This window comes from Curtobacterium sp. MEB011 (genome assembly GCF_030209655.1).
Classification (GTDB): domain Bacteria; phylum Actinomycetota; class Actinomycetes; order Actinomycetales; family Microbacteriaceae; genus Curtobacterium; species Curtobacterium poinsettiae.
Genome location: NZ_JARVRN010000002.1, coordinates 336,325 through 392,353, shown reverse-complemented (window position 1 = coordinate 392,353; position 56,029 = coordinate 336,325). Strand labels below are relative to the sequence as shown.

Here is a 56,029-nt window from a genome sequence, read left to right as displayed (position 1 = left end):
GCGGCCGAGCGTCGCGTACCGACGCGACGGCGACGACAACGTGCTCGTCGAGTACGGCGACATGACCCTCGACATCGCGCTGCGGATGCGCGTGCACGCGCTCATGACGAAGCTGCAGGAGCACACGCCGAAGGGGATCCTCGACATCACGCCGGGCATCCGCTCGCTGCAGGTGCACACCGACGCGTCCGTGCTCAAGGCGCGCGACGTGGCGGGGCTGCTCCGCGAGCTCGAGGGCGAGATCCCGCCGACCGACCAGCTCGTCGTGCCGTCGCGCACCGTCAAGCTGCCGCTGTCGTGGGACGACCCGGCCACCCGCCTGGCGATCGAGCGGTACATGAACGGCGTCCGGAACGACGCCCCGTGGACGCCGTGGAACATCGAGTTCATCCGTCGGATCAACGGGCTCGAGAGCGTCGACGACGTCTTCCGCACCGTGTTCGACGCGAGCTACCTGGTGCTCGGACTCGGCGACGTGTACCTCGGCGCCCCGGTCGCGACCCCGCTCGACCCCCGGCACCGGCTGGTCACGACGAAGTACAACCCGGCCCGCACCTGGACCGCCGAGAACTCCGTCGGCATCGGTGGCGCGTACCTGTGCATCTACGGCATGGAGGGTCCTGGCGGCTACCAGTTCGTCGGCCGCACCGTGCAGATCTGGAACCGGTTCCGCCGGGGCGGGCTGTTCCAGGAGAACCCGTGGGCGCTGCGGTTCTTCGACCGGATCGAGTGGTACCCGGTCGGTGCCGACGAGCTGCTCGAGCTGCGGGCCGAGACGGACGCCGGGCGGGGCTCGTTCGAGACCGTCGAGGGCGAGTTCTCGATCGCGTCGTACAACCGGTTCCTCGCCGACAACGCCGGGTCCATCGCCGACTTCCGGGCGCAGCAGGCGCAGGCGTTCGGCGAGGAGAAGGAGCGGTGGAGGGCGTCGGGCGAGTTCGACGTCCGTGACGAGCCGGCCGCCGTGGTGGCCGACGCCGTGACCGTGCCCGAGGGGTCGACCGCCGTGTACGCCCCGTTCACCTCGACCGTGTGGCAGGTGGACGTCCGCCCGGGTGACCGCGTGGACGAGGGGCAGAAGCTGCTGGCCGTGGAGGCGATGAAGATGGAGTCGATGGTGCACGCACCCGTTCCGGGCCACGTGCTCGAGGTCTACATCAAGCCGGGCGACCAGGTCGCACCGGGCCAGGTCCTCGCCGCGATCGGAGCGGCAGCGTGAGCGGGACCGCCGCCGCGGCCGCCACGACGTCCGCCGCGGCCCGCGTCCGCGACGCCTTCGCCCGCATCGACGCCGTCGACCGCCCCGAGGTCTGGATCACCCTGCGTGACCGCACCGACGTGCTGGCCGAGGCCCTCGCCGTCGACCCGACGCTGCCCCTGGCGGGCCTGCTGTTCGCCGTGAAGGACAACATCGACGTCGCCGGCCTGCCCACCACCGCAGCCGCCCGCTCCTACGCCCACGACCCCGCCGCCGACGCGACCGCTGTCGCCCGGCTCCGCGCCGCCGGCGCCGTCGTCGTCGGCAAGACGAACCTCGACCAGTTCGCCACCGGCCTGGTCGGCACCCGCTCGCCCTTCGGCGCGGTCCGGAACGCCTGGGACCCGACGCGGATCTCCGGCGGCTCGTCGAGCGGTTCCGCCACAGCGGTCGCCCTGGGCATCGTCGACTTCGCGCTCGGCACCGACACCGCCGGGTCCGGCCGGGTGCCCGCCGCGCTCGGCAACCTGGTCGGGGTGAAGCCGACGAAGGGGCTCGTGCCGAACACCGGGGTCGTCCCCGCCTGCCGCTCGCAGGACTGCGTCACGGTGTTCGCCCGGTCGCTCGACCTGGCGCGGACGGCGGCCGAGCTGATGGCCGGTCCGGACGGCGTCGACCCGCTCGCACGGCCCGACCTGGCCCTCGCCGACCTGCCCGCCGTCCCGCGCATCGCGGTACCGCTGCCGTCACAGCTCGAGGGGCTCGCACCCGGCTGGGCCGAGGCGTTCGCCGCCGCCGTCGAACGGTTCCGCACGCTCGGACACCAGGTGGTCGAGGTCGACATCGCACCCCTGCTCGACGCCGCGTCGCTGCTCTACGACGGCGCGTTCGTCGCCGAGCGGTACGCGGCCGTCGGCGCCCACATCGAGGCCCACCGCGACGAGGTCGGTGCCGACCTCGACCCGTCCGTCGCCGCGATCGTGCTCGGCGGTGCACGACCGACCGCCGCGGAGCTCTTCGTCGACCAGGAACGACTCGACGCGTTCGGGGCAGCGGGTCGCGCCGCCCTCGAGGGCACGACCGCCCTGCTCACCCCGACGACGACATGGCACCCGACGCTCGAGCAGGTCGCGGCCGACCCGATCGGCGCGAACAGCCGGATGGGTCGGTACACGAACTTCGCGAACCTGCTCGACATGGCCTCGCTCGCCGTGCCCGCCGGCTTCGTCGACGGGCTGCCGTTCGGCGTGATGCTCACCGGTCCGGCGTTCAGCGACCGCCGCCTGGCGGCGTTGGCGGCCGCGTTCGCCGCCCCGACCCTCGACCTGCTGGTCGTCGGGGCGCACCTGCGCGATCAGCCGCTGAACGGACAGCTGGTCGCGTCCGGCGGATCGTTCGTCCGGGAGGCCCGCACCGCGTCCGACTACCGGCTGTACGCCCTCGACACGGCGCCGCCCAAGCCCGGGCTGGTCCGCGTGGGTCCGGTCGCGTCCGGCGCTGCTGCGCCGGGCTCCGGCATCGTCGGGGAGGTCTGGCGCCTGCCCGCCGCCGGCTTCGGCACCTTCGTCGCGGGCCTGCCGGCACCGATGGCGATCGGCACCGTGGCGCTCGACGACGGCACCGAGGTCACCGGGTTCCTGGTCGAGCCGTTCGCGGTCGAGGGCGCCGAGGACATCACCCACCACGGCGGCTGGCGCGCGTACCGGGAGCAGTCGTGACGGACGCCGGCTGCCAGGATGGGAGCATGACCCCCGACGACCGGCCTGTACGCCCCGGCCGGCCTCGGGCCGTGCCGAACGCCGACTCCGCGATGAGCCCCCGCGACCAGATCCTCGACGCCGCCGCCGCGCTGTTCGTCGAGAACGGCATCAGCGCGACCTCGACCCGGGCGATCGCCGAACGGGTCGGGATCCGGCAGGCCTCGCTGTACTACCACTTCGCCGGCAAGGACGACATGCTCGTCGAGCTGCTCACGACCTCGGTGCGTCCGAGCCTCGAGCTGGTCCGCGGCCTCGAGCAGCTCGTGCCGGAGTCGGCCTCGGCCGCCGGTGCCCTGGCCGCGCTGGTCGTCGCCGACGTGGACACCCTCGCCCGCACGCCGCACAACATCGGCACGCTGTACCTGCTGCCCGAGGTGCAGGGCGAGCGCTACGACGGCTTCCGGGCCGAGCGCGTGGAGCTGCAGGAGGCCTACGGGCGCCTCGGCTCGCGCGCCGCCACCGCAGAGGTCGCATCCGGCGTCTCCCCGTCGCGCCTCGGTGCCGTGCTCATCCAGATCGCCGAGACCGTCATCCAGCTCCGCCGGTCCGGGCCCGTGCAGGACGCCGACCGCGACGCCCTCGTCGCGACCTGCCTGCGCGCCTGCGGCCTCGACGCCGCCGCGGTGGCCGAGGCCCGACGCGACGCCGAGTCCCTGCTGGCCGCCGTCGCGGTCTGACCCCTTCTCCCCCGACCTCCTTCTTCCCCCAGCGAGGAACACCATGACCACGATCACCCCCGCCGCACACCGTCCGCTCGCCGACGCACTGCTCCCCCGCACCGCGGTCGTCAGCACCGCCCTGGTCCTCGGTGGCGCACTGCTGACCGCCGGAGCCGCGCAGGTGTCCGTCCCGATCTGGCCCGTCCCGATCACCGGGCAGACCCTGGCCGTGCTGCTCGTCGGCAGTGCCCTCGGTGCTCGCCGCGGTGCCATGTCGATGCTCGTCTACGCGCTGCTCGGCGTCGTCGGGCTGCCGGTCTTCGCGGACGGTTCGGCCGGGGTCGGCGTGCTCGTCGGTCCCTCGGGCGGGTACATCGTCGGCTTCGTCGCCGCCGCGGCCCTGGTCGGATGGGTCGCCGAGCGCTTCGGCGACCGCCCGCTGCGGAACGCGCTGCTGTCCTTCGCCCTGGGCACCGTCGTCACCTTCGCCGCCGGGATGGCCTGGCTCACGGTGGCACTCGGCCTCGACCTGCAGCAGACCCTGCAGTACGGGCTGTACCCGTTCGTCCTCGGTGGCGTGGTGAAGACCCTGATCGGTGCCGGCGTGATCTCCCTCGGGTGGACCGCAGCGCTGCGCTCGGCCACCCGCCGGTGAGCACTCCGTCAGGACTCCGCCGCCGGCCGTAGGGGTTCCGTCAGGAGCCCTTCCGCGCCGTTCGAGCGCGCGAGAGCGTGTGGTCGTGACACTGACTGCGATCATGCCGACGCTCCGCGCGTCGCTCCCCGATCCGATGGACCCGTCCCTCTGGCCGGCCCACACCGTCGCGACCACCGACGACCTGCTCGTCTCGGCCATCTCGATGGTCCGGCTCGCCGACCTCACCGGCACCCCGACGGTGCACACCGCCGAGCAGTCCCCGCCGCGGTACCGGCCGCGCGGCTGGGTGGCCCGCGACGTGAGCGTCGCCGTGGCGTCGGTCACCCGCGTGCGGCGACCGCGCCCCGGCGTGGTGCTCCTGGAACTGGACGCGGTCCTGCCGACCTGCGCCGTGCTCGACCAGGTGCGCCTGATCGGACGCCGGAGCACCGCTCCCCTCTCCCCGATGTACGTCGTCACCCGCTGTGACGGTCAGGCCGACGGTCCGTTCCACCGCCTCCCGGCTCCGTTGCCCGCCGACGTCCGCGAAGGCGACCTGGTCTGCTTCCCGTGCCTGGCGACCGTCCGGCACCGCGACGTCGTCGAACCGGTCCGGGCGGAACTCGCGCCGGTGCGCGCGGAACTCGCGCCCGCCCGGACCGAACTCGCGCCGGTCGACCGATGACGACCGCGCTGCCGGTCCGCACCCGGCTGCTCGACGGCACCCACCTGTGGGGCCGGTACACGATCCGGCCCGTCGGCCGGACGCTGTGGAGCTCGCGGACCCTGGTCGTGTTCCCGCCCGGCACGAACACCGGCGAGCGCCTGCTGCTGCGCGCCTGGCACGTCTGGCCGGCCGTCGGGGCGCTCGTCGCCCTCGCCGCCCTGGTGCTCGCCGTCTCGGTCCCCGCCGTCGGCACGACCACCGCGCTGCTCGTCTACGGCGGTGGCTTCGCGGTCCTCGCCCGTGCCACCCGCGCGCTCCGCCCACGGGTGCGGTCCGTCACCGTGACGACGTTCCTGGGCGACGGCCGCCGCGAGGTCCACGGCGACGAACGCCTGCTCACCGGCTCCCTCGACGCCCTGTCGATCCTGGAGCAGGCGCTCCGGTCGGACCGCATCAGCGCCGTCGACTTCGAGCTCGTCTGGGCGGACGTGTGGAACGCCCTGGAGTCCCCGGACCCGGACCACCGCGCGCAGCGGTCATCCTGAAGCCGGTTCCCGCGCCCCGCGTTTGTATGGGTCCGGGAAGGAGTACGCGATGAAGCACATCCACTACGACGCCACCACGATCCTGGTCGGTGACGACGTCGCCGACGCCGTGATCGAGTACGCCGCGGCCCTCGCCGGAGGCGACCGGGCCGACACCGTCGACGTGCCGGCCGTGGCCGACGACGGCACCATGACGACCACGAAGATCCTGATCGGGCCCGCGAGCGAGATCGTCGTCGCGGACGCGGAAGAGGACGAACTCGAGATGGACAACCGGGAGTTCGTCGGGCGGCTGCGCGCCGCCGCGAAGACCTTCGGGCACAGCGAGCCGATCCACGCGAACACGCGGACGGACCTGGCGGACGCGGCGGAGGCTGCCGAGGAGCACTGACGCCTGGGCATCGCACTTCAGCTTCGAAACGGAGAGGGTCTCCTGTACGGTGGTGATTCCGGAGAGCCTCTCCGGTACTCGATGGCACAGCCTGGAGGCCCGCCATGCCCGAGCAGACCGCTCCCGCCGGGCGCGCGCCGCGTTCACTGCACTCCCCGCGTCCCGCGCGCGCTGACGCGCTGCGGAACCGGGACCACATCCTGCGGGTCGCCGAGCGCGCGTTCACCGAGCACGGCGTGACCGGCTCGCTCGACGCGATCGCCAAGCAGGCCGGCGTCGGCGCCGGCACCCTGTACCGGCACTTCCCCACGCGCGAGGCCCTGCTCGCCGAGCTCCTCGCCGCGCGCGACGAACACCTGGTGGCCCGTCGCGAAGCCCTGCGAGACGGCTCCGTCGACGCCGCCGACGCCCTGCACGGCTGGCTCGATGCGGTCACCGAGTGGGCCGGCACGTTCGACGGGCTGCCCGAACCGCTCCGTGCCGCAGCCTCGTCGGACTCGTCGCCGCTCGCCATGACCTGCCAGGGGTTCATCACCACGACCGACGAGTTCCTCCGCGCCGCGCAGCGTTCCGGTCGCGCGCGTGCCGACGTCCGCGCAAGGGACCTGTTCCTCGCCGCGTTGGCGACCAGCTGGGTCCGGGGTGCCGCGATGGCCGACGACTCGTCGTCCGCTGCCCTCTCCGCCCTGTCGCGGCGCGGGTGGGAAGCCCCCGCTCTCCCCTGACCTCCCCACTGTTGAAAGGGCACCACATGAACCGCATCGGCATCATCGGCAGCGGAGCCATCGGCACCGCGATCGCACGCCTGGCCGTCGCCGCCGACCTCGACGTCCTCATCGCGAACTCGCGCGGCCCCGAGTCGCTGCAGGACCTCGTCGCCGAGCTCGGCCCGCGCGCCCAGGCCGGCACCGTGCGACAGGCCGTCGAGTTCGGCGACGTGCCCGTCCTCGCCATCCCGCTCACCGCCTACCCGGCACTCGCACCCGACCTCGATGCCTTCGCCGGGCGGACCGTGCTGTCGACGGGCAACTACTACCCCGGTCGCGACGGGCGGATCGAGCAGCTCGACAGCCTCGCGACGACCACGGCGGAGTGCGAGCAGACGCTCCTGCCCGGCACCCGGATCGTCAAGGCGTTCAACAACATCGTCGCGCACCACATCCCGAACCTCGCCGACTCCGCGCCCCGCACCGCACTGCCGATCGCGGGCGACGACGAGCAGGCCAAGGCCGTGGTCGCCGAGCTCGTGCAGCTGCTCGGATTCGACACCGTGGACGCCGGGACCCTGGCCGAGTCGTGGCGCTTCGAGCCGGAGTCCGGGGCGTACACGGGGATCTACGCGGCGAGTGCCGAGGGGTTCGCGGCGGACTACCTGGCGGATCAGGGAGCACCGTTGCCGGCGGAGCGGCTGCGGGACGTCCTGGCGGTGTCGCACCGGGCGGATGTGGCGAACCGGCAGTTCTGAGTCGTCGCCCCTGCGCATGACCCCGTGCAGCGGCCTCGCGCACAGGGGGTGCACGCGAGGCCGTCCGCCTGCCTGATCCGATCAGGCGGTCTTGACACGCCCCCGGAGGAAGAGCGCGACGGCGACGGCGGCGGCGATGCAGATCCCGCCGTTCACCCAGATCGCGGTCGTGACGCCGGTCAGCACGGCCTCGGCCTGCGGCGCGGTGCTCGCGAGGGCCACTGCCGTGAAGACGGCACTCATGATCGGGGTGCCCATCGTGATGCCGACTTGCTGACTCATGGTCGTGAGCCCCGTCGCCATGCCCTGCTCGCTTTCCGGGAGCCCGGACGTCGCGGTGACCATGAACCCGACGATGACGACGAGGTTCGCGACTCCTCCGACGAACGTGGCTGCGAGGACCAGCCAGATCGACGATGCGTCGTCGGAGATCAGCACGAGCGTGAGCGTCGCGATCCCCTGGACGACGAAGCCCCCGACGATGGCCGCCTTGTTCCCGAACCGGCCGATGACCCGCGGACCGACGAGACCACCGAGGACCGTCCCGATGCCGAGCACGGCGAAGGACAGCCCCGCTGCCAGTGGCGTGTACCCGAGCACCTTCTGCAGGTACAGCGTCAGCAGGAAGACCAACGAGGTCTCGGTGACGAACGCGAGCATCCCGGCGATGTTGCCCCAGGACACGCTGGAGCGCCGGAGGACACCGAGCGGCACCAAGGGGAACGACGCACGCCGTTCGATGAACGCGAAGGCGATGAGCAGCACCACTGCGGCAGCGAACGACACGATGACGACCGGGTCGATCCAGGACGTCTCAGCAGCGGTGGTCAGCCCGAACACCAGGGCGAGCAGGCCGAGCGTGACCGTGATGGCGCCCGGGACGTCGAGGCGCGTCCGCTGGGCGGCTCGACTGTCCTGCAGCACCATCGGTGCCACGACGAGCACCGCGACCGCGACCGGGACGTTGATCAGGAACGCCCACCGCCAGGACAGCAGGTCGGTGAGCAGCCCGCCGAGGATCGCGCCGGTGGTGAACCCGGCGGCCATCAGCGAGCCGTTCAACCCGAGCGCCTTGTCCCGGGCGGCGCCTTCGGGGAAGGCGCTGAGCAGGAGTGCGAGGGCAGCGGGAACGACGATCGCGGTGGCGAAGCCCTGTGCGACTCGGGCGACGAGCAGGAGTTCCGGAGTCGTCGCGAGCCCGCCCGCCAACGAGCCCGAGCCGAGGAGCACCATCCCGATCAGGAACATGCGGCGACGACCTGCGATGTCGGCCACTCGACCCATCAGGAGGGTGAATCCGGCGGCGCACAGTGCGAACGCCGTCGCGATCCACTGCAGGTTCTCGATCGCGAACCCGACGTCGGCCCCGATGGTCGGCAGTGCGACGTTGAGGATCGAGAAGTCGACGGCGAGTGTGAAGCTCGCGGTGAGGAGCACGGTCAGTGCGACCCGCTGCTTCGTCGTCATCGCCCTGCCGTCGCCCGTCGTCGACGTGGTCGACGTGACGTCCGTTGCGTGTTCAGTGGTCACGGTGGCCTCTCTTCGTGCCCGGTGGATCAGGTTCGCCAGGGTTCTGACGTGTTCCAACCATCGCCACCACCCGATCCACCAGCCACACCCCGCCGTGCCTGTCACTGACAGTGACAGGACAGATCGGTCTATCCGGCAGCAGAATGAGCAGATGAACGGTCCGAACGAACTGGGGAACTTCCTTCGCGTCCGTCGCGCCGCCCTGCAGCCCGAAGACGTCGGGCTGCAGGGCTACGGTGTGCGCCGGGTTCCGGGACTCCGCCGCGAAGAGCTCGCCATGCTCGCCGGTGTCAGCCCGACCTACTACTCGAGGCTCGAGCAGGGTCTGAGCACGAACGCGTCAGAGGCGGTGATCGCTTCGATCGCCCGTGCACTCAACCTGAATGACGACGAGCGTGCACACCTCTTCAACCTCGCGCGTCCCGAGCACTCGACGCCGAAACGGCGATCTGCCGCGAAGCCGGACCACGCCCGGCCGGGCACCGTCCGGCTGATCACCTCGCTGGCATCGACGCCGGCGGTCATCATCGGCAAACGCAGTGAAGTACTCGGCTGGAACGCCCTCGGGCACCGCCTGGTCGCCGGGCACCTCGACTTCGAGAGCCCCGAGCGGATGGGTGAGCGGCCGAACATGACGCGCATGCTCTTCCTCGATGCCCACACCCGCGAGCTGTACACGCGGTGGCAGGAAGAAGCTGTCCGGGCGGTGTCGTCCCTCCGGGTCCTCGGCGGGAAGAGCCCCGAAGACACGCAGCTGACCGCGCTCGTCGGCGAATTGACCGTGAAGAGCCCGGAGTTCGGCACGCTGTGGGCGAAGCACCCCGTGGAGAACTGCGTGTCCGGCCTGAAGTCGTTCCGCCATCCGGAGGTCGGCGACTTCGACCTCAACTTCGAGGTGCTCACACCGCCGGACGACTCCGGCCACCGCGTCCTGATGTACACGCCGGACGCCGGATCAGCTGCAGCCGGTGCGCTCGAGCTGCTCGGACGCGGAGTGGAGGAACGGGTCACGAACGCTGCTCCGGCTGTGCGCTGAGCGCGCAGCGAGAAGGCCCGACCCCGCTGGGGTCGGGCCTTCTCGCTGCTCACACCGTCGGCGTCGCCACTGCCGGCTCGGGCGCCGGGAGTAACTTCCGACGAGGCCGTGCGAACCGATCCATCATGGGTTTCTCGACGAGCGCGTAGAGCGCCCAGCCGCCGAGGATCGTCAGACCGAAGAACGCCGCGATGAGCAACAGCGCCACCGGCGTCGAGAAGGTCGCGTTCTGCATCATCTGGCGGACCCAGAAGATGACGACGCCCTGACACAGGTAGAACCCGAACGACGTGTCACCGAGCCACTGCATCGGCCGAGACCGCAGGAAGGTCGGCCTACCGGCCGCGTCACCGCTGGCCGCCGTCGCGATGAGCATCGCGATGGGGACGATCGTCGCCACGTTGAACGTCCACACGAAGGGCACCACGTTGGCGAGCGCGTAGCCAGCGGCGCACGCGAGCAGTGCCTGCCACATGCGCACGGCGGGCCAGCGGTGCTCCATGACGATACGGGCGAGGAGCGATCCGAGGATGAACTCGAACAGGCGTGCCGGCGGGAAGATGTAACCGAACCAGAACTGGAACGAGGACACGGGGGTGAGCGCGGATCTCGGGCTGTCCGGCACGACCGTGAGGTTGATGATCTGCACCAGGATCATCCCGACGACCATCATCGCCGCCCAGAACCACAACCGGTTCCCCGGGATCTTCCGCAGCCCGATGATGATGAGCGGGAAGAGCATGTAGAACAACAACTCGCTGCAGAGTGTCCAGGATGGTGGGTTCACGGCGACGTTCACGGCGCCGTCAGGAGAGTACGAGTTGAGCAGGAAGAAGTTTAGGACGACTGCGTGGGCGGGCGTGATCGAAGCGGCGAACAACACCATGGCGAGCACCCACATCACCAGGTGGTTCGGGAAGATCTTCACGAGCCGGCGCCGCCAGAAGGACGTCATCCGTTCGCCGGGCTTCGCGGCCCACGCGAGCAGGAACCCGCTGAGGACGAAGAAGAACGAGACGCCGATGTAGCCCGTGGTGACGAAGATCCTCTCGGCGGTGTCCGCGACCCGCTCGTCCGCGAAGAGGTTGATCGGATCGTTCGGCGGTATCGGAGACGCGGACAGCGTGATGTGGAACCCGAAGACCAGCAGCGCGGCGAAGAACCGCAGACCGGTGAGCGACGGCAGCTTCGGTGGCCGCTTCGTGGTGGGGGCTTCGATGGTCATCGGTTCCCGTCCTTCCTCGGCGGGAGCTCGACACCGAGCTTGTGCGTGAAGTGATTGGCGGGGTCCCATCGTCGCTTCGCGCGCTGCAGCCGCGGGTAGTTGCCCTTGTAGTACAAGGTCGACCACGGCACACCCGACCGGTTGCGCTTCGGATCCGCCATGTCGTTGTCTGGGTAGTTGATGTAGCAACCGTCCATCTGATCGCCGGGAACCGGCGCACCACCGGTCTCCGGGAAGAGCCCCTCGAAGGTCTCCCGTTCCCAGCCGAGGTAGAAGGCGTCGTCCTTCTCGTCCTGCCAGAAGGTCTGCAGGCAGATCTTGAAGATCGTGTCGCGTTGCGCGTTCGCGGTGGCGTCCTCGGCGACGGCGTTCACTTGGCCCCCGAAGGAGAACACGACCATCATCGTGTCCGGGTTGGTGAAGTCGGTCCGCGTCATCTGTTTCCACATGACGCCGAGCTGTCGGTCCGTGAACCCCTTCTTGAAGTAGGCGCTCTTGTGCGCGCCGCGACTGGTCGGGTTCGTGATGGTGGGATTGTTCGTGCCGACCGTCCGAGTTGCCTGCATCCATGAGATCTGCTTGGTCTCGTAGAAGTCCGGGAGCGCAGGGAGCTCACCGCTGGGAGCGGTCATCGGCTCCGAGCTGACATCGACGCCGGCGGTGATGGCAGCGATGAACCGATGCAGCACACCAGCGGCGTCCGGCGCATCCGCGTCGATCTGGGTGAACATCCCCAGGCTGCCGTGTGCCCGGTGGTTCAGGTTGAACAGGCTCGACAGGTTCGATTCCGGCGTGCCGGGGTCCTTGTACCGTTCGTGCCAGGTGTTCCAGTTGGTCATGAGCCGTCGGAAGGCGGTCTCGTCCACCTGGTCCCAAGGGAACGACAGCGCACTCACGAGCACGCGGGACGGTGCCTTCACGAGCAGGTCCGACGGGTTCGTCCCCGTCGCGCCGGGGGATCGGAACCAGTACTTCGTGACGATGCCGAAGTTCCCCCCACCACCGCCGGTGTGCGCCCACCAGAGGTCGCCGAGCGCCCCCTTGGACTCACGAGTGGCCACGTGCGTCGAGACCGTGCCGTGCTCGTCGACGGTCACGACCTCGACCGCGTGGAGGTGATCGACCACCAGGCCGTGTGCACGGGTGAGCAGGCCGTACCCACCACCGGCGATGTGGCCGCCAGCGCCGACGCTGTAACAGATGCCTCCCGGGATCGTGACACCCCATCCCTTGAAGAGCTTCTCGTACACGTTCAGCAGCCGTGCACCGGGCTCGACGGCGAACGCGCGCATCGCGGGGTCGTAGTACACGTCCGTCATCGTGGAGAGGTCGAGGATGACCTCGACCTCCGGGTTGCACACGAAGTCGGCGAAGCAGTGGCCGCCGCTGCGGACGGAGAGCTTCTTGCCGGCGCGGACTGCCGATCGGACCGCACTCTCCGCGTCCTTCGCCGAACCGATGAGCCGGATGTAGTCGGGCCGAGCGACGAATCGCACGTTGTTGCCCGTCATCATGTCCAGGTACCGGGAATCACTCGCCGTGATCGTGGCCCCTGCCACCGTGCGCGCATCGTGGTTCGTCTCGGACGCCATCGCTGCGAGCGGGTTGCCGTTCTCGAGCGCCATCATCGCCCCGGCCGCGGCTGTGCCGGCAGAGCCGAACAGGAACCCCCGTCGGCCGACCCTGTTCTTCGGGGGAGGTACTTCGGTGCTGGTCTTCGCCTGCATGGTTCAGCCTTCCTGGGGCGTGCGGTTGCGGTGGAGGGTGATCTCGGCCTTCGGCGCGACGAAGTAGTGCGGCACCGAGTACGAGATGGTGGCGAAGTCGTCGATCCCGCGGCCTTCGAAGTCACCGGCGACGATGCGGGCGATGGATTCGCTGGACACCTTCCACTTCACGAACAGCCCCTTCTCCAAGTCGACTGCCTTGTAGTAGTAGGCGCCCTGCCAGGGATCCGGCCCGCGGAGGCCGATCAGGAACTCGTCGTCGCCGTCACCGTCGAAGTCACGACACATCACCGTGTGGCCGGGGCCCTCACCGTTCTCGTTCGGGTCGCCGTAGATGTCGAGGAGGTGCCGCTGCCACGTCGACGCCGTGGCGTCGGCGGTGGTCCGCGTGTACACCGCGACCGTGTTGCCGTGGAACGGTTCGATCGCGGCGACGTACGCCAGGGGGTCGTCCCCGATCCGGCCCCCGTCGACGTCGCCGGAGCCCTTGAACGTCGTCTGCTCGAACTGGCTCGACTCACCGTCGCCGATGTGTTCCCAGGCGAACCGTCCGGTCACATCGTCGTAGTAGAGCCAAGTGACGCCTTCGTCGGACGCCATCAGGATGGTGTCCAGAGCGGAACCGGGGATGAGACCGGGTTTGCTGGCGACGCCGTGGATCATCCGGAAATCGGTGCGGCTGATCACTTCGGCGTCCCATTCCGCAGTGGGGTCGTCGGGTTGGGTGAACAGCATCACCGGGAGGACCGCGTGCACGTCCTCGACCGCGACGATCGGGAACCCGATGATCTGGACGCGGTCCGTCCGGGAGAAGTGCCCGACACGGAGGCGATGCATGCCGGTCGCCCGGCCGACGTAGTGTCGCTTCCAGTTCTCGGTGGCCGTGGCCGGGTCACCGGGGTTCTCCAGCCAGTCGATCTTGCCGCCGCCGCCGTCGGCGTGGTGGATGGTTCCGCCCGGACCGTACAGCTGGTAGCAGACGACCAGGTCGGGCAGCCCGTTGCCGGTGATGTCGCCCGTGTCGGCACCGACCGGTTCCTTGATCCGGTCGACGATGAGGTGCTTCTCCCACGTCGGGGACTTGTACCAGTAGATCTCCCCGACGGTCAGGCCGTAGCCGATGAGGTCGAGGTTGCCGTCGCCGTCGACGTCGGCTGCTTCGAGCCAGTAGCCGTCCCGGAGGAAGTCGGTGACGGTCTCCGAGTCGAACGACGGCGGGGTGAGCGCCAGGGCCGGCGACGCGGGGCGGAGTGCTTCGAGTGTCATGAGTGTGCCTTCCGGTTCAGGAGGGGATGGTGACGGGGCGTGGAGCCGCTGTGGGAGACGATGCGGAGCGGCGCCGATGCGCGCTCGCTGCCGCGATCATGAGGATGAGCGCCGTGGTGGCGAGCGCAGCGCCGACGATGATCGGCGACCGGTAGCCCAGACCAGCGGTGATCGTGAGACCGCCCAACCAGGCGCCGATGGCGTTCCCCGCGTTGAAGGCGGAGATGTTGACGCCCGATGCCAGGGTCGGGGCCGCAGAGGCGAACTCGAGGACGCGCATCTGCATCCCCGGTACGGACGCGAAGCCGACGGCACCGAGCAGGAAGAGTGCGAGGCCTGCTGCCCACGGTGTGCCCGCGACGATCGCGAAGCCGACGAGGACGACGATCAGTGCGCCGAGCAGCACGAGGAGCGTCCGGTCGAGCTGCACGTCCGCGGCGCGTCCACCGACGATGTTGCCGACGAACAGTCCGCCACCGAACAGCACGAGCATCCACGGAACCGCTGCGTCAGGGAAACCAGCGACGTCGGTGAGGATCGGTGCGACGTAGGTGAACGTGCCGAACATCGCGCCGAAGCCGAAGACCGTCACGAGGATCGACAGCCACACTTGCCCGTTGCGGAACGCCGAGAGCTCTCGGCGGAACTGTCCTGCCGGTCGCTGTTCCGCGGCCCGCGTCGGGATGAACGCCAGCAGGCCGAGGAGCGCGATGATGCCGATCGCCGTGATGGTCCAGAACGTCGACCGCCAGCCGTACGACTGTCCCAGGAACGTGCCGAGCGGAACCCCGAGCACGTTGGCGATCGTGAGTCCGAGGAACATGATCGAGATCGCTCGCGCCCGTCGGTCCGCCGGGACGAGCGAGGCGGCGAGCACCGAACCGATCCCGAAGAACGCGCCGTGGCACAGGGCCGCGATGATCCGGCCCACGAGCATCACTCCGAACCCGCTCGCCACGGCGGAGACGAGGTTGCCGACGATGAAGAGCACCATCAGGGTGCACAGCACCGTCTTCGGTCGCATCGACGCCGTGACCGCCGTGACGAAGACACCGCCGAATGCGACGCTGACGGCGTAGCCGGACACGAGGTACCCCGCCTGGGGGATGGAGACGGCGAAGTCCGTCGCGACCTCGGGGAGCAATCCGAGGATGACGAACTCGGTCAGGCCGATGCCGAACCCACCGATCGCGAGCGCGACGAGACCGGCGGGCACCCTCGCCGTCGAAGGCGTGGTCATGCGAGCGAGGGCACCACGTCGGCGCCGGGGACGAAGGGCATGACGGCCGGCCCCATGCCGAAGTAGTTTGCGATGGCCGCGATGGTCCGGTCGGTCGCGCGTCCGTCACCGTACGGGTTGATCGCGTTCGACATCTCCGCGTAGGCCTCCGGGTCGTTCAGGAGGCGCTGCACCTCAGCGACGATCTGGCCACGATGCCGGCTGACGAGGCGGGACGAGCCGGTGAGGATCGACTCGCTGCGTTCCGTGACCTCACGGAGCACGAGCGTCGGCTTCCCCAGGGCGGGGCCTTCTTCCTCAGCCCCCGAGCTGTCCGACAGGATGACGTCACTCCGACGGAGCAGTCGGCAGAACGACAGGTACGGCAGCGGGTCGACGAGGTCCACGTTGTCGATGCCCGACAAGACCGGGACCAGCACCGAGCGGACCTTCGGGTTCAGGTGCAACGGCACGACGATGCGGACGTCGTCGCGGGTCGCGATGTCCGCGAGGGCCTCAGCGATCTCGAGCATCGGCTGTCCGTGGCTCTCTCGGCGGTGCGTGGTCGCGAGGATGACGCGTCGGGGATCCGTGTCGAGGTCCTCGAGACGGGGGTCGCCGTAGGAGCGGAGGTTCTGCATCCCCCAGGCGAGAGCGTCGACGATGGTGTTGCCCGTGACCGTGATCGCGCTCTCTCGGATTCCTTCTCGGATGAGGTTCGCGTGGTTCCCCGGTGTCGGCGCGAGATGGAGCGCGGCGATCTGACCGACGAGCTTGCGGTTCGCCTCCTCTGGGAACGGTGACGAGTTGTTGCCGGAGCGGAGACCCGCTTCGACGTGGATGACGGGGACCTGCGCGTGCAGTCCGGCGAGCGCGCCGGCGAGGGTCGTCGCGGTGTCTCCGTGCACGAGCACTGCGTCAAGGCCGTCGAGGTGGTTCCCCGAGCACAGACCTTCGAGGATCCGGTGCGTGACCTCGGACAGGCTCTGCCCGTCCTTCATGACCGCGAGGTCGACGTCCGGCGTGATGCCGAACTCGTCGAGCGTGCTGGTGAGCATCTCCCGGTGCTGACCGGTGGAGATGAGCACGGTGCGGAAACGCTCGTCGCCTCGGAGTGCGTGGATGAGCGGTGCGTACTTGACGGCTTCGGGGCGAGTGCCGAAGACGATGCCGATGGTCTTCATGGTGGAGCTCCTGCCTGGTTTCGGGGACGCCGGACGAACCGGTGACGAACCGGTCGGCGTCGGTGGTGGTGGGCGGTGCTGGATCAGGCCGCGTGGAACTCGAGTGCGAGCCAGAGACAGTCCGAGTCGGCTCGGTACTGGTGCCACGGGTAGGTGAAGGTGCCCTCGACGTCGACACAGAACGGGATCGGGTTCGTGGTGCCCGGACTCAGCATCTGGTCCTCGTACAGGGATCGATGGGTCTTCTCGTCGAACTTCTGCATTCGCCCGAGTCCGCTGATCTGTGTGTGCACTTCGATGAACGGATGGACGTTGTGGATGCCGCAGTCCGTGCCGGCCGGGCTGAACCACAGGTTCGCCTTGACCGTGAACCGTTCGGGCCGCGACGGAAGCGCCGGCTGGTGGAGCACCGTGCGCCGGTCGATGAGCACCGTTCCGATCACTGCTTGCGGCGACTTCAGCAGAACCGGCCCGCCCTCACCGTAGAAGTCGTGCCAGCCGATGGCGCGCGCACGCCGCTCCTGTTCATCCTCGGATGCCGCCGCGACGGCGAGGATGAGCTCGCCGGTGACCACCCCTTTGACGAGGATCGTCGAACTCAGCGGAGGAAGAGGAGCGAGCTGCGTCGTACCGGTGAATGCATCGGTCTGCGCCAGGTTCACGATCACTGTGCGTTCGGTGATCGGAAAATCGACGGCATCCCGGATGAGCGCGACCGTCGCGAGTTCGCTGTCGAAGTTCAGTTTCTCGGCGATGGTGTTTTCCATGCTGACCCCCCTGAGTCATTTGATGCCAGGCAAGGGCGCTCCTGCCGAACCCCCACTCTGAACAGGAAAAACTGCGGGATGAAGAAGCCGGTTGACTGACCGTGTGGCACTTCCTCGTCCCGCAGTGAGGCAATGACAGCAGTTGCTCAGCCAAAGCATCCACTCCCTGACAGTGACAGGCTGCTTCCGCGTTCCTCTTGACCCAGGTGAGATCTGCGCGCTAGGGACGCGCGCGTTGCACCGCCGTTCTCGCTGCACGACGAGCGCGACGTAACAAATCGATTTCCAGATGATGAAGATTGCCGGAATCTTGTTCCGCAGGATCAACACCGTGCGGCGCATCCTCATGGAGTCGCCTAACGTGAGCGAACCGATCGCAATTCTTTGGGGGAACCTTGCGGGGACGAAACCATCAGCTCCTCACCGCAGCGGCGGGCGTGGTCTGCATCGCAGTGGTCACCGGATTGTCCGCATGTGCCACGCCTGGGGCTGCCTCTGGGCCGGAGCCCGATGCGCTGAGCGCGGCGCGAGCGGAGAACATCCTCGACGCGAACGCCGATCAGGCATGGCAGCTGGTCGCGTCACGCCATCCGGGGCTCGAGCGGCCGGTGGTCGGCCGCGTTCGGACCGTCTCGCACGCCGACTGGGCCCCGACGCAGGAACGCTGCATGACCGCCGCGGGGTTCCCGCAGGCGAAGGCGATGCCCGACGCGAGCCTCGCCTCCGGACAAGTCCCGGCGGAACAGTCCGAGCCGTTCGCGGTCGCCGAGTACACGTGCGGGGTCGAGTACCCCATGGCCGCGAAGTACCAGACTGCCTTCAACGCGTCCCAGCTGGAGTGGCTCTATCGCTACTCCACGGGCGAGCTCACGAAGTGCCTGCAGGACCACGGCATCGCGGTGAAGCGCGGCCCGAGCGAGCAGGAGTTCGTCGACAGCGACGGGGCGTGGTCGCCGTACCGGTCGGTCGATCTGCCGCAGTCCCAGTACTACGAGCTCGTCACCGCCTGCCCGGAGATCCCGGACTCGATCTACGGCTGAGCGGCTCGGAAGAAGGGCCCCGAGACCCCGCTTGTCCGAGCTGCCCACCCAGGGAGCCGAGGAGTGCGACGACGAAGCCGACGATCTGCAGCGGCGACAGCGCCTGGCCGAGGACGACCCACCCGAGCACCGCAGCGGTCAACGGACTGAGGACGCCCAACAACGCGATCCGGGCCGACGGCAGCGCCCGTGCGCCTCGGAACCAGACGCCGTAGGCCAGGGCTCCACCGACCAGCATGAGCCAGGCGTACCCCACGTACCCGGCGGCGGTCGGTTCCCACGGTCCGCTGTCGACGAACGGGAGGAGCGGGGCGATCACCACTCCCCCGGCGATGAGTTGCCATGCGGTCGAGGTCAGGGGGTGCGTGCCCTCCGGGGTGCCCCACCGACGAGTGAGCAGGAGCCCCAACGCCATGGACACCGTCCCGAGCGCCGCCGCCCCGAGCCCGAGCACGTCGAACACCGCATCTCCGCTGAGGGAGACGAGCGCGACGCCCACCAGGGCCACGACGCCCCACACCACGTGGGCGATCGCGGGCCGCCCCCACCGCAGCGCCACGGTCAGTGCCACGACGACGAGCGGCTGGAGCGCACCGACGATGGCCGCCAGGCCTCCCGGCAACCGGTCGGCCGCGACGAACAGCAGCGGGAAGAAGCACCCGATGTTGAGCATGCCGAGCACGAACGTCCGGAGGCGCCAGCCCCGCGGTGGGACTCCCGGCCGGATCGCGAGCAGCAGCAGGCCGGCGGGGAGTGCACGCAGGACGCTCGCAGTCATCGGGTGATCAGCGGGCAGGAGCTCCGTGGTGACCACGTAGGTGGATCCCCAGACGATCGGCGCCACGGCCGCGGTGAGCGTGATGCCGGCCGACGCGGACGTGGATCGGGAGCGGTCGGTCATCTGCACACCGTGTTTCCTTCAGGCTGAACTTCTCAACGTTGAGACATTATGGCCCCGATAGGCTCGCGTCAAACAGTTCAGCGTGAAGGAGTGCTCCGATGGAGGATGCCGTCGATCGAGTCCTGGCCCAGTGGAGCCGGGAGCGACCAGACCTCGACGTCCGCGCGATGGCCGTCATCGGGCGGATCGGGCGCGCCGAAGCGATCCTCGACCGCAGGGTCGGTGCCGTCCTCGCCGAGCACGACCTGCTGCCGGGCGAGTTCGACCTCCTCGCGACCCTCCGACGTGCGGGATCACCGCACCGACTGGCCGTCGGACAGATGCTCGCCTCGACGATGGTGACCTCCGGGGCCGTCACGAACCGCTTGAACCGGCTCGTCGCGAAGGGCTTCGTCACGCGGCAGACCGACCCCGCGAACCGACGCAGCGTGCTGGTCACGTTGACCGATCACGGGCTGACGGTGGTGGACGCAGCGTTGGCCCGGCACGTCGAGAACGAACGGGAGCTCCTCGGCACGCTGAGCAGCGACGAGGAGCAGCAGCTGGCCGGGCTCCTCCGGAAGCTGCTGCTCGGCCTCGGCGACGGGGCGGACTGAGCACAGCCCGCCGTGGCCACCGGCCCCGGAGAGTCGCCTGACGCGCTCCGTCTCAGGCGGCGCCGTGGCCCCGGCCGTGGCCGTGCTTCGTCGCGTTGGCGTTGACGAGGTGCAGTTCGTTGCCGTGGCGCTCCAACATGGGCTTGTACCCGGCGGGCAGGCCGGCGACGCGGACCCTGCTGAAGCTCGAGCCCTTCGCGATCCGGTCCGCCGTGATCAGGACCACGTCGTTGGACACGGCCGTGCCCTTGGCGACGTGCACCCGCAGCGTCCCGCCGAACGACGCCGTGCCGTCGACGCGCATGGCTGGACGGGGCCCGGAGACGCTCAGCGACAGTGCAGCGTGCGAGCGCTGCGTCAGGTTGCCGCCGATTCGGATCACCCTGGTGCTGGCATCGGCGAGCGTGCCGGAGACAGTGGCCACCGACCCCTTGCCCAGGGCAGCAGCGGAGTCCGCCGTCAGCGTCCCACCGCGGACGATGGTGCCCCCGGTGTAGCGGTTCGAGCCGGCGAGGGCGAGGCTGCCGGTACCCCGCTTGGTCAGTGACCCGTTCCCGCCGATGTTGTTGCGCCAGGTGTCGGCGGCGTCCAGGCCCTTCTCGGCGGCGTTCATCGACACCGACACCGCGCTGTCGAACGCTCCGTAGCCGGACGCTGCCGAGAACAGATCGAGTCGCCCCCACCCTTCCGCATCGTCCAGCAGGGGGTAGCCCGACGGCAGCGCGGTCGTCCGGAGCACCTCTCGGATCTGGGCGTCGCTGAGGTACGGCAGGCGGGTCCGCAGGAGCGCTTCAGCACCCTTCGGCACCGTGGCCGGGGTGGTCTTTGCGCCGGTGCGCGCGAACCCGTACGTCAGACGTTTGCGGTAGTTCTTCTTGTCCGCTGCGTAGTCCGCGTACCGATCGACCGCGCTCGGGCCGGCTGCGGCGAGGACCTTCTCCGCCTGCTGGTGCGCCTGCTGCTCGAGCTGCGTGTTGGCCGGGTCGTTCAGGACGGCCGCTGCCAGCGCAGTCGCCAGGACCCGTCCGCCCATGACGTCGAGCGGCGAGTGCATCCCCGCGACGATCCGACTGTTGCCGATCTCCGAGCCGTTGGTGAGGAGCTCGGTGTACTTCTCCGGGTACGCGTACGCGAAGGCCAGAGATGCCAGGTAGCCGGCGTTGGTGTGTCCGCTGGGGAAGCCGCCGTCCGTGGCGGGCGTCGGGGACTTCTCGGGGACGAGCTGCGGCAGCACCTTGACGTCCTGGCTCTGCCGGTACGGCCGCGGGTACTGGTAGTACTTCTTCGCGTTGCTGGCAGAGGAGTAGTCGCCCCGCAGCGTGTTCACCAGCTGGACGACGTCGCCGAGCTCCGAATCGGTGTCCGCCCACGCGCCCTTCGCGTTGCCCTGGTCGGCGTACTGCTTCGTCGTGGCGTCCGCCGGGATCTCGTCGGGGATCGTCGTGCCCGCGTTCGTCGCGGTCCGCACCGCGTCGGACAGGTCACCGAAACCCGCGATGGCCGAGTAACTCTGGTTCCGTCGGTCGATCAGGTACGCCTCGTGCCCCTGCGCATCCGTCCGGGTCTGCGTGGTCCGCGCTGCCTGCGCGATGTTCGAGTCCAGGATCCGCTGCGCTGCAGCGCTGGTGGCGACCCCGTTGTCCCACGACGATCCCGGGCGCCACAGGGTGCCGAACTGCGACAGCACCCCGGTCGCGGCGTTCGTCTCCGGCGTCGTGGCGGCAGGGGTGTTCGTCTTGTAGGTGTCCACGAAGTACCCGTAGGCGCCTGGACGCGGCGCGGTCCGGGATGTCGCCGCAGATGCGCCCGCCGGAGCGATCAAGGACACGGCGCACGCCACCGCCAGGACCCCCATCACCGTGCGGGCCCGACGTCTCGGAACAGCGATCAGGAACCGGCGCATGGCGTTCTCTCCACTCGAAGCGTGGTCACACGATTCGGTGACACAGAGCAGAAGCGTGGCGCAGGCGCGTGAACCGGAAGTGGCAGGTGTGTGAACCACCGCCGTACTCGCGCTGTTGCTCACCACGGACCCCGCCGGGTACGGCGACGACAGGTTCGCACTCATGACCCCTCGACGCGTTGCACTCATGACGCTGGGGCCGCTGGTCATCATCATCGGCTTCGTGTTGATGGCCCACTCGGACGGCAGGCTCGACCGTCTGGCGGCGGTTCTCGTCGTCGTCGGGTTTGCTCTGCTCCTGTTCACAACGGCGCGACCGGGTCAGGCGGCGCTCGTGCGCTACTGGAGCAGGTACGAGAGGAAGTAGCCGCGCACCCGTCACTCCTGCCGGACCGTCGAACTGTCCGTTACCGGACGTGGAGCTCGAGGTAGTCGAGGGCCCGGCGCACCGTCTCTTCAAGCGGGCGGGTGCTGTCGATGACGAGTCGATCGTCCGTGCGGGGCTCGTACTCGTCGGCGGCCCGCTGTACCTCGTCTAACGTCGGCAAGATGAACCCGGGCAGGTCGTTCGCACGCTGCTCCACCCGGCGACGGTGCTCGTTGACGTCCGCACACACGACCTCGATCACGCGCAGCGGAACCCCGGCGGCTTCCGCTGTCGACGCCCATCCAGCCCGAGCGGGTTCGACACCACTCACCGCGTCGGCGATGACCACCTGTCCGCGAAGCAGATTCGGCACCGCGATGGCGTGCATGATCGAGTAGGCGGCGATCCCGGACTGCTCGCGCGGAATCTGGTACTTCCACATCGCGCCCTCGATCGCATCAACGCGAAGCGTCAGTGAAGGCGTCAGCTCCGCGATCGCAGCAGACAGCGTCGACTTCCCTGCACCGGGAAGACCACAAACCTGAACCAGCATCGGCAACTCCTTCGTTCCCCGGAGCTCCTTGTCTATCGGTCCTGGACACGCAGCACCAGCGAAGTGGATACCTTCGTCGCCTTCCGATGACGTGTCCGAATGACGCGCCGTGAAGCCCTCGGACGGGCGAGATCTGCACCGTCGCAGCGGCTGACGCACGTCACGACGCGCGGGGCACGTTCGCGCGCACGTCGTCGGCCTGCGCCTCGTCGAGTACCCAGAATCCGGTGTGCTCCGGGTAACGCTCCCGCAGGTAGGCCCGCACGGCCCGCCCCGGACGAGACTCGTTCGTGTAGCCGAGCTCGGCTGCCAGCTCTCGCGGTGTGTACGTCGTCATCGGTTGCTCTCCCTCTCAGCCGCGCCCGCGCAGCCGCCGAAGCCAGCCGGAGCGCGTAGTGGTCTCGCTACTCGCCTGGGGTGGTGACTCCCCCGCCGCCGGCACGGGCCGAGTCATGGGCGCCGGCGCGCCGATCGTGATGGTCAGCTCGCGCTCCGCAGGGTCCGGGATCGGCGTCATCGGCCAGTCCGACGGCTCGTAGTTGTCCGGAACGACGTACCCGCCGCAGTCGACGACCTCGCCGGCGGCGTTCACCGTGACGTGCTGCACGTACAGCGTCCCGTCGTCGAAGTCGTAGGGGCTGGGCCCGTCCGGTGCGTACGCCGTCTGCTCGCGAAGCCCCTTCGACCAGGAGAGCCGGCCGACGGCGCCTTCGTCCGACGACGCCCACCAGTGGGTCCCTCGCCACTCGACGTGGAGCTCGTCGCCGACGCGGACTGATCCGATGTGCTCGGTGACCGTCGAGTGGTGCAGGCTCGACAGCATCGGCGTTCCTCGGCCGGCGTACACACCTGCCATGAGCCCCGCGACACCGAAGCGACGATCGCCGTTCTTGTGCCTCGAGCCGAGCTGCTGATGACCATCCGCGGCCGCCGGCGGTTCTGCCGTCTGCGCCATCACCCCTCCTCGTGCTCGCTGCTCAGGCTACGAGCCGATCAGGCCGAGAGCCACTGCGATGACCAGCCCGCCACCGACGAGCACCGCCGTGGCGCTCCCGATAATCACGGCGAGTCGTTGGTCCCTGTGCATCCCCATGCGTCGAGCCTAGGAGCCGCGGGCACTCGACCGACCACCGCCGGAGCGATCGACGTCGTCGATGTCCGCAGACAGACGCAGCATCAGGTCACTTCAAAGGGTGGGACTCAAACCAACGCATAGTGCCACCTATCGCAAGTTCCGGAGCCCACGACCGCAACGGAGTCGGGTGTCACCTTCGTCGAGGAGGACGACGGCCACCGAGTAACGGCCCGGAAGTTGCGGTTGCTCACACCTTCCCGGGACAGAGCGAAAGAGCCCCAGATCCCCGTTGTGACGGGGATCTGGGGCTCTTTGCGTTGGCGGGGTCATTTGCAGGTCTTTGCGTTCCGCGTAACGGCGCCGTTCTCGGGCAGCCGGCTCGGCCAATCTAGCTGAGTTTCCCCTGTGCCCGGTTCACGTTTCCCCTTTCGAAAGAAAGCCCTGGTCAGGCGAGACGCACTGTGGGTCACACCCACCGCTCGGCGACTACTCGGATGGTGACGACATGCGTAGAACGCACTTCCCTCGGAGCGGCGCGGCCGCTACCCGGTATACGTGACGTGGGTCCGGCGAAGACTCAACTTGAAGGGGTTCGAGCCTGTCGCCCGTCCGGGGCGCAGACAATGCGGCCACGGCTAGTTACGGTGTCCGCATGGTGTTCGCGCTCGTGCTGTTCCTCGTCGTTTTCATCATCAGCGGACGCCTGTTGGTTCAGCACTTCACCCGTCAGCGCGGTGCAGAGCCAACCACGACGCGCCCGATCGTAACTGTCACGAAGACCGGTCCGGAGGGCGTGAAGCAGCCCGGAGCCATCGCCAGGAGCTCCAGCGACGCTGTTGCGGAAGCGGACGAGCGGAAGCGCCGAGCAACTTCGCGTAATGCTTCGAGGATCGTTCCGGCTTACCTTGACGAGCGACTTTCCCGGATCGACTTGCGTGAGCTGCCGTCGTCGCGATTCCGCATTGTCGGTACGGCGTACTGGCTGCGCGACGACGAACGGGCTCGGTACGGGGGTCAAGAATACGAACTCGTACGTGAACCCGAGAACGAGCATGACGGGAACGCGGTCGCTGTCTACGGCCGAGGACGGAAGGTAGGGCATCTCAGCGCCGCGAAGGCCGCAGCGCTCGCTTCAGATCTCGACCGTCTCGGACCCGCATCCTTCGTCGTATCCGGCGACACCGTCTCGGAAGCGAGCATGAAGATGTGGGTCGACATCCCTCGAGTGCCCGCGCTCCGCACCTTCGAGCGAAACTAGCTCTCACCGCTAAGTAGCGCTTGGCCCTACTGGTGGACCGCTTGCCGTTTGGTGTGTTCGCCCCCGAGGCCGCCGCGGTCCATGGCCTCGTGAAAGTTCGCAGCGGTGATCCCGAGATGCGACTGCGCCTCCTCGAGGCTTGGCATCACAACGCGCATGCTCTCCTTTGTAGCTCCACCACTCCTCGATGCGCGCAGCCGCCGATGCGAGGGTCCGCGCCGAAGTCACCGGTCTCGTCCGGAACGCTGCGTTTGTCAGCGCGACGTGCTGAACTGGTGCCATGGCTGCCCGTGACTATCTGACCGCTGACCTGCTCGCCGCGGAGGTTCCGCCTGCTTCTGGTGACGTTGCGCAGTGGGCGGCGGAGCAGTCGGTGTTCGTGTCGAGTCTGATCCGGGACATGCCCGACGAACGCGCCGCAGCTCGGGCAGCGATCACCGCGTTTGGCGCGCAGCCCGTGATGTTCGAGGACGACCTTGGGGCGCAGGATGTGTCAGCGGAAGCCGCGTACTTGGACGGCCTTGCTCGGTCGAGCATCTATCTCGGGATCTACGGGCACCGATACGGCGTCCCGTTGTCGAGTCGGTACTCGGCGACGCACGAAGAGTTCCAGCATGCCGATGTCGCGAACCTGCGCATGGCGTTGTTTGTCTCAGATCCCTTCGATGATGCAGAGGGCCAGCAGTGGGACTTCGTCGCTGGTGTGCGCACCCGGTACACCACCGCGTCGTACACCGACCCATCCCAACTGCAGGAGCGGATCGAGAAGCGTCTGCAGACGATCGCCCGTGAAGAACTCACTCCGTGGGTGATCGTCGGGGAGACCGCGTTCCGAGCGACGTCCATCGCTCGCAACGGCACCGATATCGCAGTCCGAGCGACTGTGCGGAGCAGTCGGGTCGCGGAGCTGCTCGACAGCTACGCGGAGCGGCGCGACACGATCTCGTTCGCGAGCCCACACGATTCCGGTTCGATGCGCGTCACGGCCGTCAACACGCACACCACATCCACCAACAGCCGGGTCGTTGAGATGACGTTGTCCGCATCCCAGTCTGGTGCGAACAGCTCATTCATGTTCGCCGCGATGAACGGCGTCTCCGCTAAGGATGCATTTGCGAGCGCGTTGCAGGATGCCTTGTGCCACACCAAACAGCCAACGCCGTTCGGCATGACATCGCTGCAGGACCCGCTCGCCGTCCTGCGCGGTGCGGGACTTCCCGATGCCGTTGTCCGGTCACTTGCGAGAGTGCTTGTCAGCGAAACGCTCCGCGAGAACAACGTCCCCGGCGGCGCATCCCGGTTCGTCCTCAGTCCGCAGCGACCCGAAGGTCGACTCCTCGAAGTGTCCTGGTTCCCGAAGAAACAGTACGTCAATGTCCCGGCGCCGGCGGAACGGACGATCACAGGGACGGTTCCGGCCATCTGACCTCGTGACGGCGGCGTCCAGGATTCGCTGTCCGGTGCGCCTCGATCTCCGGCCCAACGTGCAGCAACTACGGAGGCCGCAAGTTTCTGAAGACGACGGCGGACACCACCTCGAAGAACAATCTCGACAACCTGCCGCCGTGCTGATGCACTCTGGACCGCCACGACGTCGTGGCGGTATCTCGCCGGCGGCACCTCGACGACGCCGAAGCGCAGCCCCCGGTCAGGAACCACCTCCAGTCCGCTCGAGCGCTGCCGATAGTCCAAGATGTGGCGTCACGATGACGCCCTGACCTCAGGAGACAAACATGCCCGTCCGCCTTGCCAGCATCACCTACGAACGCCACATCCGCATCTGGCGTCTCCGTCTCGAACCTGACGCGACCGGCGCGGGCGACAAGGCTGGCGATCTCGTCAGGTTTGGCGGGACATCCACGACCCGGACGATGAACTGCGAGTGACGATGCACCTCGCCGCTAGGGGTGTGCGTCCGGAACTCGGCGGCTGGCTGGATGAAGACGGGACGTGGGTCGTACCGGTGGTGCGGCTATCGTGAGCTGCATCGAAAGTTCTTTCTGCGTTGGCTGAACGTGAGGATCTTCAACCCACTAGGGGTGGACTCCACGACTGTGTGCCAGTCTTGGACCAAGCATGCTTCGCGCTTTGGGTCACTCCATATGCCCAGATCCTGCATCGTGGCGCTGCTTCGTCTGGATCGCGCTATCCGTCGTCGACACAGGAGGCGACGAGGAAGTCGACGGAACCTCCGCGCCGACGGCTCGCGCTGACGACGATGTGCTCGAGCACACGAGACGGAAGCCTCCTGGTCGCAAGCCCCCGAGCTGAAGTGTCCGGCTTCTGATGCTCGCAACGCGTCGACTTCTTCGATACCTTCGACGAATGTCGCTCATTGTCGCCGACAGCCTGGTCAAGGAGTTCTCTCGCCCGGTTCGGGTGGAGGGGGCGTTCTCCGGGATCCGGAACCTCTTCACGACGAAGACGGTCACGAACCGTGCGGTGGACGGGGTCTCGCTGACGATCGAGCCGGGGGAGATCGTCGGCTACCTCGGTGCGAACGGCGCTGGGAAGTCGACGACGATCAAGATGCTCACGGGCGTGCTCGTCCCGACCAGCGGCGAGGTCCGGGTGAACGGCGTCGTACCGTGGCGCGACCGGTCTGCGAACGCGCGGACGATCGGCGCCGTGTTCGGGCAGCGGACCCAGCTCTGGTTCGATCTGCCGCTCCGGGATTCCTTCGACGTTCTCGCGAAGCTCTACGGCGTCGCACCGTCGGCGTACCGGCGCACGCTCGCCGAGTTCGTCGACCTGCTCGACCTCGGCTCTTTCATCGACCGGCCGGTCCGGACGCTGAGCCTTGGGCAGCGTATGCGTGGCGACCTCGTGGCCGCGATGCTGCACGAGCCCCCGGTGCTCTACCTTGACGAGCCGACCGTGGGCCTCGACGTCGTCGCGAAGGCCCGGATCCGGGACTTCGTCCGCGAGCGGAACCGGACTTCGGGCACGACGATCATGCTGACCACACACGACATCGGTGACGTCGAGCAGCTCTGCCGACGAGTGGTGATCATCGACGAGGGGCGCATCCTGTTCGACGGCGAGATCGATGCGTTGCGCCGGGCGTATCTGCCGCACCGGACGCTCCGTGTAAAACTGTCCGGCCCGGAACCACGCGACTGGTCGGTCGACGGCGTGCACCGCGCCGGCATCCGGTCACACGGCGCTGCGCAGCTGCTCGACCTGCGCTTCGACCCGGCCAAGGTGTCGACCTCTGCGGCGATCGCCCGCACGACGGCTGCACTCCCGGTGGCGGACCTGACGGTCCGGGAGCCCGAGCTCGAGGACGTCATCACCGAGATCTACACTGCGCGGACGGTGCGTGGTGACGGCTGATGGCGTGCTGAGGGAGGGGCGAGACCGGCCCGCAGGTCCGATCGCGATCCGCCTCGCGCTCGTCGGGCACGGGATGCGGCAGGTGCTCGTTTTCCGCGCCGACGTTATCGTCGGAACGGTGAGCACGGTGAGCCGGGTCGTCCTCGTGATGCTCGTCTGGAACGCCGTGTACGGAGCGCGCGGGACCGTGAGTGGGGTCGACCGGGAGGACGCCGTCGGCTACGCGGCGCTCGGCGCGCTGTTCGCGGTTGTGTTCCAGCCGTGGCACTTCTCGAACCTCAACAGCCGGGTGCGCGACGGAAACGTCGTCTTCGACGTCATGCGGCCGGTGGGTCTGCTTACTCAGACCCTCGCGGCGCAGATCGGCAGCTCCCTGGCGAATGTGCCGAAGGCGGCGGTCGGGCTGGCGCTGGCGCTCTTGCTCGGCGCGATCCCGGGGCCGAGCACGTGGTGGCAGACGGCGGCGTTTGTGCTGAGCGCCTGCCTCGGCCTGGTCATCGCCGTTCAGTGCAACCTCATCGTCGGTCTCACCGCGTTCTGGACCACCGACGTCGGCGGCGCCTACATTATCTACAGCATGGCGGCGGCGTTCTGCTCCGGGTCGCTCATCCCGCTCTGGTTCATGCCCGACGGGTTGGCAGGGGCTCTGCGTGCCTTGCCCTTCAGCGCGCAGATTTTCACACCACTCTCGATTTGGTTCGACCGCGCTCCAGGATGGACCGTCCTCGGCGAACTCGCGCTGCAGGTCGGGTGGATCGCCGTGCTGACGGTGATCGCGCGCGCGGTCTGGTCGCACGCCCTGCGCAGGACGGTGATCAACGGTGGCTGACGTCGGACGCGAGGTTCTCCCGGGCACCGCCACCGCGCTTCCCGGCTGGTTCCGCCAGTGGCAGATCCTGCTCGCCGCAGCGTTCCGCCAATCCCTCATCTATCGAGGCAACCTCATCCTGATGATGGCGGGCAGCGCCGCACTCCAGGGAACGCAGCTGCTGTTCATCGGGGTACTGCTCGATCGGTTCGGGGTGATCGCGGGCTGGTCGACGGCGCAGATCGCGTTCCTGTACGGGCTCCGGCTGACGGCGCACGGCGTCGGGACGGTCTTTTTCGGGCAACACCTCGCAATCGATCAGGTCATCCGCCAGGGCGACTACGACCGGTTCCTGCTCCGACCGACCCCGCCGCTCGTCCAGCTGTTGACACGCTGGTTCAACCTCGGAACGCTCGGGGACCTCGCCCTCGGGCTGGGCATCCTCATCGCCGCGATCACCCTCGCACCGATCGCGTGGACCCCCTGGCTGGTGGTCCTCACTGTCGCCGCTGCGATCGGCGGCGGACTCCTTGAGGCCGGGCTGCAAATCGGGCTCGCCGGCCTCTCGTTCCGGCTCGGCTCGACCCGCGACCTCAAGGTCACCGTCGACAACACGTTCACCGACTTCGGCGCGTACCCGCTGCCGGTCTTCGGTCCGGCCGGCGTCTACGCCCTGACATTCGCATTGCCGCTAGGATTCGTCGCGTACCTGCCAGCCACCGTCGTGCTTGGCAAGACGGGCGAACTGCTCGTGCCTGTGTGGCTCGCCCACGCCGCGCCACTCGCCGGCCCGACGATGCTCGCGCTCGGGTGGTGGTTCTTCATGCGGCAGTCGCGGTACTACACGAGCCCCGGCGCCTGACTCCTCCCTCGATCTCGCATGGACTGCACGTCTGCCGGGAGCGCTACTGCGTTTTGTTCGAATCGCCGGGGAAATTCGGCCGCCCCCTAGACGGGGGTCGGAACCGCGCCTAGCGTGGTGGGACTCGATGATGAGGACCTTGGGGGGAACCATGGCTGCGAACACATGTGCCGTCGGCTACACGCCGGATCGGTGCTCGTCGGTCCAGGCAGTGCTCGACTGGCTCGACGACGCGGCACACTGGGGTCCACTTCGCGTGATGCCTGTGCCGGTGCAACAGTTGCGCGACTGGTCGATGTCCGGCAGCACTGGCGACCTGGCGCACGACCGAGGAGCTTTCTTCTCCATCACCGGCATCGAGGTGGCGGACGGCGACGATATCCTCTGGCAGCAGCCCATCATCGATCAGCCCGAGATCGGCATCCTCGGGTTCATCGCTCGGCAGGGCCCCACTGGCTACGAGTTGCTGACGCAGGCGAAGATCGAACCCGGCAACCCACACGGCGTGCAAATAGCTCCAACTGTCCAGGCGACGGAAAGCAACTTCACCCGCCGACACGGTGGACTCCCGACGCCGTTTCTCGAGCATTTCGACGGCTCGCGCCCATCCCGCGTCCTCGTCGACACTCTCCAGTCGGAACAGGGCGGTCGGTTCCTCGGGAAACGAAATCGCAACGTCGTCGTCGAGTGCAACGAGGAAGTTGATCGCCCGAGAACCCACCGCTGGGTACCAGTAGAGGTTCTCCTCGAGTGCGTCAGGCTGACAGAAGTCGTCAACATGGACGCTCGCAGCGTGCTCGTCACCTTTGCTGCCGCTGAACGGCTGAGGATGTGCGACGAGGCTCACCGGTCCGTGGGAGAGCCATCATCCGGCTCCCTCCCGACCCGGGGATCGAACGGCGACTTCACCGTCCGAAGACTTCCCCTGAAGGAACTGACCGACTGGTCCTTCTTCGATGACTGCATCCGGCATCGGACCGGCCGCTACTTCCGCGTGATCGGTGTGCACGTTGAAGGGGTAAGCCGCGAAGTCCGCTCGTGGGAACAACCGATGCTGCACGCGCCCGTCGGCGGGCTTGTGATTCTTGTCGTGCGTCGCTTCGGTGGCGCTTGGGAAGCACTTGTGCAAGACAAATGGGAAGCAGGCAATCGACGAGGTCGCGCTCTTGCTCCGACGGTGCAGCGTGGGGCTCAGGATTCATCTGTCAGGACAGCCCAGGACATGCTGTGTGAATGGGTCGCAGCGCAGACCTGCGCCGTAATCAGCGACCGACTACTCGCTGAAGAAGGAGGGCGGTTCTTCCGACAAGAGAACCGTTACCGCGTGCTGGAAGTCTGGGACGATCCGCCAGCGACGAACTCCCACCACTGGACACAATTGGACGATCTATTCCGGGCGATGGTTAACGGGGAAGACGTCAACATCGAGGCGAGGAGCGCCCTCCTCTGTTTCCTCGCCAGCAGAAGGGCCGAGGAAACCCAATGACCAGATCACCGTCGCGGCAGGACCTCGTCGCCGATATCTGGCGAGACGTCCTTCATGCGCGCTCGATCGATCCTGCGACGCCGTTCGTCGCGCAGGGCGGATCTTCCGTGCTTGCCGCGATGCTGGCGGCACGGCTGCGGCGAGAGCTCTCCATCACGGCGTCAATCGCAGAGATCCTCGACGGCGTCAGCGTCGTCGATCTGGCCCGGAGGACACGAAGCTCACCCGCGCTGGAGGGCTCGGCTCCAGCTATGCAGCAACGTCCAGCTTCGGCGCCGGAAACCTGGCTGCTCGAGCGCCCCCGGCGCAGTTTCGTAGGGGCGATTTCGGTCCTGCCCGAGAAACTCGCTGCCACCGTCCTGGGTGACGCCGTCCGTTGCGTCGTCGCCTCGCATGCTGCTTTCCGAACACACTTCATGCAGGATGGCGCGACGTGGTTTGCCATGAATTCAGCAGAGCCCACTCAGCTTGAGGTGCTCGGCAGCGGGGGTGCTGCCCCTCGCGAAGTCGCCATGCGCATGGTCCAGCGCTATAAGTCGTGGCCAAGGACTGTACCGATGGCAGCGCTCGTAAAAGGCGACGCTGAGGATGTCTTCTGCTTTGTCGCCGACCACAGTCACCTCGATGGCGAGTCCGTCGGGATGTTCATGGACGCCCTCGCCGACAGCTACGAATCGGGAGCATACCCCGCGCCCGGGTCCGCCTCCCCGGTCTTCGTGCGGGAGGCCTCAGACAATGTCGGACCCGATGTGTACCAGTACTGGGCCGGCGTATTCGACCGGGTCGGCCCATTCCCGCGGCTGAACGACGAGCTGGAGAGCGCCCGGGGTGAGCAGAAATCGGACCAGTTCGACGCTCAGGGTTTCTCCGTTGCCCTCCGTCCTGCCGACCCGCGTCACGTACAGCGACTGCGAGCGCAGGGCACGACCGTGTTCATGCTCTTCGCTGGCTCGCTCCTGGCAGCGCTGAGCCGCATGCCAGGCGCGGGCCGAGGGCCGCTCGGCATCATGACAGCGAGTGCAGGGCGGCATGATCCTCTGGCGGCTCTGGCTCTCGGAAACTTCGCCCACGAGATCACGGTCGAACTGGGAGCTCCTACACGAGACGTCGGCAGAGCCATCCGGCAAGTCCGTGAGAACGTTCGAGCGACGGCACGGTACGACCGCGTGCATCGTTCCGTCCTCCTAGACCGGCTCGGCGGCGCCCCTGCTTCGCGAGGGAAGACGACTGCGTGGCTGACCATCGATGAGCCAGCTCACCGTAGGGCAGGCAGCGGGCCGGCTGGGCCGCTTCGTTCCTTCGAACCGTTGGCCGATGAACACACTCCGAAGCGTGTCTACGCAGGCATCGGATTGCACGTGGACCTCGCCGGCTCTCAGCCCACGTTGCAGGCTTGCTTCTCGGGGGACGGTCCTATTCGCAAGTGGGTTGAAGCGCTCGTGGTCGCCTGGGGTGCTGCTGTCGAGGAGGCGCTCGGATGATCCGCATTCCGGGTGGAATCGTTCGGATCGGTTCGTCCGCGACGGACCTGGACTGGCTCGAATCCGAAGGGCAGGCCTTCCCGCGCGAGTGGTTCAGCGACGAAACACCGCAGATCGACGTAAGGATCGCCGAGTTCGAGATTGACCCACATCCCGTGACGAACGAGGCGTTCGGCGAGTTCGTCGCGGACACGGGCTACCGAACCGACGCCGAACAGCAAGGATGGGGCATGGTCTACGGCGACCGTTACTGGGTGGAGAGCGAGGGCGCTTGCTGGCGCAGCCCAGGCGGACGCGGCACGCACGTCGCCGAGCGCCCGGACCACCCTGCAGTCCACATCTCTTGGCAGGACGCAACCCAGTACGCGTCCTGGGCCGGCAAGCGTCTCCCGACAGAGTTCGAGTGGGAGTACGCAGCGCGGGGCCCCCTACCCCGACGTTGGCCGTGGGGCGATTCCTGGGACCGGAATCGGTGCAACGCCGCGGACTGGCACCTCGGCGAGGATCTATTACACCTCGATGTGTGGCGCGCCTGGTGGGACCGGCAGCGAGAACGCCACGGCGGATTGCCTATGACGACGCCAGTCGGATCGTTTCTCGAGTCACCACCCGCGGCCTTCAACCTGGCAGACGCTTCGGGGAACGTCTACGAGTGGACGGAGTCCCTGTGCAAGCCATACCGCGAAGGTGCGAAACATCCGGTGTACGGCCGACTCGAAGGATTGTTCCGCGTACTGCGCGGAGGTTCGTGGATGAACTTCCGTTACCAGTGCCGTCCCGCGGATCGAATGTACGGCGACCCGTTCGGATGGTCCAACTTCGCTACCGGGTTCAGGTGCGCTCGCGATGTCTGATCTGCTGCACGCGCTAACGGGACACGCTCGACGCAGACCGAACACGGTCGCGGTAGTCGACGGCCGACGCACTCTGACGTACGAGGAACTCTTGACCGGCGGCACGCCACTGATCGAGTCGCTGCAGCGAGCAGGAGTTGCGCGAGGAGTCGTCGTCGCGGTCGACCTGCCTCGTTCGATCGAACTGGTGGAAGCGGTGTTGGCCCTTCAGCGCCTCGGAGCTGTCTACCTGCCACTCCATTCGAGCGAACCGGAAGCGCGAAGGGCATCGATCCTGCGAGACAGCGGCAGCGCTGCGCTCATCGACCGAGGCGGGGTGCATCCCATCGCTCCCAAAGAGATCGTGACGCACCCCAACGCGGCCTACCTCATGTACACCTCAGGTTCCACTGGGCAACCAAAAGGTGTCTTGCACATGCAGCAGGCCCTCGATGAACTGATTGCTTGGCAGTCAGCAGCTGCCAATAGTCGGGGCGCGGGGCGCACAGCCCTCCTCTCCCCGATCGCGTTCGACGTATCTGTGCAAGAGATGCTGGCGACCCTGAGCTCAGGGGGAACGCTCATCTGCATCCCTGAAACGACGAAACGTGATCCTACGCATTTGTGGAGGATGCTCATCGGTTCTGGAGTGCGTCGGATCTTCCTCCCGTTCGTACTTCTGCATCTCCTCGCCGAGGCCGCTGTCGACGAAGACGAGGGCCTGCGACATTTGAGTGCTCTCCGAACGGTTATCGTTTCCGGTGAGCAACTCGTCGCCACCCCGGCGGTCGTGCGGCTCTTCGAAGGTATGCCCCGCTGTCGGCTGGTGAACCAGTACGGCCCCCTCGAGACCCACGTCGTCACGCAGCACGTCCTCGACGCACGACCGAGTGAATGGCCAATGCTTCCCCCGATCGGTCAAAGCGTCCGTGCGGCCAGGATCGCGATCGACGATGGCCAATCTCTGTCGTGGCACGGTGAAGCGGAGGGCGAACTGCTTGTGGCCGGGAATTGCCTGGCCGAACGCTACATCGGCTCCACAGAAGAGTCCGACGCACGCTTCATCCACAGGGAGGGCGTGCGTCTATACCGCACTGGCGACCGTGTGCGGCGTGACAGCGGCGATCGCCTTCAATGGCTCGGTCGCCTCGACGATCAAGTGAAAGTGGACGGCTACCGGATCGATCCGTCCGAGATGGAAGCCCTCATTCTCCAACAGCCCGGAGTCCGTTCCGCGGCGGTCGGTCTGGTTGGTGCTGGTGCATCGAAACGCTTCATCGCTGCTCTCGTGACGGACGACGACGACGCACTCCGAAGAGCATCTCGCCGGATAGCCGCCGAGTATCCCTCGTACGCCTGGCCCACTGAGTTCAGGAAAGTGTCTACTCCCGTCTTGACGGCGAGCGGCAAGACGGCGCGTCGAACGCTGCTCGTCGAAGCGGAGGAATTGGCCACGAACACCAAGGAGCAAAAATGACGACCCTTATCGTTTCACCAGCCTGGAAGACGGACGACACAACGGAGTTCAGGGTGCCCGCCGAGAGCATCGAGTCCATCCTGCTGAACTTCGCCGAACGGTTCCCAGCGAATCGTCGCAGGGTCGTTGGGGAGGACGGCCGTGTCTACGGCTACTTCAGCGTGTTCTTGGACGGCGAACGTGTCCCGCTATCCCAGTGGCACGACACGGTCGTCGGCGATTCCTCGACTGTCGAAGTGCTTCCGCCACTGGTGGGCGGTTGAGTAAGACTGCGGGCTCCGTGCTTATCGTGGGGAGCGGGCCCGTCGGTGCCGCGATGGCGCTTGCTCTCAGTGCTCGGGGCCACGCCGTCACATTGCTGGACCGCGATGCGGAGACACCGCGCTCCGACATCGACGCGTGGGGGCGTTGGCCGAGGCGCTCGGTGCCGCAGTTTCGACAGGTGCACTCGTTCTCCGCGTCGGCGACGGCGTTCCTCCGATCGGAATTGCCCGAAGTCTGGCTAGACCTGCTTTCCCACGGCGCACGCGATCAAGCAGTCGAGCCGTCGCTGGGAGACGGATCAACCGTCCTCCGTTGCCGACGCGTCATCGTCGAGATGACCCTCAGGCGACACCTGCGAGAAGCCGGTGTGGGCATCATCGCGGGAGTAGCTGTCCAGGCAGGTGCAGCCGGCCAACACGGGCATGTCTGCGTGTCTCTCGCGGACAGAGCCCGCATGAGCGCGCAGGTCGTCCTCGACTGCTCCGGGAGACGGAGCCGTCTGCACAAGCGCCGACTCGTGCACCACGTTGCGTTGGACTACATGACGGGGTGGTTCCGCGCACGCGCCGGAGTCGTACCGGTCAGCGGAGTCCGATCCGAGCACTCGGGTCAGCGAATCGTCGTGACAGCCGCCGATGGGCCGTGGTTCTCCGCAACGATCATCCGCCCGACTTCCAGCGCTCGCGCGGATCTCACCCGCGCAGCTTTCGACAAAGCGCTCCTGCGCGATGCCTCGGTCTCCGAGGTACTCAGCGGCTGCCGGGCGGAAGCCGTCGGAGTGCCGCTTCACGCGGGCCGACTGCTGGACTCCTTGGCGACCCGGATGCTCAATAAGACGCCTCCGCGCGTCCTGCCTCTCGGTGATGCGGCTCTCACCACGAACCCGATGTACGCGAGGGGCGTCGGACTTGGATTGGCGCAGGGGCGCATGTTTCTGTCTGAGTTGGACGGTTCGTCGGGAGTCGAAGAGGCAATCCCGCGAATGTGGCCGCGGCTCCGCGCACTCACGACCGGCTGGTTCCGAGAGTCGGCAGCTCACGATGCGCTCCTCGTGGCGAGGTCTCGGTCGGAGGCGGGGGCGGAGGCGGAGGCGGAGGTCACTCTGCCGGAAACTGACCGCGAACTCCTCCAGAGCAGCCGCCGACGCATGGAGGACCGCGCGATGGCGCAGGTTGCTACCAATGACTTAGCTCGAAAGGCGTATCTGCAGTACCTGAACACCACTGCAAGCCCCGACACGCTCGAACGAATCGCTCGCGGGGCGCTGCCCTTGGAAGGACAAACGCAATGATCTTGTTGGTGGGTGCCGGCGGACTCGTCGGACGAAATATCGTGGACCTATGGTCGACCGGGAACGTTGTGGCGCTCGGCCACGAGGAGCTCGACGTCACTGACGCAGTCGCGGTGCGTCACTTGATCGGCGAGCTGCAGCCGAGCGTCGTCATAAACTGCGCAGGCAACAAAGCCGCTGACGCTATGGAGCGCGACCCTACGACGGGCTGGGAAGTCAACGCCGTAGCCCCCGGAATCCTTGCGGCTGCTTGCGAGCTCGTCGGGGCTTTACTGATCCATCTCTCCGCGGACTATGTCTTCGGGGAGGGCTTCTCCGCCCCGATCCCGGTCGACGCCACGGCAACTCCTCTCTCCCGGTACGGAGCTTCCAAGCTTGCCGGCGAACGAGCCGTGCTGGAACATTCTCCGCGCGCATACGTGGTTCGCACCTCATCCGTCTTCTCGGTCAAGGATCCAGGATTCGTCACGACGATGCTCAGGCTGGGACGTGAACGGGACCAGATCGACGTCGTGTCGGATCAGCGCAGTAGCCCGACGTGGGTAAACGATCTGGTCGTCGGCTTGCAGACGCTCGTTCGCGTCAGACCGCCAGGTGGGGTGTTCCATTGCACCAACAGCGGCAACGCGAGTTGGGCAGAACTTGCGACCGCGACCTTCGCGGAGGCTCTAGCGCCAGTGACCGTTCAAGCCACGACCGCGTCGTCCCAGAACCAGATCGCACGTCGCCCCAGCTACAGCGTCCTCAACAACGAGGAATGGCTCGCAGCCGGACTGGGACCGATGCGACATTGGAAAGAAGCCCTGCACGAAGCCTTTGCTGCGCAGGGCGACCCTCGGCTTCCAGCAGAAACTCACGTGAAGGGATCCAGATGAAGAACGCGCCGTCGACGGAGATGGACAATGAAACTCTCGCCAGATACTCACGCCAGATACTCATGCCAGAATTCGGTCGATCCAGCCAATCGGCCCTCACTCGGTCACGGGTCCTCGTGGTCGGCGCAGGTGGTCTCGGATCTCCGGTCATCTCCTACCTCGCCGCAGCAGGCATCGGCACCATTGGCGTCGTTGACGACGACTTCGTGGACGTCACGAATCTTCACCGTCAAATCATCCATGAGGAGCGAGCGGTCGGCACGGCGAAGGTGCTGAGCGCGCAACGATGGGTGCATGAGCACAATTCGAACGTCAACGTCCTCGTTCACCAAACACGACTAAACGAGGTGAACGGCCTGGCGATAGCGGACGACTACGACGTAATCGTCGATGGTTCGGACAACTTCGCAACCCGTTATCTCGTGGGTGACATCAGTGCGATCCAGGGCAAACCTCTCGTCTGGGGCTCCGTCTTCAAGTTCAGCGGACAGACAACTGTCTTCTGGCCCGGGCATGGTCCGACCTACCGGGACGTCTTCCCGGAAATGCCCCCGCCTGGCGCGGTTCCGTCGTGCGCTGAAGCTGGCGTGATCGGTGCTGTCTGCGCCACGATCGGGTCAACGATGGCCCTGGAAGTGGTCAAGCTGATCGCCGGCATCGGGGAGCCTCTGGTCGGACGGCTCCTCACCTTCGACGGCCTGGCGCAGCGATGGCGCGAACTTGACATCTCCGGCGCTGCCGGCTCGACGCCCATTCCCAGCGCCCTCAGCCGCGAACAACCGCCTGCCTGCCTCATCCCGGACGTCGCCGACGTCTCGCTCACCGCGTCGTACGTCGCCGAGATGCTCCGAGATCGAGAAGCGGGGGGTCGACCATTCCGACTGATCGACGTGCGAACGGAGGAAGAACACGTCATCGCCGGGATCGACGGTGCAGAGCTCGTCCCAATGGCGGTACTCGAAGGCGAGGCGAGTGCTTGGAATCCGACAGACTCAATAGTCGTCTTCTGTAAAAGCGGGGTGCGGTCAAATGAGGCTCACCGCTTGCTCGAACAGCGCGGCTTTACCGACGTGCGTACCCTCAAGGGCGGCATCGATGCCTGGTCCGCCACCGTCGATCCGACGCTCGCTCGATACTAGGCACTGATGAAGATCGGAACGATAGCTGCCTGGCACCAGCGCGATCTCGGAGCAATCGTCGAACTCGAGAAGTGGGAGCGTTTCTACCAGCACCAAGGCGTGGAGATCATCCCAATGAGGGGCGGCGGAATCGAGGTTCCAGACGGGACACGCGTCCTCGACGAGCTCGACCCGCGAAATCCTTCGCAGGTCGCGTTCCATCGGGAAGTCCTGCGCTCTTCCCCGGATCCGCGCAGCAACGACGCCCTGTTTCGTGAGGTCGCCCGGCGTGGTCTTGCGGCGTACAAGGCCATCCGCACGATCATCGAATCAGAGCGACTCGATGGGCTGCACGTCGACGCGCTGGCCTCCTACCTCATCTCCCTCCCGGCTGCCTGGGCCGTGGCCGAACTTGCTGCAGAGGGAGTACCGATGGTGCTTCGTTCGCACGACTTCACCTGGGAGCGGGCGTACGCCTCCAACCCGTTTATCGAGTCACTCATCGGGCGGGTCCTTCCGCCGACCGGACCGTCCGTCCTACACGTGGTGAGTACCGAAAGCGCTCGTCGGGCCTTGGCGGAGCACGTGCCGGACGCGAATGCGATCGTCGCGCCGAACCTGTTCCCGGTCCATTCGACCGCAGGCCGAGGGCACCTCTTCCGCCAGGACTTCGGCGTCCCCGCTGACAGGCTTCTCCTCCTTCAACCTACGCGCTTTATCCCCACCAAGGGGATCCACCACAGCGTGCACCTCGCCCACCGACTCACCGTCGCCACCGGTCAGCCCTCCGAGATCCTGGTCACCGGAAGCGCGGCCGGCGGCACCTCTTGGAAGCCCGGAGTCGCGCAGGCCTACGCCGAAGAGGTGACCAGGCTCGCTCAAGCCCTCGGCGTCAGCATCCGAATGCTCGACGGAAAGCTCCGCAGCTATGCAAGCGACGACGGGGCAGCACAAGGAGTGCGCGATGCGTACGCCGCTGCAGACATCGTGACTTATCCGAGCATGGCCGAGGGATTCGGCAATCCTGTCGTCGAGAGCGCACTTGAACGCCGTCCGCTCGTCACCGCGGACTTCGAGGTCATGCTGAAGGAATTCACGCCGCTCGGCTATCGCCCCGCAGCCATCCTCCGCGGCGATGCAACGTCGAATATCTCAAGTGACGGGTGGACTTTCGACATAGCGCTCGATCGAATCGAGGACGAAATGGTCCAAAGAACGCAGGAGGCTCTCAGTATCAAATTCGCCGAGACGGCGAACTCGAACCGCGAGCTCGTCGTGGCGGAGTACGGTGACTCACGCGCGAACCGTAATCGCTACTTCGAACCTGCCGTATCATGGTTCGGACCCACCGGTAGGTCCTAGCAGTTTGCAATCAGACAATTCATGAGGAGAACAACATGCCTGCCCCAAGCACAAAGTTCGTGCGCCGCACAACCAACATCTCAGGTCTCCTGATTTTCGATGTGACCCGAGTTGAGGACGATCGCGGTTGGTTTCAAGAAAAGTATCACCGCGAAAAGCTGCTCGACGCTGGCTTCCCGGCAGACTTCGACGTCGTGCAGACAAGCGTCGCCTTCAATAAAGAAGGCTCGACTCGCGGTCTTCACGCTGAACCATGGGACAAATACATCTCCATCATTGACGGGGAGGCGTATGCCGCATACGTGGACCTGAGAGAAGGGCCGGGCTTCGGGCAGATGGTGACGGTGACCCTCCGACCAGATGTAGCCGTGTTCCTGCCGGCCGGAGTGGCGAACTCCTATCAATGCCTGAGCCCCCTCCACTATCTCTACTCGGTCAACAAGCATTGGACACCCGACGCTTACGATCGTTACTCGTTTGTGAACCTTGCGGACCCCGACCTCGCCATCGACTGGCCAATCCCTCTCAGTGAAGCTCTTCTATCGACAAAGGACCAGCAGCACCCCTTCTTGCGCGATGCGGTGCCTTTCAAGTCAGAGCCCTTTTGAGCTTCGACACCGCACTTTCCCCTGAACTTGAGCTCCCGCTCATAGGATTTGGAACATGGAGGGCCACCGACAGGGCTATTCGAGATGCGTGCGAGCTTTCGTACCAGCTCTTTGACACCGCGCCGACTTACGGCACTGAGGAATCTCTTGGAAGGGCGCTGCGACGAAAGACCGACATTCAGCCGATTGTTTGTACGAAATTGCCCCGCGAATCCATGGGCTTCAAGGGAAGCATCAGGTCCTTCGAGCGTTCCGCTCGCAATCTCGGTCGTGATGTTATCGACATTCTCCTCATTCATTGGCCGCAGCCGGACTTCCGTCTTGTCGCAGACAGTTGGCGGGCGATGGAGGAACTAGCAGAGTCAGGGCGGGTGCGAGCTATCGGGGTATCGAATTTCAACCAGTTCGATCTTGACCGGCTCGAGCGGGTTGCCCGCATTCCTCCCGCGGTGAATCAGATTGAGATGCATCTACACCATCAGCAGACCGAATTGAGGCACGAGTTAGCGCAGCGCAATATCCGCGCCTTTGCCTGGTCCCCCCTTGGGAGAGGTGGGGACCTCCTCCTCAACTCAACGTTGGCATCGGTAGCCGCCGAATCGGGCGCTACTGTATCTCAGGTAGCTCTCGCGTGGTGCCGCAATGAGGGAGCAGTTGCTCTACCTCGATCCAATGATCGACGCAGAATCGAAGAGAATGCCGGTTCGGTGCATATCCGCCTATCCGAACGTCAGATGTCTAGTCTGTCTGAGCTCGATCGCAGACGCCCAGTGGGATAACCTCTCCCTACCATTCGTCCAAGCAGCTGTGACGAAGGACTCGGGCGTCAGGTGTCAGGTGTCAGGTGTCAGGTGTCAGGTGTCAGGCGACGCCAGCACTCTATCCCGTTCGGTCGGGAATGGAAGACGGAGCGAATCCTAGCCGGAAGGGTCGCCACTGCGACAATAAGCTGGGCCGTCACGACAAATATTGAAGAAGTGCCAAGGGCGCCGCTTGTTACTCCGCTAAATGCACTCCCGCCGGCAGATGCAAGCAGGATCATTCTGATACGAGCTCCGAACGCTGCGCCCATCGCCCTGGCGACGTGGCGCGTTCCGTCGCCGAGCCGAGGAGCCCGGCGATCGCTTCCGCCAGACAACACCGCGGTTGCACTAGCGGCTGCCGGAAACCTTGGCCGGCAGCACGTCATGCCAACTACGGTGGCCGGGAGTCGGGCGACTCGACGGATGGCGCGATCAGACAGCCAGCCGCTTGAGAAGGAGACGTGAGTGGGCTGCTGGATGCTCGACCCCACCGATCGGATCGGTCAGGCCCGCAGAACGGTCCGCATGTACAACGGCAAAGCCGCGGCGACGAGCACTACCGATCCCAGTACGCCCAGAACCACGGACGATCCGGCTATTCCGCCGGACGCTCCCGCTACGGCGCTTCCTACGGCCGACGCGAGCAGTGAAACACTGATCCGTACGCCGGACGCAGCACCTATCGCTCCCGACGAGGCGGCGCCTTCAGTCGCCGCGGCTAGCAGCACTGCAACGGGACCCGACGCAGCGCCGATGCCGAACAGCAGGATCGCGAACGCCCACGGCGCACCGGTGGTGAAAGTGCATACGATCAGCATCAGCCCCGTAGCGGCCACTACTGCTGCCAATTGAGCCACCTGTCCGAGCGGCCAACGAATCATCCCGTAGACGACAGCTCCGAGTACCTCGCCGACCGCGAGTGACGCGAAGAGTAGGCCAGACAGTTCGATGGAGCCGGCAGCTGCCAGCACACGAGGGATGACGAGCGTCATCACACCGCCGACAGCTCCGACAACGGCGGCGACTCCGAGAATTGCCATCATCGGCCCATGCAGGACGGCGCGATCCGGCGGCATGCCTCTTCCCGCTGCCTTCGTCGCGATCGACGGCGTCGCGCTGGGGTGTGTGACCCGGAGGAACCAACCTGCGGCCACGATCGCGAGGAGGGTGATCGCCACGAGAGTTCCTGTGCCCCCAACCCAGGGCACCGCAGCCGTGACGAGAAGGGGACCGAAGACCAGTCCCGTCTGGAAGCAGGCGCCGAGAAGCGAGTAGCTGGCGACGCGCTGGGCTGACGACAACGTGGAACGGGCGAGCCACACGCGAACCGCCGTGGTGATCTCGGGCAGTGACGCCCCGGCGACGGCGGCGAGGGCGACCAGTGCCGACACGGACCGGACTGCCGTTGCTTCGCCGACGACCACGAACGCGATCGACGCAGCGACGAACACCGCGGTGGCGGAGACCACGGTGCTGCGCGTTCCAAGCCGATCTATCAGGTGCCCCTGCGCAGTAAGCCCGACGGCACTTCCACTGGTGAACGCTGCGCTCACCCAACCGGCCACCGCGAACGAGTCGGTCCAGCTGTGGACCGCCAGCACGATCGTGATCGGGAACATACCGAGCGGAACGGTCGCGATGAGAACCGACGCGAGTTGCCCGCGCAACTCACGATTTCGCAGGAGGACGCGATAGGTGACAGCAGCGCCCTCGTCGGTTCCTGCATTCAAGACCGGTACCGGGTGAACTGGACAACCGTAAAGTTGCCGCTTGGACAACTCCCGCTGACACCGCCCGTGGAAACATCTGTCGATGCAGCCATCAAGCCCACTCCTTGCGTTTCGTTCGCGGGTGCTGAACCGACCCTTGCTGACACGTTGCATCGAGTGTAGCCTTCGAGGCGATGTAACGAGGGGGTTACTTTGGTCGACGCCTCATCGCCGGTTTCCGTGGCGATTTTCTGTGGATCCTCTATGGGATCGCGTCAGCTTTTCAGGAGCACCGCGGAAGAGGTTGGTCAGGAATGCGCGTCGCGCGGAATTAGGTTAGTTTTCGGGGGCTCGGACGTCGGCCTCATGGGAGCACTATCCGCCGCCGCCGCCGACGCCGGCGGCGAGGTCATTGGTGTTTCACCCTCCGTTCTGATCGACTTGGAACCGCCTTCGCATGGTATCGAGATCGAGATCGTCAGTTCACTCGGAGAACGTAAGCGCCGATTCATGGAGCTGAGTGACGCCGTCCTCGTCCTTCCCGGTGGTATCGGGAGCCTCGATGAGGCATTCGAGGCGATGACAGCGAGACAACTCGGCCTCACCTCGGCACAAGTGATATTCCTCAACGTCGGGGGGTTTTGGGATCCACTCAAGGTCCTCCTGGATCATCTACGGCATAACGGCTTCGTCGCGGAGGACCGCCGTTTCGAGTTCCCCGAAGACGTGATGTCGGCCTTCGACATCATCGAAAGGGAGACGAATTCGTGACATCACCGCTGCTGCTCTCCTACTTGAACGTCAGCAACGCATCCAACCTCGAAGCCGACAGCGGGTTCGTCTTCCAGGAGGCCCTGCTCGCCAGTCTTCGACAGCTCGGGTGGAAGACGGTCCTCATCGGCCCGCCGGGCATCTCGTCGGTGTCGGGCTCCGACACCATCGAAGTGCCCTACCCGGAATCGAAGTACGGAGCCAGGTTCGGCTTCCCGTGGGACGCCCTCGCCAACGAGCTGCAGCGGGTAGGCGCCGTCGATGCGCTACTCGTCAACCAGCCGGAACTCACCGTGCCGTTGCAAGCATTAGTCGCTTCGACGTCCGGGACGCGACCACGCACGGGCGTGTACTTCCACTACATCCCCGTAGAGAGGATCACCGAGGCGGGAGTTGAATGGGACCCGAGTTTGAACCAGCACGACCTCGCGAACCCCATCTGGTCGAGACAGGTCGAAGCGGCAGTTTGCGCGGACGTCGCAATGATTGGCAGCCAGTGGGGCGCGTCCTGGTTCCAGCGGGCCGCCAAGAGCACCGGAACTGAGGCGGTGGACTTGGAGGTAGTACCTCCACCGGTGACGGTTCTGCAGCAGCCCGAGGAGCGCTCAAGCCTCGTATCCGTCGTCTACAACCACCGTCTTTACGACCACTACGGCACACCTGAGATGCTGGATTGGCTTGAGGTACTCCACTCTCGACGCCCCGGTCGATTTGAAGTCGTCTTCACGAACCCGACCGGTGAGCGGTCTCTCGAGCGGCGTCGTCTCGACCCAAGCATCGATAAGGCTGTTGAGCGGATCAATGCCCTCCCGTTCGCCCGGGTATCGGAGGCCAAGTCGCGGGAGGAGTACGCAGGCCTGCTCAGGCAGTCGCATGTCGGCCTTGGTCCGCTGCGCAACAACGCACTCTGGAACATGTCGATCGTCGACGTTATGGGCGCTGGGAGGCCCGTCGCAGCACCAGCGCGAGGAGCGTTCTCGGAGATCGTCGGGGACTCGGACCTCCTCTTCGACGACCTCGACTCGTTTCTCGAGGTCATGAAGAGGTTGATCGACGACCGCGAGCACCGATTGGACAAAGGGCAGGCAGCCCTCGAGCGAGCGGCACGCTGGTCGCCCGCCGAGATCGCGGACCGCGTTCATCATCTTCTCGACCCGCGTATCGGGCACTGACCTGCGCGGCCGGCGAACGCTCCGAGCGGTGAACCGACGCGGCGCTGACCGCCGCTCGCGGCGTCACGATGACGCCCCGACCCCAGGAGGTAACCATGCCTGTCCTCCTTGCGTGCATCATCTACGAGCGTCACGCTCGAGTGTGATGTCTCCGTCTCGACCCGGACGCGGAGCGGCGGGTGTGGCGGTTGTGCTCGCTGTTCCGCCCCGGGTTTAGTGGAGGCTCGGTAGTGCCGCTTCGACGGTAGTCGGAGCGGGGTTGTGCCGGTAGTAATCGTGCTCGTGCTCGTACTCGACGGGTGGGACCATGCCGAGTTCGCCGTGGAGGCGTCGGTGGTTGAACCAGTCGATGTACTCCACCGTCGCGATCTCGAGGTCGTCGATGCCGCGCCACGGCCCCTTGTTGCGGATCAGTTCGGCTTTGAAGATCGAGTTCATGGCCTCTGCGAGAGCGTTGTCGTAGCTGTCACCCTTGGACCCGACGGACGCGACCGCGCCGGCTTCCGCGAGCCGGTCCGTGTAGCGAATGGCTCGGTATTGGACTCCGCGGTCGCTGTGATGGATCAGGTTCGATAGGTCGTGGCCTTCACGTTGGCGGGTCCAGATGCCCATCTCGAGGGCGTCGAGGGCGAGGTCGGTGCGCATGTTCTTCGACAGCTGCCAGCCCACGATGCGGCGGGAGAACACGTCCGTGACAAACGCTGCGTAGACCCAGCCGGAGAACGTGCGGATGTAGGTGATGTCGGCAACCCAGAGCTGGTCCGGGCCGGTCGCGGTGAACGCTCGCTGCACCAGATCCGCTGGCCGGTCGCCGGCCGGACCGGGAACCGTCGTTTTCGGCCCCTTCCGCTTGGAAACACCCTGCAGCCCGGTGGCTCGCATCAGTCGTTCGACGGTGCAGCGCGCCATCTGATGGCCCTCACGCCGCAGTTGCGCGTGGACCTTCCGGGCGCCATAGACGCCGTAGTTGGTCCGGTGCACCCGCTCCACCTCGACGGTGCGGGCGGCGTCGCTGGCCGACCTGGCCGACGGCGGACGCGCCTTCGCGGCGTAGTTGCTCGACGGGGCGATCTGCAACGTTCTACAGACCGGCTCGACCCCGAACTCGTGCTTGTGGTCGTCGATGAATGTGATCATCTGCTGGACAGGCGGTCGAGCTCCGCCGCGAAGAAAGCCGATGCCGACTTCAGAATCGCTTTCGCCCGCCGCAATTCCCGAACCTCGCGCTCCAGTTCCGCGATCCGGCGGCCGTCATCCGTCGTCACGCCGGGCACATCGCCAGCATCGATCTCGGCTTGCTTCACCCAGTTCCGCAACGTCTCTGGGTTGATGCCCAACTGGCCGCTGATCCGAATCAGCGCACCCCGTCGGGTCTCAGGGTCACGGCGCGCTTCCACCGCGAGCCGAACCGCACGCTCCCGAAGCTCCTCCGGGTACTTCCTCGGTGCTCCCATGACTCTCATCCTCCCGTGGATTGAGAGCCTCCATCAGACCCGGGGCGGAACAATTCGCCGATGTCGCGGCGACCGTTGTCGCCGGCATCGCGGGTCTCCCCGTCATCGCCCACAACGCGAAGTTCGACCTCGCGTTCCTTCGTGCGGAACTGACTGCGGCGGGCTGGGATGCGCCGTGGGTCGCGTCGTACTGCACCCTCGAGGCCAGCTACGCCTACCTGCCGCAAATGGACCGCCGCCGGCTCGTTGACTGCTGCTGGGCGACTGGAGTCACCCTCGACAACGCCCATTCCGCGCTCGGTGACGCCCGGGCTACCGCCGGACTGGTCCGCGCGTACATTGCTACGAACGGCGGACCCGACGCTGTCCTCCTCGAAGCACAGGCCACCGCGCAGGCGACCGCCTGGCCGTCGGGTCCTTCCCGCACACCCGACACCGTCACGGAGCGGCAAGCACGTTCGTCTGTTCGTTCCGCACCGCTGCGGATCACGCCCGGTCGTCCGGCCACGCCACCGCTGCTGGCGCAGGTGAGCGCCATGTCGCTGTTGGAGGTCATCGAGGAAGGCGCCCCCGTCGGCACGACGGCATACCTGGAGCAGCTGTTCGAAGCACTCGAGGATGGCGACATCTCCGAGGATGAGTCGGTTGCTCTCCAGGAGCTCTGCGCTGCGTACGAACTCTCCCCCGCCGACATCGCCGCGGCGCACGAAGCGTTCCTGTTGGCTCTGGCGCACCGGGCGGTCGACGACGGACACGTCTCCCACGCTGAACGCCGCGAGCTGAAGAGCATCGCTTCACTACTCAGCGTTGCCGACGCAAGGGTTTCTGAAGGCGGGAGGCGACTCGCGTCGGACGGAGCGGAGAAGAGCATCTCGACGCGCCTGTCCGGCGGGACCGACCACCGTCGCGATGATGCCGCCCGTTCGAGAACGCCGTTCAATCGGCGGACCAGCCCCAACGGCGCCAGTCAAAGCGTCCGGTCGCCGAATGCGGAGTGCTGAGCCGACTCGATGATCGACTCCGTGACGCCAGACCATCCGAAGCGTCTCAGCAGGTTCATACTCGGCGCGGCAGCAAGCTGCCGAGCATCCAATGCACCATCTGGCTCATCAGGTACCGTGACGGACCGCTCCCAAAGGTTGCTACCGAGTCGGTAGTCGCCGTGGAAAGGACCACGACGCGGGTCGCCGGCGACAAGGAGCCATCCTTTCGCGCCAACGAGCCGCAAGCGCACCGTCATCGGCCCGGAGAAACCGATCGTTCGCCGGTACCGGACGGCGAAGCTGAACACCTCAGTGAACTGCGCCACCGGCAGCCAAACCGGGAAGTAGCCCGCCGGCTCCTCAGCGCCGGAGCGATTCGACCAGTCGGGTCCGGCGTCCACCGGCAGCTGATGCCACGACGCGAACTGGCCGCTTTCAAACGCCGCCCACGCTTCGCGTTCCCTGACCTGGTTGCCCTCCGACACCCACCGCTCACCGAGCTCGGGGCGTTCAACGAAGGGATACGGCCAGCCGCGGGCCCTGACGGTCGCCGCTCGCACTGCCGGCACAAGAGAGGTGTACTCAACCCGTTCCTCCTCATACGTCAACGGGCAGATGGCGTACTCGAAGCGCGGCAACTGGACGACGTCATCGACTCCGATGCTGACCAACGCCGCTTCAGCTTCGTGGACATACCGGTCCGCGTCGGTGGGTCCAGCGACATCGAGACCAGCGCCGCGCGCAGTCTGCAGGAACCGACGCAGCTGCTTTTGTGTCGCCAGATCCAGCACCTCCCGGAGCTCGTTCTGCGTATGCGTCGGAGAGCTCTCCGGCTTACGTTTCGACCTCGTGTACAAGTAACCACGCCGGATGACGTTTTTCGGTGAATCCGTCGCAGCAAGGACCGGGACCTCATCGAACTCGGCGACCTCGAGGACGACGACATCCTCACCAGTTGGCAGCTGGCGCTGGTCGCGACCGAGCCGAACTGGCGGGTCGGCGTAACGGTTGATCTTGTCAACCACCGTGTCGTAGTCCATCCAACCCGCCAGCTGCTCTTCACTCAGGCCGGAGCGCTCCGGGTCCGCCTCGTCGACACCGACGATCACCCATCCACCATCACGCTGATTCGCGAGCGAGATGACAGCGCGGGCGACTTTCGCAACGAACTCCGGATCCCGGACTGAGCCGGGCCCCTTGAACTCGACCGCACGCACCTCGTACCCGGACTCAATGAACGCGGTGATCTCTTCGTTGGTCAGCACACGCTCACGGTATGCGCAATGACCACTGCAAGTGAGCAGCAGCAGCACAGATCATCAGCCATCGTCAGGATGGCACCAGCCCGATCCTTTCGCACGCACGTACGCACGGCGAGGCTTCCAGACCGTCAGCGAGCGCTCTCTGCGAGAGCCCTCCCTGTCACCGCGACGTGCGCGGCCGGATCACCCTGCTTCTCGCAGGTTTGAAAAGAGGACCACTCTCACCAGTATCAACCTGAACTTAGGTCAGGATCCGTGAGATTCTGGAAGCGATGACAGATGCAACACTCACGGACGAGCTTGACGTCGCAACGCCGGCGGAGAAGAGCGTCGACGGCACCGAGCTCCGCGACACCGACCTGCTCAACGTATATGCGCACACCCACGGGCCGGTCGCTTTCGTAGACGAAAGCTACCGGCTGCCCGGACAAGCGCACGGGCCCGGCTACTACTACGTTGCCGCTGTCATCGTTGATCGTGGGGTCATCACGACGGTTCGGACAGCGCTCACGACAATCGCCGGCGGCCTCACATGGCACACGACGGACGAAGCGCGCGACACTGCCGGCCAGGCCCGCATCATCACGTTCAACGACTACGTCGCTGCGAACGCCGTCAGCGTCGTCGCCGTGGAGACCGTGGTCGGCAACGACGACCTTAACGGCGACAAGGCCCGCGAAGCGTGCTTGTTGGCGCTCCTGCGATGCCTCAGCGCGGAACACCTCAGCCCAAGCGGCCTGGTCGTCTACGACCGCCGTCAGACGGCAGCGCAACAAGCCGACGATGTTCGGATGTTCAAACGGATCCGCCAGGACGCCGACGTGGCGACCAAACTTGAGACCTACGCCGGCCGACAGGGTAGCGAACCGATGCTGTGGTCGGCCGACGCTGTCGCCTGGACAACAAGACGCGCCCTCGCTATGAACGACGGCGCCTACATCCAGCCGTTCCTGCGACGGAAGACGCTGGAAATCATCACGTCCGCAAAATGAAGCAACCCCCGTCTGCCGCGGCGAGATCGAGGGTCCATCCGCCGATCGAGCCGAAACCAGAGGGGCAAATGTTTGCTACCCCAACGTTAGCAGCCGCGCCCTCCTCGAGCAAGGCAATGCGGCGCGTCAGCCCTGCGCCAACGCGGTTCTGATTTGTCCACTCGGCCGGGCCACGGCAGAAGTTGCGTCACTCGGTGAAGCCCATCTCATCCGACAACGCCGTGATCTGCTCCATCCCACGCAGCTTCCGCTCCCGTTGGCTTTGACGGAAGTCAGCCATCGCCTCCTCCATGACCCGGTCGCCAGCGTCGGTGTACTCAACTCTCAGATCGCCGCGGCCCACTACCTTCTGGAAGTTCGCAGCGCTCAATCCAAGACATGACCCTGGCTCTTCGACGGTGAGGGTCGCCAAGCGCATGGGCCGATTACAGTTCGCACAGCTCCTGTATGCGCGACGGGACCTACCGCTACTGCAACTGGATGTGGGCAACGATGAGACGAACTCGTAGGAGCCCAGGCCGCCGAACTGGTCGCCGCATCTATACGAACGTGCACCGCTTGACTCTCAAGAAAACGACGAAGGCCCTCAGGGAGTCCCTGGGGGCCTTCGTTCGGGCTTCACGAGTTCCGTGAATCTCTTCATCTAGATCCGTGAAACGCCCCTTGGCGGTACCGGTGGGATTTGAACCCACGGTGGAGTTGCCCCCACACATGTTTTCGAGACATGATCCTTCGGCCGCTCGGACACGGTACCGGGAAAGAGTTTACACGATCCGGGAGGCCCGTGATGACACCCCGGGTCGGCTCCCCCTCCACAGGCGGTCCCCTGCAGGGCTCTCCCCACACCCACAGGTCCTCCTCGTCTCCGGCAAGACCGGCGGGCGTACCGTCCACGGCATGAGATCCCGCACGCTCATCGCACTCCTCACCTCCGTCATCGGCAGCCTCGGCGTCGTCGGCGCCGCAGCCGTCGGTGCCCGCGCTGGCGTGAAGGGCCAACGGGCAGCGGCGCAACGGGTCGTCGACATGCTCCCGATCCACGCCGACTGGTGGCGGGAACGACAGCAGCACGAGGGGCAGCTGCTCTACGTGGCGATCGGTGACTCTGCGGCACAGGGGGTCGGCGCGACCGCCCCCGGCCGTGGCTACGTGGGGCTCCTGACCCGGCGCATCCGGCACCGCTCGCACATGTCCGTGCGGGTGGTGAACCTCAGCGTCTCCGGTTCGACCACGTGGGGCGCGAAGCGTGATCAGCTACCGAAGCTCCGGCACTACGCGCCCGACATCTGCACGGTGTCGATCGGGGCGAACGACATCGCCGACTTCGACCCGGACAAGTTCGAGCGGAACATCCGGGCGATCTACGGCGCGGTCCCCTCGCACGCCGTGGTGGCCGAGTTGCCGTGCATGTTCGTGCCGGACCGGGAGCGCAAGGTGGCGGTGGCGAACGAGATCGTGCACCGGGTGGCCGACGAGTTCGGGCTGACGGTGGCGCCGCTGCACACCATCACGAAGCGCGTCGGTGTCCGCCGCACCTTCTTCAACAGCTACGGCGACCTCTTCCACCCGAACGACCGCGGCTACGAGGTCTGGGCGAGTGCGTTCGAGCCTGCGGTCGACGCCCGGGTCGACACCGTGGCGGCGATCCGGCACTACCTGTCCGTGCGCGAGGCCGAGAACCTCGGTCGTGAAGCCGGGGCGGTGGCGAACGCCCGCGCCGAGCAGGACACCGACGGCGCCGAGGCGCTCGACCACGCCTCACGGCAGGCTCCGGGACCGGTCGAGCGCCTGCGCCACCGGATGACGGGGTCGATCGCGGTCCCCGAAGACGGCGACGAGTCGGGCGGACACGGCGGACCGGACGAGCCGGGCGACCGCGCCGGTGATGTCGGCCGTACGGCCTAGCCTCGACGACATGGCGCGCCCGCAGTCCCTCTACCGTTGCACCGAGTGCGGCTGGACCAGCATCAAGTGGGTCGGCCGGTGCGGTGAGTGCCAGACCTGGGGCACCGTCGAAGACAGCTCTGCGGCGTCGGCGAGCACCCGGGGCACGTCCGCGGTCGCCGTCACCGGTGCCCGGGCCGCACGACCGATCACCGAAGCCCGCGGCACCTCGGTGCAGCGTTGGCAGACCGGCATCGGCGAGTTCGACCGCGTCCTCGGCGGCGGCGTGGTGCCGGGTGCGGCCGTCCTGCTGAGCGGCGAGCCGGGTGTCGGCAAGTCGACCCTGCTGCTCGAGGTGGCCTCGCGAGCCGCGGCCTCGGGCAAGCGCGTCCTCTACGTCAGCGCCGAAGAGTCCGTCGACCAGGTCCGGCTCCGTGCTGAACGCACCGGGGCGATGCACGACGACCTGTACCTGGCGAGCGAGGTCGACCTCGGCGTCATCATCGGCCAGATCGACCAGGTGCAGCCCGACCTGCTCATCGCCGACTCCGTGCAGACCATCTCGTCGAGCTCGATCGACGGCATCGCGGGTGGCACGTCCCAGGTGCGCGAGGTCGCCTCGACCCTGATCCGCATCGCGAAGGACCGCGCCCTGCCCGTCCTCATCGTCGGCCACGTCACGAAGGACGGCACGATCGCCGGCCCGCGGCTGCTCGAGCACCTGGTCGACGTCGTCTGCCACTTCGAGGGCGACCGGCAGACTGCCCTGCGCTTCGTCCGGGCGCTCAAGAACCGCTTCGGCCCCACGGACGAGGTCGGGTGCTTCGACATGGGCGGCGACGGCATCCACGAGGTCCCCGACCCCAGCGGCCTGTTCATGTCGAAGAACACCACCCCGGTGTCCGGCACCTGCGTCACCGTCGCACTCGAAGGGCGTCGAGCGCTGCCGGTCGAGGTGCAGGCCCTCATCGTCCCGAGTTCCGCGCCGCAGCCACGCCGGGTCGTGAACGGTGTCGATGCCTCGCGCGTGGCGATGCTGCTCGCGGTCCTCGAACGACGCGCCGGCCTCAAGCTGTCCGACGCCGATGTCTACGTGTCCACGGTGGGCGGCATGAAGCTCACCGAGCCCGGCGCCGACCTGGCGATCGCGCTGGCCCTCGCGAGCGCCGCACGAGACCGTCCGTACCCGCACACGCTCGCAGCCGTGGGCGAGATCAGCCTCGCCGGCGAGATCCGTCCGGCCACCGGCACGAAGCAGCGCGTCAACGAGGCAACCCGCCTCGGGTTCACCACGGTGCTCGGCTCGGACTCCGGGCACCTGCGCGAGGCCCTGCGGGTGGCCTTCTCGATGACGCAGTCCCCGCGGGAACGCGAGCTCGACCGCGCGTTCTGAGGCGCTACGCGCGCAAAGCGGCCAGCAGGTCCGCCGGTGCGGCCTGCATGGTGTGCGGGCCGGCGATGTCGAAGAACACGCCCTCGAGCATGTCGAGGTGGGCGGCCAGGAACTCCTCCAGCCGCGGCCCGTCGTAGACCATCACCTGCCGGATCTTCTCGTCCGGCACCATCGCCGTGTAGGCGTCCGCCGACGAGAACAGCAGCAGGATGCGCTTGTCCGACCCCTCACGGCCGAACACCCGCACCTGCATGTCCTTCTTGCCGGTGACGAGCCGGGGGACGATCACGATGTCGTGGCGGAGCGCGAACGCCACCGCGGCGACGTCCTGCTTCGCGAGGGCTTCCTCGAGCTGTTCGCTGCGGAAGCGCTGTTCCTTGTCTGCCATCAGCTCAATTCCACCAGATTTTCGACGTTCCGGGACGCACGGGTAGCCAGTCGGCCCAGAGCACGCTAGCCTGATGGAACCGCTTCGGCGGCGCTCAACGTCCGGGCGAGGTGGTTTGCCCCTCAACCCGGGCCCCAGGGTCACTGGCCGACAGGCCTGACCCCGAACCCGTCCCGCCGGCACCTGCCCGCGTGGCGCATTACCCCCGTCGACGTACGTCGGGGTCTCCGTCGGTGCATCTGCACCTTGGCGGAAGCAAGAAAGCTAAGGAAACGCCATCATGGCATCTACCGGTACCGTCAAGTGGTTCAACAACGAAAAGGGCTTCGGCTTCATCGCCCCGGACGACGGCAGCGCTGACGTCTTCGCGCACTTCTCTGCGATTGCTGGCAACGGCTACAAGTCGCTCGAGGAGAACCAGAAGGTGGAGTTCGACATCACCGAGGGCCGCAAGGGCCCGCAGGCGGAGAACATCACCGTCCTCGGCTGATCACATCAGCTTGAACAGGCCCCGTCGTCTTCGGACGACGGGGCCTGTTGCTGTTCCCGGCGCCCCTGATCGGCACAGCGCAGCCGGAAGGGAACGGATCGGAATCGCGAATCGCGAACCGCGAACCGCGAACCCGCCGCCTACTGCAGGATGAACTGCACCGAGGTCTTCGACTCGAGGTTCCCGACGGCGACCTGCAGGTGGTAGCTCGCTCCCCCGGCGGTGACGGCCGGCCGTGACGAGTCGCACGTCGACGTGGACGAGCGGGTGCGGTCCCACGCGATCGCGGGGGTCGTGAGCGTCTGCCCGGACTTGATCGTGACGTCCTGGTTCGTGCCGCCGGTCTGGCAGTCCTTCGACGACCAGTACTGCTCCTGGCCGGAGCTGATCGTCAGCACCTGCTGCGCCGAACCGAGGTCCAGGTGGCAGGAGTTCGTGCCGGAGTTCTTGATCGACATCGCGATCTTCGGGTCCTCGGTGGGGCCGTACGCCGACTTGTCGAGCACCGGGGTCAGGACGATCTGGTCCTTCGTGCAGGTCGAGCCGTCGGCAGCAGCGGGCTTCGTCGCAGCAGCCGAGGCGGACGGCTTCGGCGCCGCAGACCGCGAGGACCCAGAACCGGAACCGGCAGACCCGGCAGACGACGCACCGGCACCAGACCCGGCGCCGGCAGAGGCCGACGCGCTCGGCGCCGCCGACGTGGCCCCGTTCCCCCGCCCGACGACGATGAGCACCACGACCAGGACGACGACCAGCAGCGCCCCGAGCACGAGCGCCCGGCGACGCCAGTAGACGACCGGCTTCTCGGGTCCGACGGGGTGACGCAACGACGACATGCGCACAGGGTAGACAACGGCGCGGGCCACGCACGGCCACCCCGCCGGGCGGCACGAGAAAGCGTCAGAGGTTCTTCAGCATCCGGGTGTTGCCGAGGGTGTTCGGCTTGACCCGGGCGAGGTCGAGGAACTCCGCGACCCCTTCGTCCGACGAGCGGACCAGTTCGGCGTAGACCTCGGGCGGGACGACGCTCTCGCCGATCTCCAGGTACCCGTGCTTCGTGAAGAAGTCGACCTCGAAGGTCAGGCAGAAGATCCGGGCGACGCCGAGTTCGCGGGCGTCGTGTTCGAGCGCTTCGAGCATCCGATGCCCGACGCGCTTGTGGATCCACTGCTCGTCGAGGGCCAGGGTGCGGACCTCGGCGATGTCGTCCCAGAAGACGGCGAGCGCACCGCACCCGATGGGGGTGCCGTCGGGGCCTTCGGCGATCCGGAACTGCTGGATCGACCCGTACAGGGCGACGTTCTCCTTGCCGAGCAGGATGCGCCGGTCGACGTAGGGGGCGATGAGTCGCTGGATGTGCGGGACGTCCGAGGCGAGCGCCGGACGCACGAGGATCCCGTGGTCGTCGCGCTCGTGGAACGCGTGCTTCCCGTGCTCTGTCATCCGCCCCACACTACTGGTGTCGCAGGGGGACAGCGCTGCTGAGTGCCGCCCAGGTCGATCGGCCTACCGTCCGGTACATGCCTCAGATCATCGAAACCGTCGACGTCAACGTCCCCGTCCGCCCGGCCTACGACCAGTGGACCCGCTTCGAGGAGTTCCCGCACTTCCTCGACGAGGTCGAGAAGATCGTCCAGGTGGACGACAAGACCACCGACTGGACCGTGAAGGTCGCCGGCCAGGAGCGCGAGTTCCGTGCCGTGATCACCGAGCAGCACCCCGACGAGCGTGTCGCGTGGACCGTGAAGGACGGCGAGACCGACCACGCCGGTGTCGTCACCTTCCACAAGCTCTCGGACGACGAGACGCGCGTCACCGTGCAGATCGACTGGGAGCCCTCCGGCTTCCTCGAGAAGCTCGGCTCCGCCGTGGGCGTCGGCGGCCACGCCGTCAAGAAGGACCTGCAGAACTACAAGGAGCGCGTCGAGAACGCGCCGACCCAGCCGGGCTGGCGCGGC

58 protein-coding genes, 1 tRNA gene and 1 other annotated feature (2 of these 60 running past the window's edge) are annotated in these 56,029 nt (G+C 66.9%); of the genes, 39 read left to right on the top strand and 20 right to left on the bottom strand.

What is annotated here, in order from left to right; translation table 11 throughout:
• The 9 genes from uca to QRN30_RS03735 all read left to right on the top strand — a co-directional run.
• Positions 1–1,219 carry the 3' end of an urea carboxylase gene (uca, locus tag QRN30_RS03775; protein ID WP_017887628.1) on the top strand. The gene continues 2,501 nt to the left of window position 1, outside the view, so the window shows 1,219 of its 3,720 coding nt (coding positions 2,502–3,720); its start codon lies off the left edge, out of view; it ends in the stop codon at positions 1,217–1,219.
• Positions 1,216–2,916 carry an allophanate hydrolase gene (locus tag QRN30_RS03770; RefSeq protein ID WP_284760506.1) on the top strand — a complete coding sequence of 567 codons (1,701 nt, stop codon included), beginning with the start codon at positions 1,216–1,218 and terminating at the stop codon, positions 2,914–2,916. The genes uca and QRN30_RS03770 overlap by 4 nt, the downstream gene beginning before the upstream one ends.
• A gap of 26 nt (positions 2,917–2,942) precedes the next feature.
• Positions 2,943–3,635, top strand: coding sequence for a TetR/AcrR family transcriptional regulator (locus QRN30_RS03765; RefSeq protein ID WP_031260015.1), 693 nt, complete (start codon positions 2,943–2,945; stop codon positions 3,633–3,635).
• A gap of 43 nt (positions 3,636–3,678) precedes the next feature.
• Positions 3,679–4,272: a biotin transporter BioY gene (locus tag QRN30_RS03760; RefSeq protein ID WP_159557121.1), complete on the top strand. Its 594-nt coding sequence runs from the start codon at positions 3,679–3,681 to the stop codon at positions 4,270–4,272.
• An 85-nt stretch (positions 4,273–4,357) separates the two neighbouring features.
• On the top strand, positions 4,358–4,939 hold the full coding sequence (locus tag QRN30_RS03755; protein ID WP_156463869.1) for a hypothetical protein: 582 nt from the start codon (positions 4,358–4,360) through the stop codon (positions 4,937–4,939).
• Positions 4,936–5,466, top strand: a complete 531-nt coding sequence (locus tag QRN30_RS03750) for a DUF6611 family protein (protein ID WP_071249819.1) — start codon at positions 4,936–4,938, stop codon at positions 5,464–5,466. Before QRN30_RS03755 ends, QRN30_RS03750 begins: the two co-directional genes overlap by 4 nt.
• A gap of 49 nt (positions 5,467–5,515) precedes the next feature.
• Positions 5,516–5,857: a hypothetical protein gene (locus QRN30_RS03745; protein WP_017887634.1), complete on the top strand. Its 342-nt coding sequence runs from the start codon at positions 5,516–5,518 to the stop codon at positions 5,855–5,857.
• Positions 5,858–5,961: 104 nt separating this feature from the next.
• Complete coding sequence (locus QRN30_RS03740) at positions 5,962–6,582, top strand: TetR/AcrR family transcriptional regulator (protein WP_017887635.1); 621 nt, start codon at positions 5,962–5,964, stop codon at positions 6,580–6,582.
• A 26-nt stretch (positions 6,583–6,608) separates the two neighbouring features.
• On the top strand, positions 6,609–7,322 hold the full coding sequence (locus QRN30_RS03735; protein ID WP_071249825.1) for an NADPH-dependent F420 reductase: 714 nt from the start codon (positions 6,609–6,611) through the stop codon (positions 7,320–7,322).
• A gap of 81 nt (positions 7,323–7,403) precedes the next feature.
• Here the strand turns inward: QRN30_RS03735 and QRN30_RS03730 are convergent, their stop codons facing one another.
• Positions 7,404–8,789: an MFS transporter gene (locus QRN30_RS03730; RefSeq protein ID WP_040419874.1), complete on the bottom strand. Its 1,386-nt coding sequence runs from the start codon at positions 8,787–8,789 to the stop codon at positions 7,404–7,406.
• A gap of 214 nt (positions 8,790–9,003) precedes the next feature.
• Between QRN30_RS03730 and QRN30_RS03725 the strand changes: the two genes are divergently transcribed.
• On the top strand, positions 9,004–9,888 hold the full coding sequence (locus QRN30_RS03725) for a helix-turn-helix transcriptional regulator (protein ID WP_017887638.1): 885 nt from the start codon (positions 9,004–9,006) through the stop codon (positions 9,886–9,888).
• Positions 9,889–9,937: 49 nt separating this feature from the next.
• Here the strand turns inward: QRN30_RS03725 and QRN30_RS03720 are convergent, their stop codons facing one another.
• The 6 genes from QRN30_RS03720 to QRN30_RS03695 form a co-directional block, all read right to left on the bottom strand.
• Positions 9,938–11,113, bottom strand: a complete 1,176-nt coding sequence (locus QRN30_RS03720; protein WP_017887639.1) for an acyltransferase family protein — start codon at positions 11,111–11,113, stop codon at positions 9,938–9,940.
• Positions 11,110–12,840, bottom strand: coding sequence for an FAD-binding oxidoreductase (locus tag QRN30_RS03715; RefSeq protein ID WP_017887640.1), 1,731 nt, complete (start codon positions 12,838–12,840; stop codon positions 11,110–11,112). The genes QRN30_RS03720 and QRN30_RS03715 overlap by 4 nt, the downstream gene beginning before the upstream one ends.
• Before the next feature lie 3 nt (positions 12,841–12,843).
• Positions 12,844–14,106 carry an FG-GAP repeat domain-containing protein gene (locus tag QRN30_RS03710; protein ID WP_017887641.1) on the bottom strand — a complete coding sequence of 421 codons (1,263 nt, stop codon included), beginning with the start codon at positions 14,104–14,106 and terminating at the stop codon, positions 12,844–12,846.
• Between the two features lie 16 nt (positions 14,107–14,122).
• Positions 14,123–15,322: an MFS transporter gene (locus QRN30_RS03705; protein ID WP_017887642.1), complete on the bottom strand. Its 1,200-nt coding sequence runs from the start codon at positions 15,320–15,322 to the stop codon at positions 14,123–14,125.
• Between the two features lie 20 nt (positions 15,323–15,342).
• A complete protein-coding gene (wecB, locus tag QRN30_RS03700; protein ID WP_017887643.1) occupies positions 15,343–16,509 on the bottom strand; it encodes a non-hydrolyzing UDP-N-acetylglucosamine 2-epimerase in 1,167 nt (388 codons plus the stop codon).
• Between the two features lie 83 nt (positions 16,510–16,592).
• Positions 16,593–17,276 (bottom strand): hypothetical protein, encoded by a 684-nt coding sequence (locus tag QRN30_RS03695; RefSeq protein ID WP_017887644.1) that lies wholly within the window; start codon positions 17,274–17,276, stop codon positions 16,593–16,595.
• 668 nt (positions 17,277–17,944) lie between these two features.
• Here QRN30_RS03695 and QRN30_RS03690 point away from each other — a divergent pair.
• The gene (locus QRN30_RS03690; RefSeq protein WP_159557119.1) at positions 17,945–18,316 is read left to right on the top strand and encodes a hypothetical protein; all 372 of its coding nucleotides are present in this window, start codon (positions 17,945–17,947) and stop codon (positions 18,314–18,316) included.
• On the opposite strand, the gene QRN30_RS03685 is transcribed toward QRN30_RS03690, so the two are convergent.
• On the bottom strand, positions 18,276–19,217 hold the full coding sequence (locus QRN30_RS03685; RefSeq protein WP_228500594.1) for an EamA family transporter: 942 nt from the start codon (positions 19,215–19,217) through the stop codon (positions 18,276–18,278). The genes QRN30_RS03690 and QRN30_RS03685 overlap by 41 nt on opposite strands.
• Positions 19,218–19,315: 98 nt before the next feature.
• Between QRN30_RS03685 and QRN30_RS03680 the strand changes: the two genes are divergently transcribed.
• Positions 19,316–19,813, top strand: coding sequence for a MarR family winged helix-turn-helix transcriptional regulator (locus QRN30_RS03680; protein WP_017887647.1), 498 nt, complete (start codon positions 19,316–19,318; stop codon positions 19,811–19,813).
• A 52-nt stretch (positions 19,814–19,865) separates the two neighbouring features.
• Here the strand turns inward: QRN30_RS03680 and QRN30_RS03675 are convergent, their stop codons facing one another.
• Entirely contained in the window at positions 19,866–21,563 is a 1,698-nt protein-coding gene (locus QRN30_RS03675; protein WP_284760505.1) for an acid phosphatase, read from the bottom strand.
• 268 nt (positions 21,564–21,831) lie between these two features.
• On the opposite strand from QRN30_RS03675, the gene QRN30_RS03670 reads away from it, so the two are divergent.
• Entirely contained in the window at positions 21,832–22,083 is a 252-nt protein-coding gene (locus QRN30_RS03670; protein ID WP_259551426.1) for a hypothetical protein, read from the top strand.
• Positions 22,084–22,123: 40 nt separating this feature from the next.
• Here the strand turns inward: QRN30_RS03670 and QRN30_RS03665 are convergent, their stop codons facing one another.
• The 3 genes from QRN30_RS03665 to QRN30_RS03655 all read right to left on the bottom strand — a co-directional run bounded on the left by QRN30_RS03665 (position 22,124) and on the right by QRN30_RS03655 (position 23,591).
• Entirely contained in the window at positions 22,124–22,636 is a 513-nt protein-coding gene (locus QRN30_RS03665; protein WP_259551424.1) for a P-loop nucleotide/nucleoside kinase family protein, read from the bottom strand.
• Positions 22,637–22,796: 160 nt separating this feature from the next.
• A complete protein-coding gene (locus QRN30_RS03660; RefSeq protein WP_159557109.1) occupies positions 22,797–22,973 on the bottom strand; it encodes a hypothetical protein in 177 nt (58 codons plus the stop codon).
• A 15-nt stretch (positions 22,974–22,988) separates the two neighbouring features.
• Positions 22,989–23,591 carry a hypothetical protein gene (locus QRN30_RS03655; RefSeq protein ID WP_159557107.1) on the bottom strand — a complete coding sequence of 201 codons (603 nt, stop codon included), beginning with the start codon at positions 23,589–23,591 and terminating at the stop codon, positions 22,989–22,991.
• Positions 23,592–24,363: 772 nt separating this feature from the next.
• Here QRN30_RS03655 and QRN30_RS03650 point away from each other — a divergent pair.
• From QRN30_RS03650 to QRN30_RS17620, 18 genes are all read left to right on the top strand, one after another.
• Positions 24,364–24,969: an HIRAN domain-containing protein gene (locus QRN30_RS03650; RefSeq protein ID WP_284760504.1), complete on the top strand. Its 606-nt coding sequence runs from the start codon at positions 24,364–24,366 to the stop codon at positions 24,967–24,969.
• Positions 24,970–25,249: 280 nt separating this feature from the next.
• Complete coding sequence (locus QRN30_RS03645) at positions 25,250–26,395, top strand: DUF4062 domain-containing protein (RefSeq protein WP_284760503.1); 1,146 nt, start codon at positions 25,250–25,252, stop codon at positions 26,393–26,395.
• Between the two features lie 44 nt (positions 26,396–26,439).
• Positions 26,440–26,541 carry a DUF3892 domain-containing protein gene (locus QRN30_RS17625; RefSeq protein ID WP_350225045.1) on the top strand — a complete coding sequence of 34 codons (102 nt, stop codon included), beginning with the start codon at positions 26,440–26,442 and terminating at the stop codon, positions 26,539–26,541.
• A 161-nt stretch (positions 26,542–26,702) separates the two neighbouring features.
• Positions 26,703–26,855: a hypothetical protein gene (locus tag QRN30_RS03640; protein WP_284760502.1), complete on the top strand. Its 153-nt coding sequence runs from the start codon at positions 26,703–26,705 to the stop codon at positions 26,853–26,855.
• A gap of 439 nt (positions 26,856–27,294) precedes the next feature.
• Complete coding sequence (locus QRN30_RS03635) at positions 27,295–28,305, top strand: ABC transporter ATP-binding protein (protein WP_284760501.1); 1,011 nt, start codon at positions 27,295–27,297, stop codon at positions 28,303–28,305.
• A complete protein-coding gene (locus QRN30_RS03630; protein ID WP_284760500.1) occupies positions 28,292–29,134 on the top strand; it encodes an ABC transporter permease in 843 nt (280 codons plus the stop codon). Before QRN30_RS03635 ends, QRN30_RS03630 begins: the two co-directional genes overlap by 14 nt.
• The gene (locus tag QRN30_RS03625) at positions 29,127–29,975 is read left to right on the top strand and encodes an ABC transporter permease (RefSeq protein ID WP_284760499.1); all 849 of its coding nucleotides are present in this window, start codon (positions 29,127–29,129) and stop codon (positions 29,973–29,975) included. Before QRN30_RS03630 ends, QRN30_RS03625 begins: the two co-directional genes overlap by 8 nt.
• 151 nt (positions 29,976–30,126) lie before the next feature.
• Positions 30,127–31,461, top strand: coding sequence for an NDP-hexose 2,3-dehydratase family protein (locus tag QRN30_RS03620; protein WP_284760498.1), 1,335 nt, complete (start codon positions 30,127–30,129; stop codon positions 31,459–31,461).
• Positions 31,458–32,942 (top strand): condensation domain-containing protein, encoded by a 1,485-nt coding sequence (locus QRN30_RS03615; protein WP_284760497.1) that lies wholly within the window; start codon positions 31,458–31,460, stop codon positions 32,940–32,942. Before QRN30_RS03620 ends, QRN30_RS03615 begins: the two co-directional genes overlap by 4 nt.
• Entirely contained in the window at positions 32,939–33,796 is an 858-nt protein-coding gene (locus tag QRN30_RS03610; RefSeq protein ID WP_284760496.1) for a formylglycine-generating enzyme family protein, read from the top strand. The genes QRN30_RS03615 and QRN30_RS03610 overlap by 4 nt, the downstream gene beginning before the upstream one ends.
• Entirely contained in the window at positions 33,789–35,252 is a 1,464-nt protein-coding gene (locus tag QRN30_RS03605) for an AMP-binding protein (protein ID WP_284760495.1), read from the top strand. Before QRN30_RS03610 ends, QRN30_RS03605 begins: the two co-directional genes overlap by 8 nt.
• Positions 35,249–35,515 (top strand): MoaD/ThiS family protein, encoded by a 267-nt coding sequence (locus QRN30_RS03600; protein ID WP_111095867.1) that lies wholly within the window; start codon positions 35,249–35,251, stop codon positions 35,513–35,515. The genes QRN30_RS03605 and QRN30_RS03600 overlap by 4 nt, the downstream gene beginning before the upstream one ends.
• Complete coding sequence (locus tag QRN30_RS03595; RefSeq protein WP_350225044.1) at positions 35,449–36,807, top strand: NAD(P)/FAD-dependent oxidoreductase; 1,359 nt, start codon at positions 35,449–35,451, stop codon at positions 36,805–36,807. The genes QRN30_RS03600 and QRN30_RS03595 overlap by 67 nt, the downstream gene beginning before the upstream one ends.
• Positions 36,804–37,682 (top strand): dTDP-4-dehydrorhamnose reductase, encoded by an 879-nt coding sequence (gene rfbD, locus QRN30_RS03590; RefSeq protein WP_284760494.1) that lies wholly within the window; start codon positions 36,804–36,806, stop codon positions 37,680–37,682. The genes QRN30_RS03595 and rfbD overlap by 4 nt, the downstream gene beginning before the upstream one ends.
• A complete protein-coding gene (locus tag QRN30_RS03585) occupies positions 37,679–38,821 on the top strand; it encodes a ThiF family adenylyltransferase (protein WP_284760493.1) in 1,143 nt (380 codons plus the stop codon). Before rfbD ends, QRN30_RS03585 begins: the two co-directional genes overlap by 4 nt.
• A 6-nt stretch (positions 38,822–38,827) precedes the next feature.
• Positions 38,828–40,162 (top strand): glycosyltransferase family protein, encoded by a 1,335-nt coding sequence (locus QRN30_RS03580; protein WP_284760492.1) that lies wholly within the window; start codon positions 38,828–38,830, stop codon positions 40,160–40,162.
• A gap of 35 nt (positions 40,163–40,197) precedes the next feature.
• Positions 40,198–40,770, top strand: coding sequence for a dTDP-4-dehydrorhamnose 3,5-epimerase family protein (locus tag QRN30_RS03575; RefSeq protein ID WP_284760491.1), 573 nt, complete (start codon positions 40,198–40,200; stop codon positions 40,768–40,770).
• A complete protein-coding gene (locus tag QRN30_RS17620) occupies positions 40,767–41,549 on the top strand; it encodes an aldo/keto reductase (RefSeq protein ID WP_350225043.1) in 783 nt (260 codons plus the stop codon). The genes QRN30_RS03575 and QRN30_RS17620 overlap by 4 nt, the downstream gene beginning before the upstream one ends.
• A 527-nt stretch (positions 41,550–42,076) precedes the next feature.
• On the opposite strand, the gene QRN30_RS03570 is transcribed toward QRN30_RS17620, so the two are convergent.
• On the bottom strand, positions 42,077–43,456 hold the full coding sequence (locus tag QRN30_RS03570) for an MFS transporter (protein ID WP_284760490.1): 1,380 nt from the start codon (positions 43,454–43,456) through the stop codon (positions 42,077–42,079).
• Positions 43,457–43,495: 39 nt separating this feature from the next.
• Here QRN30_RS03570 and QRN30_RS03565 point away from each other — a divergent pair, with 39 nt between their 5' ends.
• Both QRN30_RS03565 and QRN30_RS03560 read left to right on the top strand, forming a co-directional pair.
• Complete coding sequence (locus tag QRN30_RS03565; RefSeq protein WP_284760489.1) at positions 43,496–44,053, top strand: LOG family protein; 558 nt, start codon at positions 43,496–43,498, stop codon at positions 44,051–44,053.
• Positions 44,050–45,225: a glycosyltransferase family protein gene (locus tag QRN30_RS03560; RefSeq protein ID WP_284760488.1), complete on the top strand. Its 1,176-nt coding sequence runs from the start codon at positions 44,050–44,052 to the stop codon at positions 45,223–45,225. The genes QRN30_RS03565 and QRN30_RS03560 overlap by 4 nt, the downstream gene beginning before the upstream one ends.
• A 213-nt stretch (positions 45,226–45,438) precedes the next feature.
• On the opposite strand, the gene QRN30_RS03555 is transcribed toward QRN30_RS03560, so the two are convergent.
• Positions 45,439–46,679, bottom strand: a protein-coding gene (locus QRN30_RS03555; RefSeq protein ID WP_284760487.1) for an IS3 family transposase whose coding sequence is annotated in 2 segments (ribosomal slippage) — positions 45,439–46,400 and positions 46,400–46,679 — 1,242 coding nt in all. Because the reading frame shifts where the segments join, the coding sequence is not laid out codon by codon here.
• Positions 46,288–46,401, bottom strand: a sequence feature (AL1L pseudoknot). (Overlaps the previous gene by 114 nt.)
• A gap of 20 nt (positions 46,680–46,699) precedes the next feature.
• Between QRN30_RS03555 and QRN30_RS03550 the strand changes: the two genes are divergently transcribed.
• Entirely contained in the window at positions 46,700–47,680 is a 981-nt protein-coding gene (locus tag QRN30_RS03550; RefSeq protein ID WP_284760486.1) for a 3'-5' exonuclease, read from the top strand.
• Here the strand turns inward: QRN30_RS03550 and QRN30_RS03545 are convergent.
• The gene (locus QRN30_RS03545; RefSeq protein ID WP_284760485.1) at positions 47,647–48,927 is read right to left on the bottom strand and encodes an AlbA family DNA-binding domain-containing protein; all 1,281 of its coding nucleotides are present in this window, start codon (positions 48,925–48,927) and stop codon (positions 47,647–47,649) included. The two genes, QRN30_RS03550 and QRN30_RS03545, sit on opposite strands and share 34 nt — an antisense overlap.
• A gap of 269 nt (positions 48,928–49,196) precedes the next feature.
• On the opposite strand from QRN30_RS03545, the gene QRN30_RS03540 reads away from it, so the two are divergent.
• Complete coding sequence (locus QRN30_RS03540) at positions 49,197–49,916, top strand: hypothetical protein (protein WP_284760484.1); 720 nt, start codon at positions 49,197–49,199, stop codon at positions 49,914–49,916.
• 187 nt (positions 49,917–50,103) lie between these two features.
• Here the strand turns inward: QRN30_RS03540 and QRN30_RS03535 are convergent, their stop codons facing one another.
• Together QRN30_RS03535 and QRN30_RS03530 are read right to left on the bottom strand one after the other, a co-directional pair.
• A complete protein-coding gene (locus QRN30_RS03535; protein WP_284760483.1) occupies positions 50,104–50,334 on the bottom strand; it encodes a hypothetical protein in 231 nt (76 codons plus the stop codon).
• 246 nt (positions 50,335–50,580) lie between these two features.
• A tRNA-Ser gene (locus QRN30_RS03530) sits at positions 50,581–50,670 on the bottom strand.
• 143 nt (positions 50,671–50,813) lie between these two features.
• Between QRN30_RS03530 and QRN30_RS03525 the strand changes: the two genes are divergently transcribed.
• Positions 50,814–51,821 (top strand): SGNH/GDSL hydrolase family protein, encoded by a 1,008-nt coding sequence (locus QRN30_RS03525; protein WP_214585188.1) that lies wholly within the window; start codon positions 50,814–50,816, stop codon positions 51,819–51,821.
• A 10-nt stretch (positions 51,822–51,831) separates the two neighbouring features.
• Positions 51,832–53,193, top strand: a complete 1,362-nt coding sequence (gene radA / locus QRN30_RS03520) for a DNA repair protein RadA (protein WP_017887660.1) — start codon at positions 51,832–51,834, stop codon at positions 53,191–53,193.
• 4 nt (positions 53,194–53,197) lie between these two features.
• Here the strand turns inward: radA and QRN30_RS03515 are convergent, their stop codons facing one another.
• Entirely contained in the window at positions 53,198–53,581 is a 384-nt protein-coding gene (locus QRN30_RS03515; RefSeq protein WP_017887661.1) for an SseB family protein, read from the bottom strand.
• A gap of 280 nt (positions 53,582–53,861) precedes the next feature.
• On the opposite strand from QRN30_RS03515, the gene cspE reads away from it, so the two are divergent.
• Positions 53,862–54,071 carry a transcription antiterminator/RNA stability regulator CspE gene (gene cspE / locus QRN30_RS03510; RefSeq protein ID WP_017887662.1) on the top strand — a complete coding sequence of 70 codons (210 nt, stop codon included), beginning with the start codon at positions 53,862–53,864 and terminating at the stop codon, positions 54,069–54,071.
• Positions 54,072–54,211: 140 nt separating this feature from the next.
• Here the strand turns inward: cspE and QRN30_RS03505 are convergent, their stop codons facing one another.
• Positions 54,212–54,907, bottom strand: coding sequence for a hypothetical protein (locus QRN30_RS03505; protein WP_284760482.1), 696 nt, complete (start codon positions 54,905–54,907; stop codon positions 54,212–54,214).
• 64 nt (positions 54,908–54,971) lie between these two features.
• Positions 54,972–55,514, bottom strand: coding sequence for an amino-acid N-acetyltransferase (locus QRN30_RS03500; RefSeq protein ID WP_042536938.1), 543 nt, complete (start codon positions 55,512–55,514; stop codon positions 54,972–54,974).
• A gap of 77 nt (positions 55,515–55,591) precedes the next feature.
• Between QRN30_RS03500 and QRN30_RS03495 the strand changes: the two genes are divergently transcribed.
• Positions 55,592–56,029 carry the 5' portion of an SRPBCC family protein gene (locus QRN30_RS03495; protein WP_071249837.1) on the top strand. Its footprint extends 15 nt past the window's final position, so the window shows 438 of its 453 coding nt (coding positions 1–438); the start codon lies at positions 55,592–55,594; its stop codon lies off the right edge, out of view.

Excerpts from the sequence above, each read along its gene's own strand:
- QRN30_RS03525 (WP_214585188.1), top strand. The coding sequence starts at position 50,814 with ATGAGATCCCGCACGCTCATCGCACTCCTCACCTCCGTCATCGGCAGC.
- QRN30_RS03735 (WP_071249825.1), top strand. The coding sequence starts at position 6,609 with ATGAACCGCATCGGCATCATCGGCAGCGGAGCCATCGGCACCGCGATC.
- QRN30_RS03640 (WP_284760502.1), top strand. The coding sequence starts at position 26,703 with ATGCCCGTCCGCCTTGCCAGCATCACCTACGAACGCCACATCCGCATC.
- QRN30_RS03710 (WP_017887641.1), bottom strand. The coding sequence starts at position 14,106 with ATGACACTCGAAGCACTCCGCCCCGCGTCGCCGGCCCTGGCGCTCACC.
- QRN30_RS03660 (WP_159557109.1), bottom strand. The coding sequence starts at position 22,973 with ATGACGACGTACACACCGCGAGAGCTGGCAGCCGAGCTCGGCTACACG.
- QRN30_RS03585 (WP_284760493.1), top strand. The coding sequence starts at position 37,679 with ATGAAGAACGCGCCGTCGACGGAGATGGACAATGAAACTCTCGCCAGA.
- QRN30_RS03500 (WP_042536938.1), bottom strand. The coding sequence starts at position 55,514 with ATGACAGAGCACGGGAAGCACGCGTTCCACGAGCGCGACGACCACGGG.
- QRN30_RS03570 (WP_284760490.1), bottom strand. The coding sequence starts at position 43,456 with ATGCAACGTGTCAGCAAGGGTCGGTTCAGCACCCGCGAACGAAACGCA.
- QRN30_RS03765 (WP_031260015.1), top strand. The coding sequence starts at position 2,943 with ATGACCCCCGACGACCGGCCTGTACGCCCCGGCCGGCCTCGGGCCGTG.
- QRN30_RS03760 (WP_159557121.1), top strand. The coding sequence starts at position 3,679 with ATGACCACGATCACCCCCGCCGCACACCGTCCGCTCGCCGACGCACTG.
- QRN30_RS03685 (WP_228500594.1), bottom strand. The coding sequence starts at position 19,217 with ATGACCGACCGCTCCCGATCCACGTCCGCGTCGGCCGGCATCACGCTC.
- QRN30_RS03680 (WP_017887647.1), top strand. The coding sequence starts at position 19,316 with ATGGAGGATGCCGTCGATCGAGTCCTGGCCCAGTGGAGCCGGGAGCGA.
- QRN30_RS03505 (WP_284760482.1), bottom strand. The coding sequence starts at position 54,907 with ATGTCGTCGTTGCGTCACCCCGTCGGACCCGAGAAGCCGGTCGTCTAC.
- rfbD (WP_284760494.1), top strand. The coding sequence starts at position 36,804 with ATGATCTTGTTGGTGGGTGCCGGCGGACTCGTCGGACGAAATATCGTG.
- QRN30_RS03725 (WP_017887638.1), top strand. The coding sequence starts at position 9,004 with ATGAACGGTCCGAACGAACTGGGGAACTTCCTTCGCGTCCGTCGCGCC.
- QRN30_RS03605 (WP_284760495.1), top strand. The coding sequence starts at position 33,789 with ATGTCTGATCTGCTGCACGCGCTAACGGGACACGCTCGACGCAGACCG.
- QRN30_RS03540 (WP_284760484.1), top strand. The coding sequence starts at position 49,197 with ATGACAGATGCAACACTCACGGACGAGCTTGACGTCGCAACGCCGGCG.
- QRN30_RS03635 (WP_284760501.1), top strand. The coding sequence starts at position 27,295 with ATGTCGCTCATTGTCGCCGACAGCCTGGTCAAGGAGTTCTCTCGCCCG.
- QRN30_RS03515 (WP_017887661.1), bottom strand. The coding sequence starts at position 53,581 with ATGGCAGACAAGGAACAGCGCTTCCGCAGCGAACAGCTCGAGGAAGCC.
- QRN30_RS03610 (WP_284760496.1), top strand. The coding sequence starts at position 32,939 with ATGATCCGCATTCCGGGTGGAATCGTTCGGATCGGTTCGTCCGCGACG.
- QRN30_RS03745 (WP_017887634.1), top strand. The coding sequence starts at position 5,516 with ATGAAGCACATCCACTACGACGCCACCACGATCCTGGTCGGTGACGAC.
- QRN30_RS03715 (WP_017887640.1), bottom strand. The coding sequence starts at position 12,840 with ATGCAGGCGAAGACCAGCACCGAAGTACCTCCCCCGAAGAACAGGGTC.
- cspE (WP_017887662.1), top strand. The coding sequence starts at position 53,862 with ATGGCATCTACCGGTACCGTCAAGTGGTTCAACAACGAAAAGGGCTTC.
- radA (WP_017887660.1), top strand. The coding sequence starts at position 51,832 with ATGGCGCGCCCGCAGTCCCTCTACCGTTGCACCGAGTGCGGCTGGACC.
- QRN30_RS03695 (WP_017887644.1), bottom strand. The coding sequence starts at position 17,276 with ATGGAAAACACCATCGCCGAGAAACTGAACTTCGACAGCGAACTCGCG.
- QRN30_RS03580 (WP_284760492.1), top strand. The coding sequence starts at position 38,828 with ATGAAGATCGGAACGATAGCTGCCTGGCACCAGCGCGATCTCGGAGCA.
- QRN30_RS03535 (WP_284760483.1), bottom strand. The coding sequence starts at position 50,334 with ATGCGCTTGGCGACCCTCACCGTCGAAGAGCCAGGGTCATGTCTTGGA.
- QRN30_RS03720 (WP_017887639.1), bottom strand. The coding sequence starts at position 11,113 with ATGACCATCGAAGCCCCCACCACGAAGCGGCCACCGAAGCTGCCGTCG.
- QRN30_RS03645 (WP_284760503.1), top strand. The coding sequence starts at position 25,250 with ATGGCTGCCCGTGACTATCTGACCGCTGACCTGCTCGCCGCGGAGGTT.
- QRN30_RS03650 (WP_284760504.1), top strand. The coding sequence starts at position 24,364 with ATGGTGTTCGCGCTCGTGCTGTTCCTCGTCGTTTTCATCATCAGCGGA.
- QRN30_RS03615 (WP_284760497.1), top strand. The coding sequence starts at position 31,458 with ATGACCAGATCACCGTCGCGGCAGGACCTCGTCGCCGATATCTGGCGA.
- QRN30_RS03620 (WP_284760498.1), top strand. The coding sequence starts at position 30,127 with ATGGCTGCGAACACATGTGCCGTCGGCTACACGCCGGATCGGTGCTCG.
- QRN30_RS03575 (WP_284760491.1), top strand. The coding sequence starts at position 40,198 with ATGCCTGCCCCAAGCACAAAGTTCGTGCGCCGCACAACCAACATCTCA.
- QRN30_RS03665 (WP_259551424.1), bottom strand. The coding sequence starts at position 22,636 with ATGCTGGTTCAGGTTTGTGGTCTTCCCGGTGCAGGGAAGTCGACGCTG.
- QRN30_RS03690 (WP_159557119.1), top strand. The coding sequence starts at position 17,945 with ATGACCGCCGCGGGGTTCCCGCAGGCGAAGGCGATGCCCGACGCGAGC.
- QRN30_RS03655 (WP_159557107.1), bottom strand. The coding sequence starts at position 23,591 with ATGGCGCAGACGGCAGAACCGCCGGCGGCCGCGGATGGTCATCAGCAG.
- QRN30_RS03730 (WP_040419874.1), bottom strand. The coding sequence starts at position 8,789 with ATGACGACGAAGCAGCGGGTCGCACTGACCGTGCTCCTCACCGCGAGC.
- QRN30_RS03740 (WP_017887635.1), top strand. The coding sequence starts at position 5,962 with ATGCCCGAGCAGACCGCTCCCGCCGGGCGCGCGCCGCGTTCACTGCAC.
- QRN30_RS03600 (WP_111095867.1), top strand. The coding sequence starts at position 35,249 with ATGACGACCCTTATCGTTTCACCAGCCTGGAAGACGGACGACACAACG.
- wecB (WP_017887643.1), bottom strand. The coding sequence starts at position 16,509 with ATGAAGACCATCGGCATCGTCTTCGGCACTCGCCCCGAAGCCGTCAAG.
- QRN30_RS03750 (WP_071249819.1), top strand. The coding sequence starts at position 4,936 with ATGACGACCGCGCTGCCGGTCCGCACCCGGCTGCTCGACGGCACCCAC.